The 55,841-nt window shown below is 61.2% G+C and carries 55 protein-coding genes (1 of these 55 cut by a window edge); 26 read left to right on the top strand and 29 right to left on the bottom strand.

Translation table 11 applies throughout. The features are described from left to right. Positions 1–180 precede the first annotated feature (180 nt). The 5 genes from C4J85_RS18675 to minC all read right to left on the bottom strand — a co-directional run bounded on the left by C4J85_RS18675 (position 181) and on the right by minC (position 4,394). Positions 181–1,470 carry a M18 family aminopeptidase gene (locus C4J85_RS18675; RefSeq protein ID WP_124367816.1) on the bottom strand — a complete coding sequence of 430 codons (1,290 nt, stop codon included), beginning with the start codon at positions 1,468–1,470 and terminating at the stop codon, positions 181–183. 184 nt (positions 1,471–1,654) lie between these two features. Next, positions 1,655–2,290 carry an RluA family pseudouridine synthase gene (locus C4J85_RS18670; RefSeq protein ID WP_124367815.1) on the bottom strand — a complete coding sequence of 212 codons (636 nt, stop codon included), beginning with the start codon at positions 2,288–2,290 and terminating at the stop codon, positions 1,655–1,657. A 96-nt stretch (positions 2,291–2,386) separates the two neighbouring features. Continuing rightward, on the bottom strand, positions 2,387–2,641 hold the full coding sequence (gene minE, locus C4J85_RS18665) for a cell division topological specificity factor MinE (RefSeq protein ID WP_003175252.1): 255 nt from the start codon (positions 2,639–2,641) through the stop codon (positions 2,387–2,389). A 3-nt stretch (positions 2,642–2,644) separates the two neighbouring features. Continuing rightward, a complete protein-coding gene (minD, locus tag C4J85_RS18660; RefSeq protein ID WP_124363734.1) occupies positions 2,645–3,457 on the bottom strand; it encodes a septum site-determining protein MinD in 813 nt (270 codons plus the stop codon). A 199-nt stretch (positions 3,458–3,656) separates the two neighbouring features. After that, the gene (gene minC / locus C4J85_RS18655; protein ID WP_124363733.1) at positions 3,657–4,394 is read right to left on the bottom strand and encodes a septum site-determining protein MinC; all 738 of its coding nucleotides are present in this window, start codon (positions 4,392–4,394) and stop codon (positions 3,657–3,659) included. 118 nt (positions 4,395–4,512) lie between these two features. On the opposite strand from minC, the gene C4J85_RS18650 reads away from it, so the two are divergent. Together C4J85_RS18650 and C4J85_RS18645 are read left to right on the top strand one after the other, a co-directional pair. Continuing rightward, positions 4,513–5,448 carry a lipid A biosynthesis lauroyl acyltransferase gene (locus C4J85_RS18650; protein WP_124410450.1) on the top strand — a complete coding sequence of 312 codons (936 nt, stop codon included), beginning with the start codon at positions 4,513–4,515 and terminating at the stop codon, positions 5,446–5,448. Between the two features lie 29 nt (positions 5,449–5,477). Further along, on the top strand, positions 5,478–6,608 hold the full coding sequence (locus C4J85_RS18645; protein WP_124407798.1) for a patatin-like phospholipase family protein: 1,131 nt from the start codon (positions 5,478–5,480) through the stop codon (positions 6,606–6,608). Positions 6,609–6,717: 109 nt separating this feature from the next. On the opposite strand, the gene C4J85_RS18640 is transcribed toward C4J85_RS18645, so the two are convergent. From C4J85_RS18640 to puuE, 7 genes are all read right to left on the bottom strand, one after another. Continuing rightward, complete coding sequence (locus tag C4J85_RS18640) at positions 6,718–7,503, bottom strand: outer membrane protein OmpK (RefSeq protein ID WP_124363730.1); 786 nt, start codon at positions 7,501–7,503, stop codon at positions 6,718–6,720. Positions 7,504–7,731: 228 nt separating this feature from the next. Continuing rightward, complete coding sequence (locus tag C4J85_RS18635; RefSeq protein ID WP_124410449.1) at positions 7,732–9,078, bottom strand: nucleobase:cation symporter-2 family protein; 1,347 nt, start codon at positions 9,076–9,078, stop codon at positions 7,732–7,734. Between the two features lie 175 nt (positions 9,079–9,253). Then, positions 9,254–10,537: a urate hydroxylase PuuD gene (locus tag C4J85_RS18630; protein WP_124367809.1), complete on the bottom strand. Its 1,284-nt coding sequence runs from the start codon at positions 10,535–10,537 to the stop codon at positions 9,254–9,256. 51 nt (positions 10,538–10,588) lie between these two features. Further along, positions 10,589–11,092, bottom strand: coding sequence for an ureidoglycolate lyase (locus C4J85_RS18625; protein WP_124363727.1), 504 nt, complete (start codon positions 11,090–11,092; stop codon positions 10,589–10,591). Positions 11,093–11,175: 83 nt separating this feature from the next. After that, complete coding sequence (gene alc / locus C4J85_RS18620) at positions 11,176–12,171, bottom strand: allantoicase (RefSeq protein WP_124363726.1); 996 nt, start codon at positions 12,169–12,171, stop codon at positions 11,176–11,178. A gap of 41 nt (positions 12,172–12,212) precedes the next feature. Then, the gene (gene uraD, locus C4J85_RS18615) at positions 12,213–12,728 is read right to left on the bottom strand and encodes a 2-oxo-4-hydroxy-4-carboxy-5-ureidoimidazoline decarboxylase (RefSeq protein ID WP_124410448.1); all 516 of its coding nucleotides are present in this window, start codon (positions 12,726–12,728) and stop codon (positions 12,213–12,215) included. Next, entirely contained in the window at positions 12,725–13,651 is a 927-nt protein-coding gene (gene puuE, locus C4J85_RS18610) for an allantoinase PuuE (protein ID WP_124404827.1), read from the bottom strand. The genes uraD and puuE overlap by 4 nt, the downstream gene beginning before the upstream one ends. Positions 13,652–14,090: 439 nt before the next feature. Between puuE and uraH the strand changes: the two genes are divergently transcribed. Continuing rightward, positions 14,091–14,444: a hydroxyisourate hydrolase gene (gene uraH, locus C4J85_RS18600; protein WP_124410447.1), complete on the top strand. Its 354-nt coding sequence runs from the start codon at positions 14,091–14,093 to the stop codon at positions 14,442–14,444. Between the two features lie 80 nt (positions 14,445–14,524). Here uraH and C4J85_RS18595 read toward each other — a convergent pair whose 3' ends face one another. Together C4J85_RS18595 and C4J85_RS18590 are read right to left on the bottom strand one after the other, a co-directional pair. After that, the gene (locus tag C4J85_RS18595) at positions 14,525–15,166 is read right to left on the bottom strand and encodes a LysE family translocator (protein WP_124410446.1); all 642 of its coding nucleotides are present in this window, start codon (positions 15,164–15,166) and stop codon (positions 14,525–14,527) included. Positions 15,167–15,230: 64 nt separating this feature from the next. Continuing rightward, a complete protein-coding gene (locus C4J85_RS18590) occupies positions 15,231–16,550 on the bottom strand; it encodes an NCS2 family permease (RefSeq protein WP_256657926.1) in 1,320 nt (439 codons plus the stop codon). Between the two features lie 334 nt (positions 16,551–16,884). Between C4J85_RS18590 and C4J85_RS18585 the strand changes: the two genes are divergently transcribed. Further along, positions 16,885–17,487 carry a glutathione S-transferase family protein gene (locus C4J85_RS18585; protein WP_124410444.1) on the top strand — a complete coding sequence of 201 codons (603 nt, stop codon included), beginning with the start codon at positions 16,885–16,887 and terminating at the stop codon, positions 17,485–17,487. Positions 17,488–17,530: 43 nt separating this feature from the next. Here C4J85_RS18585 and C4J85_RS18580 read toward each other — a convergent pair whose 3' ends face one another. Then, on the bottom strand, positions 17,531–18,427 hold the full coding sequence (locus C4J85_RS18580) for a LysR family transcriptional regulator (RefSeq protein ID WP_124410443.1): 897 nt from the start codon (positions 18,425–18,427) through the stop codon (positions 17,531–17,533). Positions 18,428–18,553: 126 nt separating this feature from the next. Here C4J85_RS18580 and C4J85_RS18575 point away from each other — a divergent pair, with 126 nt between their 5' ends. Genes C4J85_RS18575 through C4J85_RS18565 form a run of 3 tightly spaced genes read left to right on the top strand, consistent with a single transcriptional unit; the run spans position 18,554 to position 21,490 of the window. After that, complete coding sequence (locus C4J85_RS18575; protein ID WP_124363718.1) at positions 18,554–19,846, top strand: CitMHS family transporter; 1,293 nt, start codon at positions 18,554–18,556, stop codon at positions 19,844–19,846. Position 19,847: 1 nt separating this feature from the next. Beyond that, entirely contained in the window at positions 19,848–21,173 is a 1,326-nt protein-coding gene (locus C4J85_RS18570) for an acyclic terpene utilization AtuA family protein (protein WP_124410442.1), read from the top strand. Further along, positions 21,170–21,490: a hypothetical protein gene (locus C4J85_RS18565; RefSeq protein ID WP_124363716.1), complete on the top strand. Its 321-nt coding sequence runs from the start codon at positions 21,170–21,172 to the stop codon at positions 21,488–21,490. The genes C4J85_RS18570 and C4J85_RS18565 overlap by 4 nt, the downstream gene beginning before the upstream one ends. 274 nt (positions 21,491–21,764) lie before the next feature. Here C4J85_RS18565 and C4J85_RS18560 read toward each other — a convergent pair whose 3' ends face one another. From C4J85_RS18560 to C4J85_RS18540, 5 genes are all read right to left on the bottom strand, one after another. Beyond that, positions 21,765–22,136, bottom strand: a complete 372-nt coding sequence (locus C4J85_RS18560) for a glutathione S-transferase N-terminal domain-containing protein (RefSeq protein ID WP_124363715.1) — start codon at positions 22,134–22,136, stop codon at positions 21,765–21,767. A gap of 101 nt (positions 22,137–22,237) precedes the next feature. Next, positions 22,238–22,783 carry a GTP cyclohydrolase I FolE gene (gene folE, locus C4J85_RS18555; protein WP_124363714.1) on the bottom strand — a complete coding sequence of 182 codons (546 nt, stop codon included), beginning with the start codon at positions 22,781–22,783 and terminating at the stop codon, positions 22,238–22,240. 78 nt (positions 22,784–22,861) lie between these two features. Then, entirely contained in the window at positions 22,862–23,419 is a 558-nt protein-coding gene (locus tag C4J85_RS18550) for a Smr/MutS family protein (protein WP_003175227.1), read from the bottom strand. A gap of 75 nt (positions 23,420–23,494) precedes the next feature. Beyond that, entirely contained in the window at positions 23,495–23,815 is a 321-nt protein-coding gene (locus tag C4J85_RS18545; protein ID WP_124363713.1) for a hypothetical protein, read from the bottom strand. Positions 23,816–23,956: 141 nt separating this feature from the next. Beyond that, the gene (locus C4J85_RS18540; protein WP_124363712.1) at positions 23,957–24,547 is read right to left on the bottom strand and encodes a cysteine hydrolase family protein; all 591 of its coding nucleotides are present in this window, start codon (positions 24,545–24,547) and stop codon (positions 23,957–23,959) included. A 239-nt stretch (positions 24,548–24,786) separates the two neighbouring features. Here C4J85_RS18540 and prmB point away from each other — a divergent pair, with 239 nt between their 5' ends. After that, positions 24,787–25,695: a 50S ribosomal protein L3 N(5)-glutamine methyltransferase gene (gene prmB, locus C4J85_RS18535; protein WP_124410441.1), complete on the top strand. Its 909-nt coding sequence runs from the start codon at positions 24,787–24,789 to the stop codon at positions 25,693–25,695. A gap of 126 nt (positions 25,696–25,821) precedes the next feature. Here the strand turns inward: prmB and C4J85_RS18530 are convergent, their stop codons facing one another. Beyond that, a complete protein-coding gene (locus tag C4J85_RS18530; RefSeq protein ID WP_124367797.1) occupies positions 25,822–26,625 on the bottom strand; it encodes a hypothetical protein in 804 nt (267 codons plus the stop codon). A gap of 99 nt (positions 26,626–26,724) precedes the next feature. Continuing rightward, positions 26,725–27,687: an alpha/beta hydrolase gene (locus tag C4J85_RS18525; RefSeq protein WP_124363709.1), complete on the bottom strand. Its 963-nt coding sequence runs from the start codon at positions 27,685–27,687 to the stop codon at positions 26,725–26,727. A gap of 143 nt (positions 27,688–27,830) precedes the next feature. On the opposite strand from C4J85_RS18525, the gene aroC reads away from it, so the two are divergent. From aroC to C4J85_RS18505, 4 genes are all read left to right on the top strand, one after another. Further along, positions 27,831–28,922 (top strand): chorismate synthase, encoded by a 1,092-nt coding sequence (aroC, locus tag C4J85_RS18520; RefSeq protein WP_124367795.1) that lies wholly within the window; start codon positions 27,831–27,833, stop codon positions 28,920–28,922. A gap of 10 nt (positions 28,923–28,932) precedes the next feature. Then, a complete protein-coding gene (locus C4J85_RS18515; RefSeq protein WP_124410440.1) occupies positions 28,933–30,093 on the top strand; it encodes an MFS transporter in 1,161 nt (386 codons plus the stop codon). Further along, positions 30,090–30,620: an acireductone dioxygenase gene (locus tag C4J85_RS18510; protein WP_124410439.1), complete on the top strand. Its 531-nt coding sequence runs from the start codon at positions 30,090–30,092 to the stop codon at positions 30,618–30,620. Before C4J85_RS18515 ends, C4J85_RS18510 begins: the two co-directional genes overlap by 4 nt. Before the next feature lie 208 nt (positions 30,621–30,828). Further along, the gene (locus C4J85_RS18505) at positions 30,829–31,098 is read left to right on the top strand and encodes a response regulator transcription factor (protein ID WP_124367793.1); all 270 of its coding nucleotides are present in this window, start codon (positions 30,829–30,831) and stop codon (positions 31,096–31,098) included. Between the two features lie 60 nt (positions 31,099–31,158). Here C4J85_RS18505 and C4J85_RS18500 read toward each other — a convergent pair whose 3' ends face one another. Continuing rightward, a complete protein-coding gene (locus C4J85_RS18500; RefSeq protein ID WP_003172952.1) occupies positions 31,159–31,437 on the bottom strand; it encodes a DUF3509 domain-containing protein in 279 nt (92 codons plus the stop codon). 430 nt (positions 31,438–31,867) lie between these two features. Here C4J85_RS18500 and C4J85_RS18495 point away from each other — a divergent pair, with 430 nt between their 5' ends. From C4J85_RS18495 to C4J85_RS18480, 4 genes are all read left to right on the top strand, one after another. Next, positions 31,868–32,383 carry an ankyrin repeat domain-containing protein gene (locus C4J85_RS18495; protein ID WP_124404811.1) on the top strand — a complete coding sequence of 172 codons (516 nt, stop codon included), beginning with the start codon at positions 31,868–31,870 and terminating at the stop codon, positions 32,381–32,383. A 41-nt stretch (positions 32,384–32,424) separates the two neighbouring features. Further along, a complete protein-coding gene (locus C4J85_RS18490) occupies positions 32,425–32,955 on the top strand; it encodes a hypothetical protein (RefSeq protein ID WP_124410438.1) in 531 nt (176 codons plus the stop codon). A 67-nt stretch (positions 32,956–33,022) separates the two neighbouring features. Further along, a complete protein-coding gene (locus C4J85_RS18485; RefSeq protein WP_003172956.1) occupies positions 33,023–33,214 on the top strand; it encodes a PLDc N-terminal domain-containing protein in 192 nt (63 codons plus the stop codon). Positions 33,215–33,680: 466 nt separating this feature from the next. Next, positions 33,681–35,768: an LTA synthase family protein gene (locus tag C4J85_RS18480; RefSeq protein ID WP_124367790.1), complete on the top strand. Its 2,088-nt coding sequence runs from the start codon at positions 33,681–33,683 to the stop codon at positions 35,766–35,768. 61 nt (positions 35,769–35,829) lie between these two features. On the opposite strand, the gene C4J85_RS18475 is transcribed toward C4J85_RS18480, so the two are convergent. Then, complete coding sequence (locus C4J85_RS18475; protein WP_003192767.1) at positions 35,830–35,982, bottom strand: DUF3309 family protein; 153 nt, start codon at positions 35,980–35,982, stop codon at positions 35,830–35,832. A 329-nt stretch (positions 35,983–36,311) separates the two neighbouring features. Here C4J85_RS18475 and C4J85_RS18470 point away from each other — a divergent pair, with 329 nt between their 5' ends. Together C4J85_RS18470 and csrA are read left to right on the top strand one after the other, a co-directional pair. Further along, positions 36,312–37,127 (top strand): SDR family oxidoreductase, encoded by an 816-nt coding sequence (locus C4J85_RS18470; RefSeq protein WP_124410437.1) that lies wholly within the window; start codon positions 36,312–36,314, stop codon positions 37,125–37,127. Positions 37,128–37,254: 127 nt separating this feature from the next. Continuing rightward, on the top strand, positions 37,255–37,458 hold the full coding sequence (gene csrA, locus C4J85_RS18465) for a carbon storage regulator CsrA (RefSeq protein ID WP_124367788.1): 204 nt from the start codon (positions 37,255–37,257) through the stop codon (positions 37,456–37,458). Between the two features lie 8 nt (positions 37,459–37,466). On the opposite strand, the gene C4J85_RS18460 is transcribed toward csrA, so the two are convergent. From C4J85_RS18460 to mnmC, 5 genes are all read right to left on the bottom strand, one after another. Then, entirely contained in the window at positions 37,467–37,694 is a 228-nt protein-coding gene (locus C4J85_RS18460) for a YheU family protein (RefSeq protein ID WP_003236706.1), read from the bottom strand. A gap of 59 nt (positions 37,695–37,753) precedes the next feature. Next, positions 37,754–38,953, bottom strand: coding sequence for an osmoprotectant NAGGN system M42 family peptidase (locus tag C4J85_RS18455; RefSeq protein WP_124410436.1), 1,200 nt, complete (start codon positions 38,951–38,953; stop codon positions 37,754–37,756). Positions 38,954–39,089: 136 nt separating this feature from the next. Further along, complete coding sequence (gene ngg / locus C4J85_RS18450) at positions 39,090–40,835, bottom strand: N-acetylglutaminylglutamine synthetase (protein ID WP_124410435.1); 1,746 nt, start codon at positions 40,833–40,835, stop codon at positions 39,090–39,092. A gap of 3 nt (positions 40,836–40,838) precedes the next feature. Beyond that, positions 40,839–42,611, bottom strand: coding sequence for an N-acetylglutaminylglutamine amidotransferase (locus tag C4J85_RS18445; RefSeq protein ID WP_124410434.1), 1,773 nt, complete (start codon positions 42,609–42,611; stop codon positions 40,839–40,841). A gap of 125 nt (positions 42,612–42,736) precedes the next feature. Continuing rightward, positions 42,737–44,764, bottom strand: a complete 2,028-nt coding sequence (gene mnmC / locus C4J85_RS18440; protein ID WP_124410433.1) for a bifunctional tRNA (5-methylaminomethyl-2-thiouridine)(34)-methyltransferase MnmD/FAD-dependent 5-carboxymethylaminomethyl-2-thiouridine(34) oxidoreductase MnmC — start codon at positions 44,762–44,764, stop codon at positions 42,737–42,739. Positions 44,765–44,918: 154 nt separating this feature from the next. On the opposite strand from mnmC, the gene pap reads away from it, so the two are divergent. The 8 genes from pap to C4J85_RS18395 form a co-directional block, all read left to right on the top strand. Further along, positions 44,919–46,433: a polyphosphate:AMP phosphotransferase gene (pap, locus tag C4J85_RS18435; protein ID WP_124407779.1), complete on the top strand. Its 1,515-nt coding sequence runs from the start codon at positions 44,919–44,921 to the stop codon at positions 46,431–46,433. A 600-nt stretch (positions 46,434–47,033) separates the two neighbouring features. Next, positions 47,034–48,218 (top strand): thiolase family protein, encoded by a 1,185-nt coding sequence (locus C4J85_RS18430; protein WP_124410432.1) that lies wholly within the window; start codon positions 47,034–47,036, stop codon positions 48,216–48,218. 452 nt (positions 48,219–48,670) lie between these two features. Then, complete coding sequence (locus C4J85_RS18425) at positions 48,671–49,804, top strand: IS4 family transposase (protein WP_124370322.1); 1,134 nt, start codon at positions 48,671–48,673, stop codon at positions 49,802–49,804. Between the two features lie 1,047 nt (positions 49,805–50,851). Next, entirely contained in the window at positions 50,852–51,373 is a 522-nt protein-coding gene (locus tag C4J85_RS18415; protein ID WP_124367778.1) for a fimbrial protein, read from the top strand. A gap of 51 nt (positions 51,374–51,424) precedes the next feature. After that, positions 51,425–51,985, top strand: a complete 561-nt coding sequence (locus C4J85_RS18410; protein WP_124410431.1) for a fimbrial protein — start codon at positions 51,425–51,427, stop codon at positions 51,983–51,985. A gap of 20 nt (positions 51,986–52,005) precedes the next feature. After that, positions 52,006–54,609: an outer membrane usher protein gene (locus C4J85_RS18405; protein WP_164487869.1), complete on the top strand. Its 2,604-nt coding sequence runs from the start codon at positions 52,006–52,008 to the stop codon at positions 54,607–54,609. Further along, on the top strand, positions 54,606–55,367 hold the full coding sequence (locus tag C4J85_RS18400) for a fimbria/pilus periplasmic chaperone (RefSeq protein ID WP_124371353.1): 762 nt from the start codon (positions 54,606–54,608) through the stop codon (positions 55,365–55,367). Before C4J85_RS18405 ends, C4J85_RS18400 begins: the two co-directional genes overlap by 4 nt. Positions 55,368–55,384: 17 nt before the next feature. Beyond that, positions 55,385–55,841, top strand: partial view of a fimbrial protein gene (locus C4J85_RS18395; protein WP_124410430.1) — the 5' portion only. The gene runs 125 nt beyond the window's last position; the window shows 457 of its 582 coding nt (coding positions 1–457); its start codon is at positions 55,385–55,387; the stop codon falls past the right edge of the window.

Here is a 55,841-nt window from a genome sequence, read left to right as displayed (position 1 = left end):
CGGATTATTAAAAGTGCCGGTGATGCAGATCAGGTGTACGCCAAACCTAATGTGGGAGGGGGCTTGCTCCCGATGGCAGAGTGTCAGTCAATGTATTTTTGACTGAAGCACCGCCATCGGGGGCAAGTCGAATCGTCGCACCGCCCCTCCCACATTTTTGAGCGCATTCAGCCTGGCAAATCAGGGCAGGTCGCGGCTGGCGTAGAAGGCGCCCAATACCTTCACCAGATGTGCCAGGTCATGGCTACCGCACAGTTCGCGGATGGAATGCATGGCAAACGTCGGCAGGCCGATGTCCACGGTGCGCACACCCAGGTGGCTGGCGGTGATCGGCCCGATCGTCGAACCGCAGCCCATATCGCTGCGCACCACAAAGCTCTGCACCGGCACTTCCTGGGCCATGCACAGGTGGCGGAAGAACCCGGCGGTTTCGCTGTTGGTCGCGTAGCGCTGGTTGCTGTTGACCTTGATCACCGGGCCGGCGTTGAGCTTGGGGCCGTGGTTGGCGTCGTGTTTTTCAGCGTAGTTCGGGTGCACGCCATGGGCGTTGTCCGCAGACACCAACAGGGATTTCTGAATGGTGCGTACGAATTCTTCACCTTCCGGCAGCAGGCGGCGCAGGGTCTGTTCGAGCATCGGGCCATCGGCGCCGCAGGCCGAGCAGGAGCCGACTTCTTCGTGGTCGTTGCACACCAGCACGCAGGTCTCCTCGGTGTCGCTGGTGAGCAGGGCTTGCAACCCGGCGTAGCACGACAGCAGGTTGTCCAGGCGCGCACCGGCAATGAAGTCGCCATTGAGGCCAATCACCGCAGCGCCTTGGGTGTCGTAGAAGCTCAGCTCATAGTCGAGTACCACATCGGCGTTCAGCCCATGCTCGCGAGCCAATTGTTCGGTGAGCACGGCGCGAAAGTCCACGCGCTCGTCACCGGCAAACTGCGCGAGGATCGGTGGCAGTTCGGTCTGGGCATTGATCGCCCAGCCCTGGTTGGCTTCACGGTTCAGGTGAATGGCCAGGTTGGGAATGATGGCGATCGGCAGCTTGAAGTCGATCAGCTGGCTTTCGACCTTGCCGTCGCGGCGGAACGTGACGCGGCCGGCCAGGGACAGGTCGCGGTCGAACCACGGGGCCAGCAAGGCGCCGCCGTAGACTTCCACGCCCAACTGCCAGAAACCCTGGCGTTGCAGCTCGGGCTGCGGCTTGACTCGCAGACACGGGCTGTCGGTGTGGGCGCCGACCATACGGATGCCGTCTTGCAGCGGCGAATGGCGGCCCAGTTTGAACGCGATGATCGAGGAATCGTTACGGGTCACGTAATAGCGACCGTTGGCTTCGGTGGCCCAGGTGTCACGCTCGTCGAGACGCTGGTAACCGGCCGCTTCCAGGCGCTGGGCGAGGGCGGCAGTGGCATGAAAAGGAGTAGGGGAGGCCTTGAGGAAGTCGATCAGGCCTTGATTCAACGCATCGCGCATAAATAGCTCCAGACAGCAATGCGCGGAGTTTACCGTATTGGTTTGACTCGGTGGCGAGAACTGATGCAGAACTAATGTGGGAGGGGGCTTGCTCCCGTGGTGGCAGTGGGTCAGTCATAGATTCAGTGACTGACACTCCGCCATCGGGAGCAAGCCCCCTCCCACATTGACTGTATTTGCAGCTTTAGAACGGCGCCGGGCACTCGAAGCGCAAGCGCTCGTGGCTTTGCGGGTGAGTGAAGCTCAGCATGCTCGCGTGCAGGCACAGGCGCGGCCAGGCGGCGAGGGCCTGTTCGTGGGCATACAGGCCATCGCCGAGCAGCGGGTGGCCGATGGACAACATGTGCACGCGCAACTGGTGCGAGCGCCCGGTGATCGGCGTCAGTTCGACGCGGCACCAGTCGCCGCAACGTTCCAGCACCTTCCAGAAAGTCAGCGCGTGCTTGCCGAACTCATGGTCGACCACATGGCGCGGCTTGGTCGGCGGGTCATAGCGCAAGGGCAGGTCGATGCTGCCGCTGTCCAGTTCCGGCTGGCCCCAAGCCAAGGCGGTGTAGGCCTTTTCTGTTTCGCGGTCGTGAAACTGGCGGGACAGTTCGCGGTGGGTATCAGCGTCCCGCGCCAGCAGGATGATGCCCGAGGTTTCCCAGTCCAGGCGATGGACGATGCGGGCTTCGGGGTAGCCGTTTTCCTGCAGGCGGGTGATCAGGCAGTCCTTGTTGTCGTCGGCGCGGCCGGGCACCGAGAGCAGCAGGGTCGGCTTGTTCACCACCAGGACAGCGTCGTCCTGATGCAGGATATGGATGTTGGACAGCGGCATTAAACAGCCTCGTAACAAACGCCAACGGCGGCTCGCCCACCCGGTTCCCGAAAAGGGATCAAGGTGATCGAGCCGCCGTGGCGGCCGCCTGTTCGATCAACGATCAGGCAGGGTGATATTGAGTTCCAGAATCGAGCAGCTGCCGTCATTTTCCAGGGCGACATGCACGTCATCGTTGCCGATATTGACGTACTTGCGGATCACCTCGACCAGTTCCTTCTGCAAGGCTGGCAGGTAATCCGGGGTGCTGCGTTGGCCGCGTTCGTGCGCCACGATGATCTGTAGACGCTCTTTCGCGACCGACGCGGTACTTGGCTTTTTGTTGGCGCGAAAGAAGTCGAGAAATTTCATTGTTCAATTGCCTCCAAAGATACGCTCGAAGAATCCCTTCTTCTTGACATCGAGGAAGCGGTGTTCCACGGTCTTGCCCAGCAGGCGGTCCACAGCATCGCTGTACGCCTGGCCGGCGTCGCTCTGGTCGTCGAGAATCACCGGCACGCCCTGGTTGGACGCTTTCAGCACGGCCTGGGATTCCGGGATCACACCGAGCAGGGTCACCGCGAGGATGTCCTTGACGTCTTCAACGCCGAGCATTTCGCCGTTGCTGACGCGCTCAGGGTTGTAGCGGGTCAGCAGCAGGTGTTCCTTGATCGGCTCTTCGCCTTTTTCGGCGCGCTGGGACTTGCTGGCCAGCAGGCCGAGCATACGGTCCGAGTCACGCACCGAGGACACTTCCGGATTGGTCACCACGATGGCTTCATCGGCGAAATACATCGCCAGGTGAGCACCGGTTTCGATACCGGCCGGGGAATCGCATACCACGTATTCGAAGGTTTCTTTCAGTTCGGCGAGGACTTTGCCTACGCCTTCTTTGGTCAGCGCGTCTTTGTCACGGGTCTGGCTGGCGGCCAGCACATACAGGTTCTCAAGGCGCTTGTCCTTGATCAGGGCCTGTTGCAGGTTGGCTTCGCCGTTCACCACGTTGACGAAGTCGTATACCACGCGGCGTTCGCAGCCCATGATCAGGTCGAGGTTACGCAAACCCACGTCGAAGTCGACGATGACTGTCTTGTGGCCGCGCAGAGCGAGGCCGGTACCGATAGCGGCGCTGGTGGTGGTCTTACCCACACCACCCTTGCCGGATGTAACCACGAGAATCTTGGCCAAGGTGTTTCACCCCTAAGGAAAAAGGACTTTTGGTCCCTGAAAAACATCTCTTGAAACTCGCTGCAGGCGGACAGCCTTTGTAGGAAGAAGCCAGGGTTTTTCCGGGGAAAACGCCAACTTCAACTAGTCCTACGCAAGTATTGCCGGTTTCGCTTTGCTATCAGAGCCTAGAGATGCTTGGAAAATGCGGCAGTATCCGTTAAAGACGGATGATGTTCAACACATCGCCCGACAGGTTGACCTGTACCGAAGCCCCCCACAGCGGATCACGGCGCAAGTCTTCGGACACCTTGTACTGACCCGCGATGGAAACCAGCTCAGCGGTCAACTGCTGGCAGAAAATACGCGCCTTGGTATCACCCTTGATGCCGGCCAGGGCACGTCCGCGCATCGGGCCGTATACATGGATATTGCCATCGGCAAGAAGTTCCGCGCCGGGGCTGACCGAGGACACCACCACAAGGTCGCCGCCCTGGGCGTAAATCTGCTGCCCGCCGCGCACGGGCGAGGTGATGATCTTGGTCGGCCGGATCGTGGGTTCCGGTGGTTTTTCCGGTTTTTTCTTCTGTTCACCGACCAATGGTTCGAGCGGACGCTCGCGCGCGCCGGACGGCGGCAGTACTGGCAGTTCAATGGCGATGGCCGCGGCAATGTCTTCGATACGGCTGGCGCGAATCGCCAGGGTACGCAGGCCATGGGAGCGGCACACGCGCATCAGCCCGGGCAGGTCGATGACGCCCTGGCCGGCCGGCAGCTTGTCCAGGGCCAGCACCAGCGGGGCATTGTTGAAGAAATTCGGCGCCAGGGCGACCTTGGCGGCCAGTTGGCGGTCCAGGGCGTCGAGGTCATTGCGGGCCAGTTCCAGCACGGTAATGGCGAGCATGCTGCCTTTCAGCTGGAACACGGGATCTTGGTCTAGCGGTTCGGTTTGGCTCATGGTCGGCAAAGCGGCTTGTCACGAAAAGTGTCGAGACTTATAACGAGAACACTCACCCGCCGCAAGCCGAGTCGAACCGTTGTAGAATGCGCGGCCCTTGTCTTTACCGGAATCTGTAATGGATCGCCCGCGTTTTCGAGCTGTATTTCTTCACCCGCGTTTTTGGCCATTATGGCTGGGGCTGGGCCTGCTGTGGCTGGTCACCCAACTGCCGTACCGCGTGCTGCAGACCATTGGTCGCCTGCTGGGCGCGGGCATGTACCACGTGGCCGGTGAGCGCCGCCGCATCGCCGCGCGCAACCTGGAGTTGTGCTTCCCGGAAAAATCCGCCAAGGAGCGCAAACGCCTGCTCAAGGAAAATTTCGCCTCCACCGGTATCGCCTTCTTCGAGATGGCCATGAGTTGGTGGTGGCCCAAACCGCGCCTGGCGCGCCTGGCCCATGTGCAAGGGTTGGAGCATCTCAAGCAGGCGCAATTGGACGGCAAGGGCGTGATCCTGATGGCCTTGCATTTCACCACCCTGGAAATCGGCGCTGCCCTGCTCGGGCAAAAGCACACCATCGATGGCATGTACCGCGAGCACGGCAACCCGCTGTTCGACTTTATCCAGCGTCGTGGCCGGGAGCGCCACAACCTCGATTCCCTGGCGGTGGAGCGCGACGACGTACGCGGCATGCTCAAGCTGCTGCGCGCCGGCCGGGCGATCTGGTACGCGCCGGACCAGGACTACGGCGCCAAGCAGAGTATCTTCGTGCCGCTGTTCGGCATCCAGGCCGCCACTGTCACGGCCACCAGCAAGTTCGCGCGCCTGGGCAAAGCCCTGGTGGTGCCGTTCACCCAGGAACGCCTGGCCGATGGCAGCGGCTACCGACTGGTGATTCATGCACCCTTGACGGATTTCCCCGGCGAGACTGACGAAATCGACTGCCTGCGCATCAACCAGTGGGTCGAAGCCTCGGTGCGCGACTGCCCCGAGCAATACCTGTGGACCCACCGCCGCTTCAAGAGCCGGCCACCGGGTGAACCCAAGCTGTACGAAAAACGCCGTCGGTAAGACTTACCTTTCCCATATGGAGTGACGCAATGCGCCCAGCTGAACCGGTCACAGGCTTGATTCTTTCCGGCGGCGGGGCGCGAGCGGCGTATCAGGTTGGAGTGTTGGCGGCGATCGCCGAATTGCTGCCGCCGGGGGCGCCGAATCCGTTTCCGGTGATCGTCGGCACGTCGGCCGGGGCGATCAATGCGGTCACCCTGGCCAGTGGCGCGACGGACTTCACCGCTGCTGTCCAGCGCCTCACCGCATTCTGGCAAGGCTTTCGCAGCCACCTGGTGCTGCGCAGCGACTGGCCGGGCGTGGTCCGCCAGGCCAGTCGCTTCCTGATTCATAGCCTGTTGGGCCTGGGCAGGCAGCTCCCGGTGGCGTTGCTCGACAGTTCACCGCTGCGCGATCTGCTGCAGGACAAGCTGCATCTGGCCGGCATTGACGACGCCATCCGGCACCGGCATCTGCACGCCGTGGCGGTCACCGCGTTCGGCTATGAATCCGGGCAGGCGGTGACCTTCTATCAAGGCGGCGGCACCATCGAACCCTGGCTGCGCCATCGGCGCATTGGTGTGCCGACGCCACTTACGGTGGAACACTTGCTGGCCAGTTCGGCGATTCCCTTGCTGTTTGCCCCGGTGAAGCTCGATCAGGAATACTTCGGTGACGGCGCCGTTCGCCAGTCGGCTCCGATCAGCCCGGCTCTGCACCTGGGCGCGAGTCGCGTGCTGGTGGTGGGCGTCAGCGGTAACCCGCGCGGCAATGAACCCTCGATGCAACGCACCTACACCGGCCAGGAACCGACGCTGGCGCAGATCGGCGGGCACATGCTCAACAGCACGTTCATTGACAGCCTGGAAAGCGATATCGAATTGCTGGAACGCTTGAATCAATTCAGCCATGTCTCGCCGGGGGTGGCGGCCGTGGAGGTGCTGGTGATTGCGCCCAGCCAGCCGATCGACGAAATCGCGGCCCGGCATCGGCAGGAATTACCGGCGGCATTGCGCTTGTTTTTGCGCGGGCCTGGGGCGACCAAGACCAGTGGGGCAGGGGTGTTGAGTTACTTGCTGTTCGAGGCGGGGTATTGCAGTGAGTTGATCGAGTTGGGCAGGAAAGATGCACTGGCAAAGCGCGAGGAATTGTCTCGATTCCTTGGCCTGACGCTGAACTGAATGTGGGAGGGGGCTTGCTCCCGATAGCGGTGGTTCAGTCACTGATAGGTTGACTGACACACTGCTATCGGGAGCAAGCCCCCTCCCACATTGGTTATGCGCCGTTCAATCAGAAGTGGTACTTGACCAGGAAGCTCGCCGTGTCCTGAGTCGTCTTGAAGGCGCCGCTGTCCTCGATCCCGTACTTGTTCTTCCAGTAGTCGTATTCAAACCCCACATACAACTGTTTGTCGCCCCAATGCAGCGCCTTGCCCAGGTCGTATTTGACCTGCGGGTTGAAGTGCAGGTTGGCGTGATAGGTGCCACGGGCGTTTTTGTCGTTATCCACCACCCAGTCCATGAAACCGTCGATCAACACATCGGAGTTGCCCACGGGAAGGGTGTACGACCACACCGGCGTGATTTGCCACACGCCGTCGCCGGGGCGATTGCCTTCGGTCTGGCGCTGGTAGAAGTTCAACTGGAAATAGTCGAAACCCGGAATATTAAAGTCAATCGCCGGGCCCAGCAGGTACGACTCGTTATCGCCTTCGCCGAACTCGTAAGTGAAGGCCAGCAATACATCTTTGATCGGGCCGAATGACAGGTCCTTATCCAGAATCTTGCCGAACGACAAACGTGGGCTGAACTCGCCGTAGTAAGTATTCGGACCGACGTTGCCGTCTTCCTTGCCGTTGTAAAAGATGCGGTCGAGGAAGAAGAAGTTGTCGCCGTACTTCCACGCGTCGGCATGTTCGAACGTGACGGTTTGCTGGATCTGCGGGTTGACGGTAAAGCTCTTGCCCCACAGATACGTCAGGCTGTTGTTCTGCCACTGCAGCAAATCACCGGCCACGGCTTGGCCACCGGCCAGCAGGGATCCCGCCAGCATCAGGCCTTTGAACATAGGTTTCATTCGGTGCTCCCGAGTTAAAGTTTTATGTTTTTCTAATCTGGCGCTCTGGTGTGGCGCCTTTGGATCTGCTGAAGAACTCGTCTGATTGGTCAACTTTATGGCTGTAGCAAAAGCCGCGCCAAGGCGGTAAAAAAACCGTCGGTTCAAGCGGGCGCGGAGAATACTGGCTCCAACGTCCGGGCTCAAGTGCGCCGTTACAGCGCGCACAGGGCGACGATGGGGCGTGCGTCAGGGGTGGGCGTGCTCGACGGCGGGGCGTCCGGCACCGCCGAGAATGTTGAACAGTATGTTCAACGACAACGCGCTCAGGGTGGCCATGGCGATGCCACTGTGGGTTATCGGGCTCATCCACATTGGCAATTGCGCGAAGAACTCCGGACGCACTACCGGGATCAAGCCCATGCCGATGCTCACCGCCACCAGCAACTGGTTGCGCCGGTCGGCGATGTCGGCTTCCTGCAGGATCTTGATGCCGGTCGCCGCGACCATGCCGAACATGGCGATCGCCGCGCCGCCCAGCACCGCCGGTGGAATCGACGCCACCAGGTAGGCGGCCTTGGGCAGCAGGCTCAGCACAATCAGAAACGCCCCGGCCATGATCGTGACCGAGCGGCAACGCACGCCGGTCATCTGCACCAGGCCGATATTCTGCGCGAACGAGGAGTGGGTGAAGGTGTTGAAGAACCCGGCAAAGAATGACGCGCCGGCATCACACAGCAAACCGCGACGCAGCATCTTCGGCGTGACGTCCTGGCCGGTGATCTTGCCCAGGGCGAGGAACATGCCGGTGGATTCGACAAAGATGATCACCACCACCAGGCACATCGACAGGATCGGCGCCAACTCGAACCTGGGCATGCCGAAGTGCAGCGGCGTCACCACTTGCACCCAAGGCGCCTGGGCCAGGCCGCTGAGGTCGACCATGCCGAGCGTGCCGCACAAGGCGTAGCCCAGCGCCATGCCGATCAGTACCGAGATGTTCACCCAGAAACCGCGCATGAAACGGTTGATCAACAGGATGGTCGCCAGCACCAGCGCAGCGACCGCCAGGTACACCGGCGAGCCGAATGTCGCGGCGGCGCTGCCGCCACCGGCCCAGTTCACGGCCACGGGAAACAGCGAAAGGCCGATGGCGGTAATCACGGTACCGGTCACCAGCGGCGGGAAAAAACGTACGACCTTGGACATGAACGGCGCGATGAGCATGCCGAAGAACCCGGCGGCGATGGTCGCACCGAAGATCCCCTGCAAGCCGATACCGGGCATGCCGGCCATGGCGACCATGCTGCCGACGGCAGCGAAACTGGCGCCCATCGTCACCGGCATGCGAATACCCACCGGGCCGATGCCGAACGACTGCACCATCGTGGCGATACCGGCGACCAACAGGTCGGCGTTGATCAGGAAGGCGATTTCTTCACGGCTCAAGCCTGCGGCCTGGCCAATGATCAGGGGCACGGCGACAGCACCGCCGTACATCAGCAAGACGTGTTGCAGGCCTACCAGAATCAGTTGCAAGAGGGGCAGCCGCACCATGGCGGGTGCGGCAGGGTTCTGCGTTTCTAACTGGGACATGCAACACCTCGGATCTTTTTATTTTTGTGTTGTGTGGAACGCGATCTTCAAAACACGGCAGTCCACCTGTGGGAGGGGGCTTGCTCCCGATAGCGGTGTGTCATTCAAAGTATCTGTGACTGAGCCACCGCCATCGGGAGCAAGCCCCCTCCCACATTGGATCTCTGTGAATCAATCAGTTGGTACGCGCCCCCTGGTTGATCCAGGTGCCAATCAAATCCCGCTCCTGCTGGGTCATCTGGGTGATGTTGCCCAGCGGCATGATCTGGCTGGCCACGGCCTGCGCCTGAATGCGCGCCGCCTGTTGCTGGATCTGCGCCGGCGTGTCGAACATCACCCCGGCCGGTGCGGTGCTGAACAGCGGGCTGGTGGGCTTGGCCGAATGGCAGACGGTGCAACGCTGCTCGATCACATGGTGCACCTGGCCAAAGTCGGTGCTGGCTTGGGCAGGTGCCGGTTCAGCTGCCGGGGCTGCAGGCGCAGCCGGTTTCACGCCGCCGCCCAGGGCAGTTTCCGGCAACGGCTGGTACTCGATCGCCGTCGGTGCCTTGGCCACTTCCGGCGCCGGCGTGGGCCCGGTCACGTAGGCCAGGCTGATCATCGCCAGCGCACCCACCGGCAAGGTCCACGCATACTTCTGGCTGTTATGCCGGGTGTTGAAGTAGTGGCGCACCAACACTGCCGCCACGGCGATCCCGGCCAGGATCAGCCAGTTGTAGTGGCTGCCATAGGTGCTCGGGAAGTGGTTGCTGATCATGATGAACAGCACCGGCAAGGTGAAGTAGTTGTTGTGCCGTGAGCGCAGCAAACCCTTGGCCGGCAGCGCCGGGTCGGGTGTGCGGTTCTCGGCGATGGCCGCCACCAGCGCGCGCTGGGCGGGCATGATGATGCGGAACACGTTGCCGACCATGATCGTGCCGATCACCGCACCCACATGCAGGTAGGCGCCACGGCCGCTGAACACCTTGCTGAAGCCGTAGGCCGCTGCAATCAACAGCACGAACAGGATCAAGCCGAGCAGGGCAGGGCGTTTGCCCAGGGCCGAGTCGCAAAGAAACGAGTAGACGAACCAGCCGACGAACAGTGAGCCGATGCCCAGCAAGACGCCTTCGGTGCCGCTCAGGCTGCTGCCGGGGGCGAGCAGGTACAAGGTCGGATTCCAGTAGAACACCACGCACAGCAGCGCAATGCCCGACATCCAGGTGAAATAGGCTTCCCATTTGAACCAGTGCAGGTTGTCCGGCATGGTCGGCGGGGCCAGTTTGTATTTTTCCAGGTGGTAGATGCCGCCACCGTGGATCGCCCACAAGTCACCGGCCAGGCCGCTCTTGGGGTTGACGCGATTGAGGTTGTTTTCCAGCCAGACGAAGTAGAAAGAAGCGCCGATCCAGGCGACGCCGGTGATCATGTGAACCCAGCGCACGCTCAGGTTCAGCCATTCCATCAAATGTGCTTCCACAGTCTTTACCTCTCGCCTGTCGCCCTTGTTGTCGGGTGATCAGACCTTCTCTTATTGGTGGGGGGCGAGGATCAACCGCTCATCCTCTTTGAAAAAATGCTCATCGCAGTTATTGCCTGTGCCACTGCGATCAACCACCAGGAAGTCATCCCGCTTTTCGATCGTCAGCACCGGGTGGTGCCAGACGCCGCGATGGTAATTGATGCCCTGCCTGCCGTTGGTGACGAAGGCGCGGACCAAGCCTGATACAGGTGCATCGCCAAGTGGCGCGACCACGATCAGAAAGGGGTTGCCGAGCAGCGGAATGAAGGCCTGGCTGCCCAACGGGTGTCGCTCCAGCATGCACACGGTCAGCGGCATGTCCTGCGCGTCGGCGCGGAAGATGCTGATGATGGCGTGGTCTTCAGGCTGTGCTGTTTCGACCGTCGCCAGTTTGTGAAAGCGCATGGTCGACCCGTTGTTGATCATGAAGTGATCGCTGCCATCGGTTTCGATAACGTCTCCGAAGGGGGCGAAGGCTTCTTTGGTCAGGGGTTCGATCGTCAGTGTGCGCATGGCTGTCTTCTTTTCAGTTGGATCGTTCCCACGCTCTGCGTGGGAACGCTGCCCTGGACGCTCTGCGTCCGCTCTTGGTTCGCTTATTTGGCTACCTTGCCCAACACCCGCAGGCGACTCACGCCCCCATCCGGGAACACGTTCAAGCGGATGTGGGTAATCGGCCCCAGCGCCTTGATCTGCTCGGCGAAGGTGTGTTCGGCGTGCATTTCCAGTTTCTGTGCCGGCAGCAGTTCACGCCAGAACAGCGATTGGGTCTCGATCTGGCTGTCGGTGCCGCCCTTGACGAACGCGCCCTGGATCGAGCAGGTGTCCGGGTAGTTGCCCTTGAAGTGCAGGGTGTCGACGATGATTTTCTCGATTTCGCCAGGGTGGCCCAGCGCGACGATCACCCAGTCATTGCCCGGCGTACGGCGACGTGCGGTTTCCCAACCATCGCCCATGTTGATGCCACGGCCGGGGTTGAGGATGTTGCTCATGCGCCCGAAGTGTTCATCGGAGCAGGCCAGCGCACGCCCCCCGTTCAAGGCCGCTGCCAGGTCGACCTGTTCGTTGTCGCCCACCGCAGACCAGTCGCGGAATGGCACACCGTACACACGCAGACGGGCCACGCCGCCATCCGGGTAGATGTTGAACCGCAGATGGCTGAACGCCTGCGCGTTGTGGATTTCGTGGTAATGGTGGCTGTTGCCTTGCAGCTCGACGGCCGACAGCACTTCCACCCACTGGGTGTTGGCATCCGGCTCGCCCGAGGCGAGGAAGCAGGCTTCCAGGGAGGCCGACGGCGGGTAGTTGCCGGTGAAGAATGAGGTATCGATGTCCACGCCCTTGATCGAGCCCGGCACGCCCAGGCGGATCACCGCGCTGTCGTAGCCTTCGAAGCGCTTGCGGCGTGACTCCCAGCCGTCCATCCACTTGCCGTTGTCATCGAAAACGCCCTCCTTCCACACGGCCGGGGTCGGCTGGAACAGGCGGTTGGCGTCGGCGAACCAGTCATCGGTGACTTCGATGATCTTGGTGCCCAGGCGGGCGTCGGCGAGGTTGACGAACTTCTCGAAAGGTACGGGTTGCGCTTTCATTCTTCTTGTCTGCCTTGGATAGAGTGGCTGGGGATGGTCATTCAGAGGGTCAGTAATCGGAACAACGCGATCTTGTTGATCTCGGCCAGCGCGCAGTTGAACTCGGCTTCAACCGAGTTGTGAATGCGCGTTTCGAACGCGGCCAGGATCTGGTGCCGGTTGCTGCCTTTTACCGCCATGATGAAGGGAAACTTGAACTTGGCCTTGTAGGCCTCGTTCAGCTCGGTGAAGCGCGAGAACTCTTCGGCCGTGCATTGGTGTATACCGGCGCCAGCCTGTTCTCCAGTGCTGGCGGCGGTAAGCTGGCCCTGGACGGCGGCTTTGCCGGCCAGGTCCGGGTGAGCGTTGATCAGTGCCAACTGGCTGGCATGATCGGCGCTCAACAGGATATCGCTCATGCGCTGGTGCAGGGTTTCGATCTGGTCGATCGACGCATCCTGGCCCAGGTCGAAGGCCTTTTCGGCCACCCATGGCGAATGTTCGTAGATATCGGCGAAGGCGGCGACAAATTCATCGCGGCTCAGGCTCGACGGTTCAAGGGTTTGGAACGCAGTCATTTCGCCGCTCCCGTGCAGGGGTGGGTGTGCTGCCAGTGCCGGGCGATGTCGACGCGGCGGGTGAACCACACCTGTTCGTGGCTTTTGGCGTACTCGATAAAGCGCTTCAACGAAGCCAGGCGCGCCGGGCGCCCGATCAGGCGGCAGTGCAGACCGATGGACAGCATCTTCGGCGCCTCGGCCCCTTCGGCATAGAGCACGTCGAAGGCGTCCTTGAGGTACTCGAAAAAGTCGTCGCCCTTGTTGAAACCCTGCACCTGGGTGAAGCGCATGTCATTGGTGTCCAGGGTATAAGGGATCACCAGATGCGGCTTGCCGGTGGGCGTGTTGGGTTCCCAGTAGGGCAGGTCGTCGTCGTAGGTGTCGCAGTCATACAGGAAGCCGCCTTCCTCCATCACCAGGCGCCGCGTGTTGGGGCCGGTGCGGCCGGTGTACCAGCCCAGCGGGCGTTCACCGGTCAGCTCGGTGAGGATGCGGATCGCTTCGAGCATATGCTCGCGTTCCTGGGCCTCGTCCATGTACTGGTAGTCGATCCAGCGGTAACCGTGGCTGCAGATCTCGTGGCCGGCGGCAACCATGGCGCGGATCACGTCCGGATGGCGCTGGGCGGCCATGGCCACGGCGAAGATGGTCAGCGGGATGTCGAATTCCTTGAACAGCTTGAGGATGCGCCACACCCCGGCACGGCTACCGTATTCGTACAGCGACTCCATGCTCATGTTGCGCGCGCCCTGCAGCGGTTGCGCCGAGACCATTTCCGAGAGGAAGGCTTCGGACTCTTTATCGCCATGCAGGATATTGCGCTCGCCGCCTTCTTCGTAATTGAGTACGAACGACAGCGCGATGCGTGCATTGCCCGGCCAGTGGGGGTGAGGAGGGTTACTGCCGTAACCGATCAGGTCGCGTGGGTAGTCAGCGCTCACTGCAGTCTTCCTTCTTGTTCGTGGTAGCAAGTGTGTGTGGCGGCCGGGCAGCGGAAAGACTGGGTGGCGTCACAGCGATGAGTGATTGTATACAACTTATTGCTCACTTTGTAAGCCTGCATTTCTGCATTTTTTCTGCAGGTATCTTTGCAGGGCCGTTGCAAGAAACTTGCCTAACCGGTCAGCTAACCACAAAAAAATTCACTGTAGGAGCGAGCTTGCTCGCGAAAAGCCTGAGTGCGCCACTTTTCTACCTGGAACTTTGCGTTGGCGTTGAGCTTTTTCGCGAGCAAGCTCGCTCCTACAGAGGTTTAAAGTCTGTTGAATTTATTGTGTACAATTTTTTTGAAAAATGTCTTAATCAGCTCTCACCGGCTTTTTCGATGCCCTGAAAGAGTGCGGGTTCTTTATGACTGACTTCGGGAGGCGCATAAACGCCATGGGACGTTTGACCACACACGTTTTGGATGCCGCGCACGGCTGCCCCGGCAGCACAATCAAGGTTGAGCTATACCGCATCGACGGCGCGCAACTAACGCTGGTCGCCACCGCCGTGACCAACGACGACGGTCGCTGCGACGCACCGTTGCTGCAGGGCGACGACTACCGCAGCGGTGTCTATCAATTGCAGTTCAGCGCCGGCGACTATTACCGCGCCCGTGGCGTGCAGTTGCCGGAGCCGGCTTTCCTCGATGTGGTAGTGCTGCGGTTCGGCATCAGCGCCGAGCAGGATCACTACCATGTCCCGTTACTGATTTCGCCTTACAGCTATTCGACCTATCGCGGTAGCTGAGCGTCACCTCGCTTCATACCCCCAAGCTCTTCGTTGGTTTTTTGCCCGCCCACACTGCGGGCTTTTTTTCGGCCGTGCGTTCAACCCAGTGGCGCTCGAGCCTTGATCAGCGAGGCCACGCCGGCGCAGCCGAACAAGGCGGCGCTGATGCGGTTGAACCAGCTCTGGCCCGAGCCGCTACGCAAATACCGCGCGGCGCTCTGCGCACCCAGGCCGTAACCAAGCTTGCACAGCAGGTCGAGCACGGTCCAGGTGGCGATCATGGTCAACAGTTGCGGCAGGAATGCCTGATCCGCGCTGAGAAATTGCGGCAGGAAGGCGGCAAAGAACAGAATGTCCTTGGGGTTGCTGGCCCCCAGCACAAAGGCGCGACCGAACAGCACGCGAAAATGTGGGGTCGACGCCACTTGTGGCACATCAGCACCCTCGGCCGGCCGACGTGATTGCTGCCAGCTCTGCCAAGCCAGGTAAAACAAGTACATCGCGCCGACGATTTTCAGCGCGCTGAACACTTGCTCGGACGCCAGCAACAACGCGCCAAGGCCCAAGGCCGAGGCGCTCAGCAGGCAGATCGAAGCAAATACCCCGCCCAGGAACGCCGGGTACGAACGGCGCAGGCCGTAGTTCAAGCTGTTGCTGATCATCAGCAGCGAAAGAGGGCCAGGGATCAGGATCACCACCAGCGCCGCGCCGCTGAACAGCAGCCAGGTTTCCAGGTTCATTGCAGTCCTCCAATCGTACAAAAGCCCCACCCGACGGGGTGAGGCGCGGTGCAGCCGTGGGGCCTTACAGGAAGGCGAACTTGGCGATAAAAATCACGCACAGCACCCACAGGCTGACGGAAATTTCCTTGTGCTTACCGGTGCCGGCCTTCAGCGCGACATAGGTGATAAAGCCCAGCGCGATGCCGTCGGCCACCGAGAAGGTCAGCGGCATCATGATCGCCGTGACGATGGCCGGAATGCTGTCGGTGGCCTCGTCCCAATTGATATGCGCCATGCTCGCCATCATCAGCATCGCCACGTAAATCAACGCGCCCGCCGTGGCATAGGCTGGAATCATGCCCGCCAGCGGCGCAAAAAACATCGCCGCCACGAACAAAATACCCACCGTCACCGCCGTCAGCCCGGTGCGCCCGCCGGCAGCCACCCCGGCGGCGCTTTCCACGTAGCTGGTCACGGGCGGCACGCCGACCATGGCCCCGAACACGCTGGAGGCGCTGTCGGCTTTCAACGCACGGGACAGGTTATCGATCTTGCCGTCGGCATTGACCAGCCCGGCCCGTTGCGCAACGCCCATCAGTGTACCGGCAGTGTCGAACATGTGTACAAAAAGAAAGGCAAATACCACGCTGATCATGCTGACATTGAACACACCCTTGACGTCCATGGCCATCCAGGTCGGCGCAAGGCTGGGCGGGGTGGAGAGAATGCCGTTGTAGTGCACCAGGCCCAGGCCCCAGCCGGCCAGGGTCACGGCGATAATGCTGATGAGGATCGCGCCGAACACGCGGTGGTAGCTGAGGATCGCAATCAGCAGGAAGCACACCGCTGCCAGCAGGGGCGAGGGCTCGTGCAGCGAACCGAGCTTGATCAGCGTGGCGGGGCTGTCGACGATAATGCCGGCGGTCTTCAGGCCGATCACCCCGAGAAACAAGCCGACACCCGCGCCCATGGCGTGGCGCAGGCTCACCGGAATGCTGTTGAGCAGCCATTCGCGCACGCGGGACAAGGTGAGGCCCATGAACAGCACGCCCGAGATAAACACCGCACCCAGCGCAGTTTCCCAGTGGTAGCCCATGGTGCCGACCACGGTGTAGGTGAAAAACGCGTTCAAGCCCATGCCCGGCGCCAGGCCCACCGGCCAGTTGGCGTACAGGCCCATCAACAGGCAACCCAGCGCGGCAGCGATGCAGGTGGCGACGAAGGCCGCGCCGTGATCGATGCCAGCGTCGGCCATAATGTTGGGGTTGACGAAGATGATGTAGGCCATGGTGATGAACGTCGTGAGGCCGGCGATCAGCTCGGTCTTCACTGTGGTGCCATGCAAACGCAGTTTGAACAGGCGTTCCAGCCAGCCGCCTTGGGGCGCGGCTAGATCCAACATAGGGGCTTCGGTTTTGCGGCTATCCACAGCGAGTACTCCTCAATCGTTTTATTGTTATTTCCAGCGCCGGTCACATGAGTGGGCAACAGCGCTTTGAGGTACTGGCGGGTTTTGTTGACCATTAGGTCAGGAACTCGCACGAAGCGAATTATGCTTTTGTATACAAATAAAGCAAATAATGTTTTCGATTATCTTGACGGAAAGGGATGAAAGGCTGCTTCCAGCGCGTGCGCCAGATTTATTCTGCCCCACGCCTTGAAACAATCCCTCGATACCCGCACTTTGATGGCTCAAGCGTTCGCTCAGAGCGCGCGAAGCGGCATAAGGGGAGCCCATGTACAAGGTTTATGGCGATTACAGATCGGGCAATTGCTACAAGGTCAAATTGATGCTCAGCCTGTTGGGCATCCCGTACCAATGGATCGATATCGATATTCTCAAGGGTGACACCCAAACCCCTGAATTTCTTGCCAAGAACCCCAACGGCAAGATCCCGGTGCTGGAACTGGAAGACGGTACCTGCCTGTGGGAGTCCAACGCGATCCTCAACTTCCTCGCCGATGGCAGCGAGTTTTTACCCAGTGAGCCGCGCTTGCGCACCCAGGTGTTGCAGTGGCAGTTCTTCGAGCAATACAGCCACGAGCCGTATATTGCGGTGGCGCGGTTCATTCAGTTTTACCTGAACATGCCGCAGGATCGCCTTGAAGAATACAAGACCACCCACAAGGGCGGTTACAAGGCACTGAAGGTCATGGAACGTCAACTGCAAGCCACGCCGTATCTGGTGGGCGAGCAGTATTCGATTGCCGATATCGCGTTGTATGCCTACACCCATGTGGCCCATGAAGGGGGTTTTGACCTGGCGCCTTATCCGGCGGTGCAGGCATGGTTGCAGCGCGTGGCCAGTCATCCAAACCATGTGGCGATGCTGGGCTGAGCCACCATTCGAATGTGGGAGGGGGGCAAGCTCCCTCCCACATTTAGCCCGATGGTGTGTCAGATAATTCTTCAGTGAGCAGTTCAAAGCAGCGCTGCGCCGCCGGGCTCAATGCCATCCCGCTACGACTGATCAAGCCGATCTCCCTGTTCACCCCGGGATGGTCGATGTGGATCCGCTTCAACCCCTCCAGGCTGTCCGCCGCCGACTCCGGCAGCACGCTGATCCCCAATCCCTGGCGCACCAGAGCCAGCACCGTGGACATATAGTTAGCCTCCATGCCCGCATTCAGCGTCAGCCGCGTTTCATCGAACAACGCATCCACCTGTTCGCGCACGCTGCTGTCGCGGCCGGTGAGGATGATCGGCTGGTCCGCCAGTTGTTCCAGGGTCAGCTGCCGGTGGTGGGCGAGGGCGTGACCCAGCGGCACGAACGCGCAGAGCCGGTCATTGAGGACCGGCACGAAGTCCAGGCCGTGGCTCAGGCGCGCGCGCACGCCGATACCGAAGTCCACCTCGCCGGAACGCACCTGGGCCTGGATGCGGTGGGCCACCAGGTCATGCAGGCGCACTTCGATCCCGGCGAAGCGTTCGCGAAACAGGCGCAACACCGGCGGCAGGCTGCCGGCGCACACCGAGGGCAGGGCGGCGATCGTAACGACGCCGCGGCGCAGGGCCGCGAGATCGCGCGAGCCGGTGACGATGTTGTCCAGGTCCAGCAGCAGTTTTTCCATGGGGCCACGCGCGTCGTGGCCGGCGGCGGTGATAGCCACATGGCGCGGGCTGCGGTCGAGCAGGGCGACGCCCAGCCACTCTTCCAGTTGTTGCACCTGCACGGTCAGCGCCGAGGGGGACAGGTTCAGCTCGCTGGCGGCCTTGGTAAAGCTGCCCGTGCGAGCAACGGCGAGGAACGCCTGAATGTGTTGGATGCTGTTTTTCATACGGGCGGCTTCATTTTGTTTTTTCGAACACCGGTGCCTGAATATTCCAATTTACAAAGCCTAACCTGATTCCAATACTCCAGGGAAAACAATAACCGGCCCATCAAGGCCGCTCTGGAGTAACCCATGCTCGCTACCCTGGGTGTCATTACCATTCTGTGTCTGCTTGCTGCCGTCATGAGCAAGCGCCTCTCGCCGCTGGTGGCGCTGATCGCCCTGCCGATCATCGCCGCGTTGCTCGGTGGCTTCGGTCTGCAAACCAGCGCCTTCATCATCACCGGCATCAAGAACGTCGCCCCCGTGGTGGGCATGTTTGTGTTCGCCATTCTGTTTTTCGGGATCATGACCGATGCCGGCATGCTCGACCCGATCATCGAGCGGATTCTGCGCACGGTAGGGACGCGTCCTACGCGAATTGTCGTCGGTACTGCGACCCTGGCGCTGCTGGTGCACCTGGACGGGTCCGGCGCGGTGACCTTCCTGGTGACGGTGCCGGCGATGCTGCCGCTGTATACGCGGCTGGGCATCGACAAACGCATTCTGGCGTGTGTCTGTGCCATGGCGGCCGGGGTCAATTTCCTGCCGTGGACCGGCCCGGTGCTGCGCTCGTCGGCCGCCCTGCATGTGCCGGTGGCGGACCTGTTCCAACCGTTGATTCCAGTGCAGATCGTCGGGCTGATCTTTGTGTTCGCCTGCGCCTGGTGGCTGGGCCACCGTGAAGAAAAACGCCTGGGCCTGGGGGCCGGCTCCAGCGTGGACGCGGTGCCGCAACGGGTGCTCAGTGACGCCGATATCCAGCTGCGTCGGCCACGGTTGTTCTGGGTCAACCTGATCCTCACTGTGCTGGTGATGGTGGTGATGATCGCCGGCTGGGTCGACCCGGTGGTGATGTTCATGCTCGGCACCGTGGTGGCGCTGTGTATCAACTACCCCAACGTCGACGCCCAGCGCGCCCGTATCGACGCCCATGCGAAAACCGCCCTGACCATGGCCAGCATCCTGCTTGCCGCCGGCGTGTTCACCGGCATCATGCAAGGCACCGGCATGCTCAAGGCGATTGCCGAAGTGGCGGTGGCGCAGATTCCTGCGGGTCATGGCAAGTTGATCCCTGCGGTGGTGGGCTTCATTTCCATGCCGTTGAGCATGCTGTTCGACCCCGATTCCTACTATTTCGGCGTGATGCCGGTGATTGCCGAAGTTGGCAAGGCGCTGGGTGTCGACCCGCTGCAAGTGGCCCAGGCCTCGTTACTGGGCGTGCACACCACGGGCTTTCCGGTCAGCCCGTTGACCCCCGCGACTTTCTTGTTGGTGGGCCTGTGCAAGATCGAGCTGGCCGATCACCAGCGCTTCACCATTCCTTTTCTGTTCGCCGCGTCGGTGTTGATGACCCTGACCGCGCTGCTCCTGGGAGTTATCTGAGATGAAAACCTTGCGCATCGGTGCCGGTGCCGGCTACTCCGGTGACCGTATCGAACCCGCCGTGGAACTGGCCGAACAGGGCGACCTGGATTATCTGGTGTTCGAATGCCTGGCCGAACGCACCATCGCCCTGGCCCAACAGGCGCGCATCAGCGATCCGGCAGGCGGCTATGACCCTTTGTTGAGTGAGCGCATGCGCCGGGTGCTGCCCTTTGTCGGGTTGCATGAGGGCCGCCGTCGTTTGCGCGTGATCACTAATATGGGCGCGGCCAACCCGGTGTCGGCCGCCGTCGAAGTGCGGCGCATCGCCCGTGAACTGGGGGCGAACCTCAAGGTGGTGGCCGTGGTGGGCGATGACGTGCTGGCGGCGTTGCAGCCCGAGCAGTTGCTGGACAACGGCCAGACCCTGGGCGCACTGGGTGAACGGCTGATTTCGGCGAATGCCTACCTGGGCGTGGACGGCATTATTGAAGCCCTGCGCGCCGACGCCGATGTGGTGATTACCGGGCGTGTGGCCGACCCGTCATTGTTTCTCGCGCCGCAGATGTTCGAATTCGGCTGGGCCGCCGACGATTGGCAGCGCCTGGGCAAGGGCACCCTGGTCGGGCACTTGCTCGAATGTGCCGGGCAGGTCAGCGGCGGTTATTTTGCGGACCCAGGCCTCAAGGATGTGGATGACTTGGCGCGCCTGGGCTTTCCGTTGGCCGAGATCGCCGCCGACGGCACTGCCTTGATCACCAAGGTCGCGGGCTCTGGAGGGCAGGTCAACCGCGCCACCTGCAGCGAACAACTGATCTACGAAGTGCACGACCCGCAAGCGTATTTGACCCCGGACGTCACGGCCGATTTTTCACAGGTGGGGTTTGTCGAGGAGGGCGTTGATCGGGTGCGTGCCCACGGCGCCAAAGGGCGGGCGCGGCCCGAACAGCTGAAAGTCAGCGTCGGTTATCTTGACGGTTGGATCGGTGAGGGGCAGATGTCCTACGGCGGCCCGGGCGCTGTCGCACGCGCGCAACTGGCGCGCGAGGTGGTGCTCAAGCGTCTGGAACTGACCGGTGTGAAGATGCAGGAAGTGCGCGCCGAGTTGATCGGCATAGATGCCTTGCATGGCCCGCGCAGCAATGCCGAGCCTTGGGAAGTGCGCCTGCGGGTCGCCGCCCGGTGTGAAGAACGCAGCGACGCCGTGCGCATCGGTAATGAAGTGGAAACCCTCTACACCAACGGCCCCGCTGGCGGCGGCGGGGCGAGCAAGAGCGTGCGCCAGGTGGTGGCGGTGGCGTCGTTGCTGCTGCCTCGTGACAGGGTCAAACCGAGGATAGAAGCATGAAGTTGCATTCACTGGCCCACTCCCGCACCGGGGATAAGGGCGATACGTCGAACATCTCGATCATTGCTTATCGCGCCGAGGATTACCCGTTGCTGTGTGAACAGCTGACCGCCGAGCGCGTCGCCGCGTTTTTCGCAGACCTGCTGGAGCCTGGCGCTGCGCCGGTGCAACGTTACGCATTGCCCAACGTACAGGCGCTGAACTTCGTGCTGCCGGGCATTTTGCGCGGCGGCGTCACGCGTTCGCTGGCGCTGGATGCCCACGGCAAGTGCCTGGGCTCGGCGCTGCTGGACCTGGATATGTCAGCACCAAACTAAATGTGGGAGGGGGCTTGCCCCCGATAGCGGTCGGTCAGTTGAAACATTGCTGACTGGCACACCGCTATCGGGAGCAAGCCCCCTCCCACAGGTTGAGCCGGTTTCTTCAGGAAATGCCGGAAAACAGGCCTTTCTGGTCCTGGGTGCCGGATGATCCAGCCCAAGCGCCGCAGGTCCAATGTGGGAGGGGGCTTGCTCCCGATAGCGGTCTGTCAGTCAAAAAATTGCTGACTATTACACCGCTATCGAGAGCAAGCCCCCTCCCACATGACATTCAGATCGCGGCGAAGCGTTTGTCCAGGTAGTCGATGATGACCTTGGAGTCATACATCCAGGTGGTCTGGCCGTTTTCCTCGATGCGCAGGCACGGCACTTTGATCTTGCCGCCTTGCTCCAGCAGGGTCTGGCGGTCGTGCTCGTTGTTCTTGGCGTCCTTGAGTGCGACCGGCACATTCAGGCGATGCAGGGTGCGGCGGGTTTTCACGCAGAAAGGGCAGGCGTGGAACTGATACAGGGTCAGGTCCTTGGCGGCTGCGTTGACCTTGGCCTGTTGTTCGGCCGGGCGCTGCTTTTTGCGCGGACGGGTCAGGAAGTCGCCGGCGATGATGATCTGGCCGAGGCCCACTCGAAGTGCTTTGACGAACATGGCTGAAAGCCTCTTGCCCATGAAGAAGGGGTCGCAGCTTACCTGAATTCTGCAGGCGAAAAAAAACCGGCGATGAACGCCGGCTTTTCCTACACAACCACTTACTTGATCAGGCTGAGAAATTCGCTGCGGGTGGCCGCGTTTTCGCGGAACTCACCGAGCATCACCGACGTGATCATCGACGAGTTCTGTTTTTCCACACCGCGCATCATCATGCACATGTGCTTGGCTTCAATCACCACCGCCACGCCCAGGGCGCCGGTCACTTGCAGCACCGCGTCAGCGATCTGGCGGCTGAGGTTTTCCTGGATCTGCAGGCGACGCGCATACATGTCGACGATCCGCGCGACCTTCGACAGCCCCAGCACTTTGCCGCTCGGGATGTAGGCAACGTGAGCCTTGCCGATAAACGGCAGCAGGTGGTGTTCGCACAGCGAGTACAACTCGATGTCCTTGACCAGCACCATTTCGCTGTTGTCGGAGCTGAACAAGGCACCGTTGGTGACTTCTTCCAACGTTTGTTCGTAACCGCGGCAGAGGTACTGCATCGCCTTGGCGGCACGCTTTGGCGTGTCGAGCAGGCCCTCACGGGAGATGTCCTCGCCGAGTTGGCCGAGAATCTCTGTGTAATTCTGTTCCAGGGACATGAAACTACCTGTGGGATTTTCGCAAAGCGCAAGGTTACGGGGGCGGACACATCGCTGCAAGCCTGACGATGGCACTTGTTACTCGTCGCGGCCTTCCATCATGGTGCGCTTGAGCATTACATACACCGCGCCGGCGCCACCGTGGCGGGCCTGGCACGAGGTAAAGCCAAGGACCTGGGCGTGCTGGCGCAGCCAGGTGTTGACGTGGCTCTTGATCATCGGCCGCTTGCCGTCCAGTCGCACGGCCTTGCCATGGGTGACGCGCACGCAGCGGATTTCGAACTTGGTGGCTTCGGCAAGGAAGGCCCACAGTGTTTCGCGGGCTTTTTCCACGGTCATGCCATGCAGGTCGAGGCTGCCTTCGAACGGGATCTGGCCGGCCTTGAGCTTGCGCATCTGGCTTTCCTGTACCCCATCACGCGCCCACATCAGCTCGTCTTCGGGGCCTACGTCGATCACGAACTGGTCCGACAAGCCATCCACGGTGGTGGCATCGGTGCGCACGGTCGCGGCCTGGCGCAGCTTGGCGATCTGCGCCCGATCAGCCTTGGGTTTGCCGGTGTCGGCGCGGTCGTGCTTGATCGGCTTGACGCCGCGCAGCTCGTTCTTGAACAGGGAAAAATCGTCGTCTTGCATGTCAGCCTCCGCGAAGGGCGGGCAGTTTACCTAAATCGCGGCGGACAGGGCGCAGCAAATGCTATCCAAGCGCCATCAGTCGTGTTTTTTCATCAGGTGCGAAGCGATGTTCAACGACAGCGGCTGGCGCATTCTGCGCCGGCTGCGGCGCCACAACCACACGCCCAGCCACACCACCAGCAGGCCGATGCCCAGCAGGATCGCCGAGCCGCCAGGGCTGGCATTCAGCTCGCCCAGTGCTGGCGAATGCCCAAACAGGCCGGCGCCACCCGCGCCCGCCAGCGCCACACCTACAATCGCCAGCAGCGCGGCAATGCCCGCCACCAGGCGCAGACGCCAGTTGCTCGGGCCCTTGGGGCGCAAGCGACGAGCATCAAAACCATCGGATATCTTCATTCCGACCTTTCCTCCAGGGTATCGGCCCTTCGACCGGAAGATACACAGGTTGTTCCTGTGCCCGGGGTAAATGCGCGAAATGAACACGTTTTGCGGATGAGCGGGGCAGTCAACAGGGCGCACCGCTCATCCCAGAGACGATCAGATCAGATCTTTGGTCAACGCGAGGGTGGCGAAGTTGTCAGCCATGATGGCCATTTCGGTTTGCTGCACATGCTCGGCACTGAGCACGCCGCCTTTGTAGGGCAAATCGCGGGTGGCGCAGGCATCTTCCACCAGGGTGCAGCGAAAGCCGAGGTTCTTGGCGGCGCGCACCGTGGTGCTGACGCTGGAGTGGCTCATGAAACCGCAGACGATCAGGTCCAGCGAACCCAGGTCCTGCAGGTGTTTTTCCAGGCCGGTGCCGTGGAAGGCGCTGGGTAGCAGCTTGCCGATGATGGTTTCGTCGCCTTCAGGTTCCAGGCCGGGGATGAATTCGCCGCGCTCGCCTTGGGGATCGAACAGGCCGCCCACGGTACCCAGGTGACGCACATGCACGATCGGCCGCCCGGCGTTGCGCGCAGCGGCCACCAGTTGCTTGATGTTGCCGACCGCCGCGTCCATGCCCGAGAGGGCGAGTGGGCCGCTGAGGTACTCCTTCTGGGCGTCGATGATCACGAGCGTCGCATGGGCAAGGTTGGCAGCTGCGTAACCACGACCGCTGAGTTGAAACATCGTCTTTGGAACGGACATTCTGGGGCTCCTGTCAGGGGGGCTTTTGTGACATTGTCCACTGGCTGAGCGGTTCTGTGAATCGCTACCATCGTAAGGTACGCCGTTGTTGACGTGCAGCCCTGTCAAGTGGGTGAGTTGTTTAACCCAATGGTGGCAATTTGGATGAAATCCGACGTATGGCAAAGGCGTTTCGTACATCGTCGGTACAGGTGAACGCTGTTAGAATCGCCAGTCGTTTTTTCCAGGAGTCTGCCCCCGTGATCACTTCCCGCCTGCGCACCTTGCGCGACCATATCCGTTGGGCTGTCAGCCGTTTCCATGGGGAAGACCTGTTTTTTGGCCATGGCACCGACAATGCCTGGGACGAAGCCCGGCAACTGGTGCTCGGCGCCCTGCATCTGCCGTGGGAAATTGCCGACAGCTACTTGGACTGCAATCTGGAAGAAGAGGAGATCTCCCATGTGCAGCGTTTACTGCATCGTCGCATCCATGAGCGTATTCCCACCGCCTACTTGCTGAAAGAAGCCTGGTTCTGCGGCATGTCGTTCATTGTCGATGAACGCGTGCTGATTCCGCGTTCGCCGATTGGCGAGCTGATCGAAAACCGCTTTGAACCCTGGCTGGCCCAGCCGCCGGCGCGCATTCTGGACCTGTGCACCGGCTCCGGTTGCATCGGCATCGCCTGTGCCTACGAGTTCCCGGACGCCGAGGTGGTGCTGGGCGACTTGTCCTTCGAAGCCCTGGAAGTGGCCAACCAGAACATCGAGCGGCATGGCGTCGATGAGCGCGTGTATACGGTGCAGGGCGACGGCTTTGAAGGCCTGCCGGGGCAACGCTTCGATTTGATCGTGTCGAACCCGCCTTACGTGGATGCCGAAGATTTCGCCGACATGCCGGATGAATACCAGCACGAACCCGAGCTGGGCCTGGCCTGCGGCGATGATGGCTTGAACCTGGTACGGCGGATGCTGGCCGAAGCAGCGGACCACCTGACCGAGAAGGGGTTGCTGATTGTCGAAGTGGGCAACAGCCAGGTACACGTCGAGGCGCTGTACCCGGAAGTGGACTTTGCCTGGCTGGACTTCCAGCGCGGTGGGCATGGGGTGTTCATGCTCACGGCTGAGCAGTGCAGGGAACATCAGGCGGTGTTTGCCGCCAGGGTATAACGGGAGCCATGTGGTCAATGTGGGAGGGGGCTTGCTCCCGATAGCGGTGTGTCAGCTACAGATGCAGTACTGACACACCCTTATCGGGAGCAAGCCCCCTCCCACAGGTTGATCGCATTTCACCTGCTAGCGGTGCGTGGCGATCCAGATCAACAGTCCCGCCTGAAACACGGTAAACGCCACCAGGCAGGTGATGGTGAAGCGCAACCCGCTGTCCTCGCGCTTGAACTTGGTGACCTTTTCCTCTTCCTTGCGCAGTCTCACTTCGTGCTCGGCCAGGTTGTGCTCGGCCTGTTGCAGCATCTGCGCGGCTTCGAGGATTTCGACGAATTGCACCTTCTCGGTGTTCCAACTGTCCAGCACCTCGCTGACCTTGCCCGGCTGCACGTTACCCTTGAGGTGTTGTACGTCGGCGTAGGCCACGTCAAAACCCTGGATGCGCAGGAAGTGATCGCGGCGCAGGCGCGTGGCTTCGTTGAGCGCGTCCTTGTTGGCCAGGTCCACGCCGTCGACGCGGTAGTGTGACCATTTTTTCTTGGCCCAGGCAGCGGCCTGGGCGACCAGGAAACGGCCGAGACCGCGGTTGACCGGTTCGATTTCCAGGCTGTTACCCGGGCCGAAGTGCACGCGATGTTTATCGTGATCCACCCAGATATCCAGCTGGTTCTGCTCGCGGCGTACGCGCTGGCCGGGCAATTGGATGACCATGCGCAACAGGCTGTGATGCGAGTCATGGCGCTCGGCATAACCGAATTGCACAAAGCGCAATGGCCGCGCGCCGGTCGCACGGTCGGTGGCCAACGGAGCGAGGCGCAGCATCTTGAAATGTTCGGCGTGCACGTCCGCCCAGGGCAGCGCCGCTGCTGCGGCGGCCTCGGTTTCTGCCGGGGTATCGGCGGTGGTTTCTGGGGTTGCTTCAGTGGTTGTCATGCGGCGCGATCCTGTCCAAGCCCTGCGAGCCGACCGTCTTTTTACGGTCGACTCTGGGCTTATCGGCCGCTTTCTTCAGGACTGGAGGCCAATTGCCGCTTAACGGGGAGCAAGTCCGTCGATGAAGCGCACTATCCGCTCGCCCAGTTCGGCGGCGAGGGGCAATTTCGGGTCGTTGTAGGACGCCAATTGCTGCTTGACGTTGTTGGGCACGATGCGCATGACATGGTTCATGCCTTCGATCACCGTCAACTGCGCATCCGGCTTGGCCTTTTTCAGCTGCTGGGCATCGCCGACGCCGACCTGGATGTCGTTGGTGCCCTGAATGATCAGGGCAGGCATGGTCAGCCGTGCAAAGGCCGCCGACGGATCGGCGCGGAACAGGCTGATCAGATAAGGCTGCACGCTGGGCCGGAAAATACCTTCCAGCGGGCGCGGCACATCGGCGTCCACCTGGCCGGCCTTGAGGTGGTCGAGAATTTCGTTACTGCGCAGCAGCAGGGCCGGGGGCAGGTGATCGGCCAGTTGCTGGCGAATGACTTGATCGACCGGGCGGGCGCTGCCGGACAGGGAAATCACCCCGGCCGGACTCAATTGCGGCGCGGCGAGGGCTGCGACCAACGCGCCCTCACTGTGGCCCAGCACGATCAGCGGGCCCATGCGCTTGTCGGCCTTGAGCAACTTGCCCCAGGCCACGGCGTCGGACACGTAGGCGTCGAGGGTCAGGTTGCGCTCGTCAGGGGTCGCGGCAAGGCTGGCGGCCACGCCGCGTTTGTCATAGCGCACGCTGGCGATATTGTGCCGGGCCAGTACCCAGGCCAGGCGCTTGAGGCTGTCGTTGCGCGCGCCGTCGGCGCTGTTGCCGTTGCGGTCGGTGGGGCCTGAGCCGGCGATGATCAGCACCACCGGCACGGGTTGCTCGGACTGCGGCAGTAGCAGCGAGCCAAACAGCTCACCGCTGCCGGTGTCCAGGCTGATCGGCCGCTGGAGTACGACAGGGGAGGCGGCCTGGGCCGCGACGGTAAACAAGGTGAGGGTGAACAGCAAAACTCGCAGCATCATCGCGCCATCATTGGAGAGGTGCCGGTTGGACCAACGTCTACCGGTAAGGTTTCGAGGATGAACTAGTGGGTTAGCCTGCGTATACTGGCCGCCTTAAGTTATTACGGTTGACTTGTTTCAACTGACTTCACGGAGCGCCCTGCATGTCCGGCAATACCTTCGGCAAGCTGTTCACTGTCACCACCGCGGGCGAAAGCCATGGCCCGGCGTTGGTCGCCATTGTCGACGGCTGCCCGCCCGGCCTCGAGCTGTCTCTGCAAGACCTGCAGCGTGACCTGGACCGTCGCAAGCCCGGCACCAGCCGTCACACTACCCAGCGCCAGGAACCCGATGAAGTCGAGATCCTCTCCGGTGTGTTCGAAGGCCGCACCACCGGCTGCGCCATCGGCCTGCTGATCCGCAATACCGACCAGAAGTCAAAGGACTACTCGGCGATCAAGGACCTGTTCCGCCCGGCCCACGCCGACTACACCTACCATCACAAATACGGCGAACGCGACTACCGTGGCGGCGGCCGCAGCTCGGCGCGCGAAACCGCGATGCGCGTGGCGGCCGGTGCCATCGCCAAGAAATACCTGGCGACCCAGGGCATCGTCATCCGTGGCTATATGAGCCAGCTCGGCCCGATTGAAATCCCGTTCAAGACCTGGGACAGCGTCGAAGACAACGCCTTCTTCTGCCCCGACCCGGACAAGGTGGCGGAACTGGAAGCCTACATGGACCAATTGCGCCGCGATCAGGATTCGGTCGGTGCCAAGATCACCGTGGTAGCCGAGGGCGTGAAGCCGGGCCTGGGCGAGCCGATCTTCGACCGTCTCGACGCCGAACTCGCCCACGCGCTGATGAGCATCAATGCGGTCAAGGGCGTGGAAATCGGCGCCGGTTTCGCCTGTGTGGCCCAACGCGGCACCGAGCATCGCGATGAGATGACCCCGCAGGGTTTCCTCAGCAACAACGCCGGCGGCATCCTCGGCGGTATCTCCTCGGGCCAGCCGATCGTGGCGCACCTGGCGCTCAAGGCCACGTCGAGCATCACCACGCCGGGCCGCTCGATCGATGTGCATGGCAACCCGGTGGACGTGATCACCAAAGGCCGCCACGACCCATGCGTCGGCATCCGCGCCACGCCGATTGCCGAAGCCATGATGGCCATCGTGTTGATGGACCACCTGCTGCGCAACCGCGGGCAAAACGCTGATGTGCAGGTGAGTACGCCGGTCCTGGGCCAGCTGTGAAGGGCTGAAGGTGACAGCCCTCCCTTATTGGCGCCTCTCCAGCTTTTACCTGTTCTACTTCGCCCTGCTCGGGGCGACGGCGCCATTCCTGGCGTTGTACTTCGATCACCTGGGCTTTTCCAGCGCGCGTATCGGCGAGCTGGTGGCCATCCCCATGCTGATGCGCTGCGTGGCGCCCAATCTCTGGGGCTGGCTGGGCGATTACACTGGGCGACGCCTGGCCATCGTGCGCTTTGGCGCGGTGTGCACGCTGTTGAGTTTTTCGCTGATTTTCGTCAGCAAGAGCTACGCCTGGCTGGCCCTGGTCATGGCCTTGCACGCGTTCTTCTGGCACGCGGTACTGCCGCAGTTCGAAGTGATCACCCTCGCTCACCTGCAACAGCAAACCTCGCGCTATAGCCAGATACGCTTGTGGGGCTCCATCGGCTTTATCCTCACCGTCGTGATCATGGGCCGCCTGTTCGACTGGCTGAGCGTGGATATCTACCCGGTGGTGGTCGTGGTGATCATGGCCGGTATCATCGGCGCCAGCCTGTGGGTGCCGAACGCGCAGCCCGCCAGCCACGGCAAGCGCCTGGCCGGTGACGGGTTTATCCGCCAATTGCGCAGTCCCGGCGTGCTGGCCTTCTATGCCTGTGTGGCGTTGATGCAGCTGAGTCACGGCCCGTATTACACCTTCCTCACGCTGCACCTGGAACACCTGGGCTACAGCCGTGGCGTGATCGGCCTGCTGTGGGCGCTCGGGGTGGTGGCGGAGGTGTTGATGTTCCTGGGCATGAGTCGCATCCTGACGCGCTTTTCCGTGCGCCGGGTGCTGCTGGCCAGTTTCCTGCTGGCAGCACTGCGCTGGTTGCTGCTCGGTGCGTTTGCCGAATTTTTCTGGGTGCTGCTGTTGGCGCAAGTGCTGCATGCCGCCACGTTCGGCAGTTTCCATGCGGCGGCCATCGCCTTCGTGCAGCGCAGTTTCGGCGATCGTCAGCAAGGCCAGGGCCAGGCGCTTTACGCCGCGCTGGCCGGCACCGGTGGTGCGCTGGGTGCGCTGTATGCCGGTTATAGCTGGAATCTGCTGGGGCCGTCCCTCACCTTCAATATCGCCAGCATCGCGGCCCTGGCTGCCGCCGTTATCATTGGCCTTCGATTGCAAGAGCCGAACCAAGGAGCCGTGCAATGAGCTACGTCGCTGTCTACCCCCTCACTACACCCGACACCCCGAACAAAGTGCTGACCCACTTCGACGACATTCAGTCGACCCTGGCCGAAAAAGGCGTGCGCTTTGCGCGCTGGCAGCCCGGCGCGCTGGAAAAGGGCGCCAGCGAGGCGCAGATGATTGCGGCGTATCAGTCGCAGATCGAGGCGCTTGGCTACGCCCACGTCAAGGTGATCAGCATGACCGGTGCTCATCCGCAGAACGACGCGTTGCCGGCCGAACGCCTGAGCGAGCACACCTGCCGTGAAGATCAAGCGCACGGCTTTATCGCTGGTCAGGGATTGTTCTCGTTGCGCATTGGCGATTATGTCTACAGCGTGCTGTGTGAGAAGAACGACCTGCTGATCGTGCCCGCCGGCATGCCCCATTGGTTCGACATGGGCGAGAACCCGCACTTTGTCGCGCTGCATATGTTCAACACCGCAGAGGGTTCGGTGCCGACCTTGACCGGTAATGACATCGCCCGTGACTTTGCCAAGCTGGACGACTAATACAAGACTTTTAAATGTTCAACCCCGGCACGTTGGAATGTGCTGTGGGAAGAAGCCTAAATACATGTAGGGCTTGGCTGTTTATCCTCGGCCTTGCTCTCTCATTTCGCCAGTTATGTAACTCTCTCCTCGCTCAATGTTTATGTCGCTGTCTATAGGAAGAATCCGAAGGGTGACAGCGCATCAGCATATAAAAAAGGAGAAAGTAATGAATCGCCCCGAGGAGTTATCTCAGCCGTTGGACGTTTTGCCGACGGTTATCAGAAGACGCTTGAGTTTGCTCGGCAAGCCCCTGACCAAGACGGAGCTGCAGATCCTGCGGTGGGCCTCCGAAGGTAAGACCATATGGGAGATGAGCAGGATTCGCTGCACCTCGGAGGCCACGGTCAAATTCCATCTGCGCAATATCTACGGCAAGCTCGATGTGAATAACCGCGTGCAGGCGATGAATGAGGCGGCGCGCCAGGGCCTGTGCTGACGGCATAAAAAAGGGCCGCGACGCTCAACGGCGTCGCAGCCCTCTGTAGCTGGGTGAAGCTTATGCCGAGTGGTAGGTCGGCAAGGCAAAGCGGTTCTGGCTTTGCAGCATCGAAATTTGCGGCAGTTCACTGGCTTGTTCGGCCAGGTCGCGACGGATCGCGCTGATCACCCAAGTGAGTTGGTCGGCGGTGTGCAACTGCTGATACGAGATCGAGCGTTTCACCTGCTTGCCTTCGCTGTTGCGCAGGGTCAACAGGATGCCGCCGTCCGGACGTGGCTGGGTGGTGACGTCGTAGTTGGAAAATACCGAAGCGAATTTATCTTGGATCAGGCTCATGTCTATCAGCTCCATTGGCTCAAGTGGGCAAGCATGGAGTGATAGGTGCAGTGATTGTGCCAGTATTGGGTCTCTTAAAAAATCCTTGTAAATCAATAACTTATAATTTTTCAGGATTTTCGTTTTCGTGCAATTTGCATGAAGGGCTATCGTGCATCCTGCATTTTGCGTTATCCAACCGGTTACTTTTCACGCGCAATGCATTTTCCCTACAGATTATGACCGTGGGTTTCGCGGATAAATTCCATTCAGGCCGCAGGCGCTAATCGGGAGACGACTCAGTTTAAATCCCGCGTGTACAGCTAAAGAAGGGCTGGCACCACGTTCGCTATTGATTGTGCCTATCGGCATTTTTAACAAAAAAGCCATGACAGCAGGGAACTCCATCGCGACACTGGGCGCCATATACAGCATCACACAGGAGCCCTACATGTCGACTCAGCCCAAACAGATGACCGAAGACGAAGCCGCCGAATTCGCCGAGCAAGTCTTCGACGTCGCCCGCAAAGGCGACGCCGCCATGCTCGCAGCGCTCTTGACCAAAGGCTTGCCGGCCAACTTTCGGAATCACAACGGTGACACGCTGCTGATGCTTGCGGCCTACCACGGCCATGCCGAGGCGGTAAAAGTGTTGCTGGAGTTCAAGGCCGATCCCCTGATTGCCAACGATAAGAACCAACTGCCGATTGCCGGTGCGGCCTTCAAGGGCAACCTGCCCGTGGTCAAGGCGCTGATCGAGGGCGGAACCCCGGTTGAAGCGGCTTCTTCGGATGGGCGCACGGCATTGATGATGGCGGCCATGTTCAACCGCGTCGAAATGCTCGAATACCTGCTCGGCCAAGGGGCCAATCCCAAGGCTACCGACGCCCAGGGCGCGACGGCGCTGGCCGCGGCGCAGACCATGGGGGCCGTGGATACGGCGGCGTTGTTGCAAAAACTGGTGTAGGCTACGCGCCCTCGAAAACCCGCCCGTCACAGGACCATCCCATGAAAACCGCTCTCGTCGAACTCATCAGCAAAATCAGCGCCGGCGTCATGGCCGAGGACGAGGTGGCGCGTATTGCCGACGAAGCGGCTCAGGCCTACGCGGACCCTGCGGCTTTTCTGGCGGCCAATCCGGATATCAACTACGACGATACCTTCCCGATTCCGCTGGGGGAGTGGGTGGTAATCGGCAGCCTGCCGGACACTGTGTTGTTCCAGGCTGACAGCTACGCCGACCTGTTTGCCCAGATCGTCGCCTCGTTTGGTCCGGGCGTGGCGTTCAACCTCAAGCCCAAGCAACTGGCGAAGACCGAAGACCTGACGGCCCTCAACCGCATCCAGATCCAAATGAGCGCTCTGAGCCCGGAAGACGGCGGCTATGTGCTGCTCAACTTCAGCCAGTTGCTCGATGACGAAATCCAGGCCGTGCTGGTGTTCGGCAATGACCTGCCGCGCGTGCTGGAGCTGTGCGCCGAGGTCGGCATCCAGGCCGAACCGTCGCTGGAAGCCCTGAAGATTGCCGTACACGTCTGAAATAAAACGGAACCCCGGCCAGGGCTGACTATCCTACAAGGGCATGCCCTCACTTAGGAGCGACACCATGGGTTCCACTTTCAACGGCCTGATTGGCCTGATCATCCTCGCGCTGGATATATGGGCGATCATCAACGTGTTCAAAAGCGGCGCGAGCACGGGCGCCAAGGTGCTGTGGATTTTGCTGATCCTGCTGCTACCGGTACTGGGCCTGATCATCTGGGCGATCGCCGGGCCGCGCGGTAACGTGCGCATCTGATCGCTCGCTCACTTCAAATCCAGAGTGAGCACAATAATGTGGGAGGGGGTTTGCTCCATGTAGGAGCGAGCTTGCTCGCGAAGCACTCAGGGCCCCCGCGTTTATTCAGAATGAACGCGTTGCCTGGACGTTTTTCGCGAGCAAGCTCGCTCCTACAAGGAGCAAGCCCCCTCCCACAGTTGTTTTCGGTATGCCTGGGAGATTTGTGTGTCGAAATATTCGCTGCACGAAATTTTCACATCCCATCCAAGACAATTCGCCCGCTTTATTCCGCTGCCACGGCTCTATCCCCTAGTTCCTATAAAGGCAGGCCGACGGCGCTCGTTAAGTAATTTATAGCGTTGATGCCGTTGATCGGGCACCATTTGCCCCACCGCGTTAACCGCCCACCCCGGCCAGCCTGGGCGAGGGACGGACGCCACTGCATTATTTCGCAACTTCAACTTCCAATGGGTCCTAAAACGACATGGCAAACCCGGACGCCCTGAATCAGCCGCGCGCTTCAAATCGCCTGCTGCAACCGACCGTCAAATCCCATCTGGCGTACACGCTGCTTTGCGCACTGGTCATGATGGTGATGTTCTCCCTGCTGCGCCTGGCGTTGCTGGTCTACAACCGCGAGATGATCCTCGACACACCGGCCTCGACCTTCCTGGAAGCGTTCGCCAATGGCCTGCGCCTGGATATCCGCCTGGTGATGTACCTGCTGATCCCGCTGCTGCTGGCGTTGTTTAGCGTACGGGCGATGGCGGCGCGTGGGTTCTTCCGCTTGTGGTTGACCGTCGCGTCCAGCATTGCGCTGTTCCTGGGCCTGATGGAGATGGACTTCTACCGTGAGTTCCACCAGCGCCTCAACGGCCTGGTCTTCCAGTATGTGAAGGAAGACCCGAAAACCGTGATGAGCATGCTCTGGTACGGGTTCCCGGTGGTGCGTTACCTGTTGGCCTGGGCCGTGGGCACGCTGATCCTGAGCATGGCCTTCAAGGGCGCCGACCGCGCAACGCGCCCGCGTGGCCCGTTCAGTGGCGGCAGCATCGGCACGCGCCCGGTGGCGCCGTGGTACAGCCGCATCGCGGTGTTCGTGGTGTGCCTGCTGGTCGCGGTGGTTGCCATCCGCGGCACCCTGCGCCAGGGTCCGCCGCTGCGTTGGGGGGATGTCTACACCACTGATTCGAACTTCGCCAACCAGCTTGGCCTCAATGGCACGCTGTCGCTGATCGCCGCCGCCAAGTCGCGCTTCTCCGAAGAGCGTTCCAACATCTGGAAGGCCACCCTGGAGCAACCGCTGGCCACCCAGACCGTGCGGGACATGCTGGTGCTGCCGAGCGAAAAACTGGTGGATACCGACACCGCTGCCGTGCGCCGTGATTTCACGCCACCGGCCGAGAAGACCCTGCCGATCAAGAACGTGGTAGTGATCCTGATGGAAAGCTTCGCCGGTCACTCGGTGGGCGCCCTGGGCCGTCCAGGCAACATCACGCCGTACTTCGACAAGTTGTCCAAGGAAGGCCTGCTGTTCGATCGCTTCTTCTCCAACGGTACCCACACCCACCAGGGTATGTTCGCCACCATGGCCTGCTTCCCGAACCTGCCGGGCTTCGAATACCTGATGCAGACCCCCGAAGGCAGCCACAAGCTGTCGGGCCTGCCGCAGTTGCTCAGCGCGCGGGATTTCGACGATGTGTATGTCTACAACGGCGACTTCGCCTGGGACAACCAGTCGGGCTTTTTCAGCAACCAGGGCATGACCAACTTCATTGGCCGCAATGACTTCGTCAACCCGGTGTTTTCCGACCCGACCTGGGGCGTTTCCGACCAGGACATGTTCAACCGTGGCCTGGAAGAACTGAAAGCCCGCGAAGGCGGCAAGCCGTTCTACGCGCTGCTGCAAACCCTGTCCAACCACACCCCGTACGCGTTGCCGACGCCATTGCCGGTCGAGAAAGTCACTGACCGTGGCAGCCTCAACGAGCATTTGACCGCCATGCGTTACTCCGATTGGGCGTTGGGCCAGTTCTTCGAGAAGGCCCGCAAGGAGCCGTACTTCAAGGAAACCCTGTTCGTGGTGGTGGGTGACCACGGCTTCGGTAACGAGCAGCAGATCACCGAGATGGACCTGGGCCGTTTCAATGTACCGATGCTGATGATCGCGCCGGGCATGCAGGAAAAGTTCGGCGAGCGTGACCACACCGTGGGCACACAGATCGATATTGTCCCGACCATCATGGGCCGCCTGGGCGGTGACACCCTGCACCAGTGCTGGGGCCGCGACCTGCTCAACCTGCCGGAAGGCGACAAAGGCTTCGGCGTGATCAAACCGTCGGGCAGCGACCAGACCGTCGCCCTGCTCACGGCTGACCGCGTGCTGGTCTTGCCCAAGGAAATGCCACCCAAACTGTGGCAATACGAACTGGGCGCCAACCCGACCGGCAAAGTAATCGCCGAATCGCCCGACGAAGCGGCGCTGAAGCAGAAACTCGAGTCGTTCCTGCAAACCGCCACCAAGAGCCTGCTGGATAACACCGCAGGCGTGGTAGACGGTAAGCCGGATTAACGGATCGGCAATAAAAAAGAGGCCTCATTGAGGCCTCTTTTTTTGTGCGTTGAAACGGTGTTTATATTTTGCCGAGTAACAACAGCACCAGCAGAACGACCAGCACTACGCCCAGGATACCCGACGGGCCATAACCCCAGTTACGCGAGTGCGGGAACACTGGCAGGCCGCCGACCAACAGTAGAATCAGGATAATGATCAGGATCAGGCTCATGGTTTTATTCCTTATAGGCCTTGCGTAAAGACCGGTTATTCAGCGGGAGTCTCGTCCACTTGATTATGGACGGCTTAACAACTCCGACTCTGTCACTTCACAGAAAATTCCGTATTTTTTTAAAGCAATTTGGTTGCTCGCTTATTTCTTTTAACACCTGCGCAAATACATCAACTTAGTTGAAAAATATTGAACTTAGGCTATGCGCGCGCATCCGACCGAGCCCGCGGTTTGCCTGGGGCATTCATCACTCTGATGGTGCGTGGGCGCGGCAAAAACCTTCGCTACACTGCCGGTCACTCCTCTGGTGAACCACAAGGCTACTTCCTATGCAAAACCGCATGATGATCACTGGCGCCGGGTCCGGCCTGGGTCGTGAAATCGCTCTGCGCTGGGCCCGCGAGGGTTGGCAGCTGGCCTTGTCGGATGTCAGCGAGCCCGGCCTGCAGGAAACCCTCAGGCTGGTGCGCGAAGCCGGTGGCGATGGTTTCACCCAGCGCTGCGATGTGCGTGACTACAGCCAGCTCACCGCGTTCGCCCAGGCCTGCGAGGTAAAGCTCGGCGGCATCGATGTGATCGTCAATAACGCCGGTGTGGCGTCCGGTGGGTTTTTTGCCGAGTTGTCTCTTGAAGACTGGGACTGGCAGATCGCAATCAACCTGATGGGCGTGGTCAAGGGCTGCAAGGCGTTCCTGCCGCTGCTGGAAAAGAGCAAGGGGCGCATCATCAACATCGCCTCGATGGCCGCGCTGATGCAGGGGCCGGCCATGAGCAACTACAACGTGGCCAAGGCCGGTGTAGTGGCGCTGTCGGAAAGTCTGCTGGTGGAACTCAAGCAGCAGGAAATCGGCGTGCATGTGGTATGCCCGTCGTTTTTCCAGACCAATCTGCTCGATTCATTCCGTGGGCCGACCCCGGCGATGAAGGCGCAGGTGGGCAAGTTGCTCGAGAGCTCACCGATCTCGGCGACGCAGATCGCCGACTACATTTATCAGCGCGTGGCTGCCGGTGAGTTCATGATTCTGCCCCACGAGCAGGGGCGGATGGCGTGGACGCTCAAGCAGAAAAACCCGCAGTTGCTGTATGACGAGATGACGTTGATGGCCGATAAAATGCGCGCCAAGGCGCAGGCTACCAAAGCCTGATCTGGATGCGGTCTGTCAGGTAAATTACCTCTCCATGTAGGTGACGCCTGATTTGGCCGCGTGCCATTGCTGGTTACGTTTCAAGCGAGCAAGGTCGGGGGCCAGACACTCGAAAAGGACACCCGCCATGCTGGTCTTAAGCCGTGTTGTAGGCGAAACCATCGCCATCGGCGATGACATCGTCTTGCACATTCTCGAAATCAACGGGCGCCAGGTGAAATTTGGCATCGAAGCGCCCGTAGGGATCAGCGTGCATCGCGCTGAGGTCTACCGCAAAATCCTCGAACGCCAGGCCAGCGCCACTCATCCGGTGCCGGTACCTATCCCTTAGCCTCGCCGTCAGTCAAACAGGTGCTTGGGCACGTCGTGCTTGAGCATCAACTGGCATTGTTCGCTGTCCGGATCGAACACGATCAACGCCTGGCCCTTGGTCAGTGCCTGGCGTACGCGCAATACGCGGGTTTCCAGCGGTGTGTCGTCGCCATTGTCGGTGCCATCGCGGGTAACGAAATCCTCGATGAGGCGGGTCAGGGTATCGACTTCAAGCGCGTCGTAGGGAATCAGCATACAAGCCTCAGGTGTCAGGTCCCGGCGATGCTACTGCGCCGGGACTTTTGTTGCCAGTATCAGCTGTTGTCGGCGTCGGACTTCTGGCCGACCAGGCTGTCCACCGACGGCACGCGGGTATCGCTCTCCATGTGCGTCTCATGCTCGATCTGATGGCTGAAGCGGTCCAGGGAGCCTTGGGCCGGTTGCGCATCGCTGGCAAAGACCGGTGGGCTGAGGATGTAGGCGCCGAGCAGCCGACTGAGGGCCGCCAGGCTGTCGATATGGGTGCGCTCGTAACCGTGGGTGGCATCGCAACCGAATGCCAGCAGCGCGGTGCGGATGTCATGCCCGGCGGTCACTGCCGAATGCGCATCGCTGAAGTAATAGCGGAACAGGTCACGGCGCACCGGCAGATCGTAATCCGCCGCCAGGCGCAGCAAGTGCCGTGACAGGTGATAGTCATACGGCCCACCGGAATCCTGCATCGCCACGCTCACCGCGTGTTCGCTGGAGTGCTGGCCGGGGGCGACCGGGGCGATATCGATACCGACGAACTCACTGACATCCCAGGGCAGGGCGGCGGCCGCGCCGCTGCCGGTTTCCTCGGTGATGGTGAACAGCGGGTGGCAATCGATGAGCAAGGGTTCGCCGCTGTCGATGATTGCCTTGAGCGCGGCGAGCAGGGCTGCGACGCCGGCTTTGTCGTCCAGGTGACGCGCGCTGATGTGACCGCTTTCGGTGAACTCCGGCAGTGGGTCGAACGCCACGTAGTCACCGATGCCGATCCCCAGGGAATCGCAGTCGGCGCGGGTCGCGCAGTAGGCGTCCAGACGCAATTCGACGTGGTCCCAGCTCACCGGCATTTCATCCACGGCGGTGTTGAACGCATGCCCGGAGGCCATCAACGGCAACACGCTGCCGCGAATCACCCCGTTGTCGGTGAACAGGCTGACGCGGCTGCCTTCGGCAAAACGGCTCGACCAGCAGCCGACCGGCGCCAGCGTCAGGCGGCCGTTGTCCTTGATAGCCCGTACGGCGGCGCCGATGGTGTCCAGGTGCGCGGAGACTGCGCGGTCAGGGCTGTTCTTCTGGCCCTTGAGGGTGGCGCGAATCGTGCCGCGCCGGGTCATTTCAAACGGGATGCCGAGTTCTTCCAGACGCTCGGCGACGTAGCGCACGATGGTGTCGGTAAACCCGGTGGGGCTGGGAATGGCGAGCATTTCCAGCAGGACTTTCTGCAGGTAGGCGAGATCCGGTTCGGGAATGGTTCGGGTCATGGAAACTCCTGATGGGTTGAGGGCGATCGTTCCCACGCTCTGCGTGGGAATGCAGCCCGTGACGCTGCGTGTCACAACAACGGACGCGGAGCGTCCCTTGAGGCATTCCCACGCGGAGCGTGGGAACGATCAGAGGTCAGGTGGCCGGCTGACTATGTGGAAACAACAAATCCACAAACTTCTCAGCGGTAGGTTGCGGTTCATGATTGGCCAATCCGGCCCGTTCATTGGCTTCAATGAACACGTACTCGGGTTGGTCGGCGGCGGGCACCAGCAGGTCCAGGCCGACCATGGGGATATCCAGCGCACGGGCGGCGCGCACGGCAGCGTCCACCAGGGTCGGGTGCAGGATCGCCGTGACATCTTCCAGGCAGCCGCCGGTGTGCAGGTTGGCGGTGCGGCGCACGGCCAATTGCACGCCGCGTGGCAGGATGCTCTGGTAGTCATAACCGGCGGCTTTCAGGGTGCGCTCGGTTTCCGCGTCCAGCGGGATCTTGCTTTCGCCGTCGGTAGCGGCCTGGCGCCGCCGGCTCTGGGCTTCGATCAAGGCGCGGATCGAATGCTGACCATCGCCTATCACTTCGGCCGGGCGGCGGATCGCAGCGGCGACGACTTCAAAACCGATCACCAGAATGCGCAGGTCCAGGCCTTCATGGAAGCTTTCGAGCAGCACCCGGCTGTCGAACTGGCGCGCCGCGTCAATCGCCGCTTGTACTTCCTCGATAGTCCGCAGATCCACCGCCACGCCCTGGCCCTGCTCGCCATCCAGTGGCTTGACCACGATGCGTTGGTGCTCGTCGAGAAATTCCAGGTTGTCATCGGCGCTGCCGGCCAGCTGTTGCGAAGGCAGCTGCAAACCGGCGGCCTTGAGCACCTTGTGGGTCAGGCTCTTGTCCTGGCACAGGGTCATGCTGATGGCGCTGGTCAGGTCGCTCAACGACTCTCGGCAACGCACGCGGCGCCCGCCGTGGCTGAGGGTGAATAGGCCAGCATCGGCATCGTCCACGTGCACATCGATACCGCGTCGATGGGCTTCTTCGACGATGATGCGCGCATAAGGATTGAACCCCGCCTGTGGCCCAGGGCCGAGAAACAGCGGCTGGTTGATGCCGTTCTTGTGCTTGATCGCAAAGGTGGTCAGCGCGCGGAAACCGAGCTTGGCGTAGAGGCTCTTGGCCTGGCGGTTATCGTGCAGCACCGACAGGTCCAGGTAGCTCAAGCCACGGCTCATAAAGTGTTCCACCAGGTGGCGCACCAGCACTTCGCCCACACCGGGGCGCGTGCATTGCGGGTCTACCGCCAGGCACCACAGGCTGCAACCGTTTTCCGGGTCGTGAAAGGCCTTCTGGTGGTTCAGGCCCATCACGCTGCCGATGATCGCGCCGCTGTCTTCGTCTTCTGCCAGCCAGTACACCGGGCCACCTTGATGGCGCGGGGTCAGACGTTCAGGGTCGATGGGCAACATGCCGCGTCCCTGGTACAGCAGGTTCACCGCCTGCCAATCCGCTTCGCTCTGCACCCGACGGATACGAAAGCCGCGAAACACCCGCGTGGCCGGGCGGTAATCGCTGAACCACAGGCGCAGGGTGTCGGAAGGGTCGAGGAACAACTGCTGTGGATCGATCCCCAGGATTTGCTGGGGTGCGGCCACATACAGCGCAATGTCACGCTCGCCGGGCTGCTCGTTGAGCAACTCCTGGGCAAGGCTGGCGGGGTCGGGAAAGGTATGCCCAATCAACAAGCGGCCCCAGCCGCAGTGCACGGCAATCGGTTCGGGGCCTTGGGCGCTGCCGTCTTCGGCAAGCCGGGCCTGCAGGCGCTCGTAGGTCGGCGCCTGGCCCTTGAGCAAGCGTTGGCTATATGCCGCAGCGTTAGGTTTCATCAATCAGATTCCTTGTTCGCTGAGCCACAGGTTCAACGCCGCCAGTTGCCACAGCTTGGAGCCACGCAACGGGGTCAATTGGCCCTGTGGGTCCGTCAGCAAGCGGTCGAGCATGGCGGGGTTGAACAGGCCACGGTCCTGGCTGGGGTCCAGCAGCAGTTCGCGCACCCAGTTGAGGGTGTCGCCCTGTAAATGCTTGAGGCCTGGCACCGGGAAGTAGCCTTTCTTGCGGTCGATGACTTCGCTGGGGATCACGCGGCGCGCGGCCTCCTTGAGCACCTGCTTGCCGCCGTCGGGCAACTTGAACTTGCCCGGCACGCGAGCCGAGAGTTCCACCAGGCGGTAGTCGAGAAACGGCGTGCGCGCCTCCAGGCCCCAGGCCATGGTCATGTTGTCGACGCGTTTGACCGGGTCGTCCACCAGCATCACCGTGCTGTCCAGGCGCAGGGCCTTGTCCACCGCAGCGTCCGCGCCCGGCATCGCGAAGTGTTCGCGCACGAAGTCCCCGGCGGCATCGTTGGCGGTCAGCCATTTCGGCGCGACGGTGGCGGCATAGTCGTCGTAGCTGCGGTCGAAAAATGCCGCGCGGTACGCCACATACGGGTCGCTGGCGCCGTCCACCTGCGGGTACCAGTGGTAACCGGCGAACAGTTCGTCGGCGCCCTGGCCGCTCTGCACAACCTTGCAATGCTTGGCCACTTCCCGCGACAGCAGGTAGAAGGCGATGCAGTCATGGCTGACCATCGGCTCGCTCATGGCGCGGAAGGCCGCTGGCAACTGCTCGATAATCTCGCTTTCGGCGATGCGCAGTTGGTGGTGGCGGGTGCCGTAGTGCTTGGCGATCAAATCCGAATACTGGAACTCGTCGCCGCGCTCGCCGCCGGCGTCTTCAAAACCGATGGAGAAGGTCGACAAGTCTTCGACGCCCACTTCGCGCAGCAGGCCGACCAGCATGCTCGAGTCGACGCCGCCGGAGAGCAGCACGCCGACGTCAACCGCCGCGCGTTGACGGATGGCCACGGCTTCGCGGGTGCTGTCGAGCACGCGGTCGGTCCAGTCTTCCAGGCTCAGGTTTTTTTCGTCATCACGGGGACCATAGGGCAGGGTCCACCAGGTTTTCTGCTCGGTCTTGCCGTTCGCCTCGATGCGCATCCAGGTCGCTGGCGGCAGCTTTTCAATGCCCGCCAGCAGCGTGCGCGGCGCGGGTACCACGGCGTGAAAATTGAGGTAATGGTTGAGCGCGACCGGATCGAGAATCGGGTTAATATCGCCGCCCTTGAGCAACGCCGGCAATGCCGAGGCAAAGCGCAGGCGCTGGCCGGTGCGCGACAGGTACAGGGGCTTTACGCCGAGGCGGTCGCGGGCGATGAACAGCCGCTGGGCATCGCGCTCCCAGATGGCAAAGGCAAACATGCCATTGAGTTTGGGCAACAGCGCTTCGCCCCAGGCGTGATAGCCCTTGAGCAGCACTTCGGTGTCGCCGCCGGAGTAGAAGGCATAGCCCAAGGCTTCCAGCTCTTGGCGCAGTTCCGGGAAGTTGTAAATCGCGCCATTGAACGCCAGGGACAGGCCCAGTTGGGCGTCGACCATCGGTTGGGCGGAGCCGTCCGACAGGTCCATGATTTTCAGGCGGCGATGGCCTAGGGCAATCGGCCCTTGGGCATGGAAACCCCAGGCGTCGGGGCCACGAGGGGCGAGGTGATGCGTGATGCGTTCCACGGCTGCCAGGTCGGCAGGTTGATGATCAAAGCGTAACTCGCCAGCTAATCCACACATAAGTTCCTTACCGGTTTTTCCGTTGGGGAGGGGTCAATACTCAATACGCACCAAAAGGGCGCTTACCCAGAAACTGACCCCAGGCACAACCCGGGAGTTTTAGAACGATAAGTTATAAGTGGACTTTAGCTAATGGCGCCGTCGCTTTCGCCGGTTCGCGCTCCGGGCGCTGGTCGCGCTTTGCCGCGAATCAATTCGCGCAGGGCAAACCGATTGGGATGACAGGCCTGGGCAACGCTGACGGGCAACGGCAGCGGTTCGTTATCCAGCCACGCCGCCAGCAGTTGCGCCGATAAAGGCGCGGTGATCAGGCCGCGAGAACCATGGCCGCTGTTGATGTACACACCGTCCAGCCACGGGCACGGCGTATCGGGTACCTGGCGGGCGTCCTTGGCCAATACGCCATACGCCTCGGCAAACGCGCTTGCATCGGCCAGCGGGCCGACAATGGGTAGATAGTCGGGGCTGGTGCAGCGGAAGGCCGCTCGGCCTTCCAGGGTTTCAAGCGGCTGAGTGTCGGCGTGCAAGGCGTGCAGCAGGGCCGGAGAAATTTCCCGCAGCAGCGTCAGGTTATCGGCGTGTTCGGCGAGGGTCGGCGTGAGGTCCTCGCTCTTGAAATCGAAACTGGCGCCCAGGGTGTGTTCGCCCAAACGTGCCGGCGCAACATAACCTTGCCCGCAGACCACCGTGCTCAACGCTCGGCTTTCGACGGTTTGCGCAAGGCTCGTGATTTGCCCGCGAATCCGCTTGAGCGGCAGCGCGGCGCTGAAGGGAAAGCGCTTGATCTCGGCGGCGCCGGCAAGCACCACCACGGGCGCGCTGGCGACTAGGGTGTCACCGTTGCGGGCCTGCCATTGGCCGTCGACGCGCTGCAAGGTGAGCGCCTCCTGATGCAAGCGCACCTCCACGCCGGGATGCCGGGCCTGCCACGCGCACAGGGCGGGCGGATTGACCCAGCCGCCTTCGGGGAAAAACAGCCCGCCCATCTCCAGCGGTATACCCGCATGGGCTTGGGCCTGGGCCGCATCCACGGGGTGCAGCAGGTCCGGCGCGAAGGCCTCGGCCAGTTGAGCCTGGCGTTCGGCTTCCTTGGGATTGAACGCCAGTTGCAATACACCGCAGGCGTCCCAGTCCACGCCGCGCTGCAAATGCTCCAGCAGCCGACGGGTGTAGCCGAAGCCGCTGACAATCAACTGTGACAGCGCCGTGCCATGGGCCGACAGTTTCAGGTACAGCACGCCCTGCGGATTGCCCGAGGCTTCCTGGGCCAGGGCCGCGTGACGCTCCAGCAGGCACACCTGCCAGCCGCGCGCGGCCAGACTGGCTGCGGTGCAGCAACCGGCCAGCCCACCGCCGATCACCAGGGCCCGGCGTTCGCCCGGCTCCGGCGCCGGCCGGGCGAACCACGGCGCGCTGGTGACGGGACGCGGTGTGTGCTCGGGCCAACCGAGAAACTCCCCGCGCAAAATCTCCCACTTATGGCCAATGCCCGGCGTGCGTTTCATCTTGAACCCGGCGGCGTTGATCAGCCGCCGTACCCAACCGGTGCTGGTGAAGGTGCTGATGGTCGAGCCCGGTGCTGCCAGGCGCGCCAGTTCGGCGAACAGCTCGGCGGTCCACATGTCTGGGTTTTTCGCCGGGGCGAAGCCGTCGAGAAACCAGGCATCGACCTGTGCATCCAGTTGCGGCAATTGCTCCAGGGCATCGCCGATCAACAGCGTCAGGGTCACGCGGCCGTGGTCCAGCACCAACTGCTGGAAGCCTGGATGAATGGCGATGTACTGCGCCAGTAATTGCTCGGCATAAGGTGCCAGCTCCGGCCACAGGCCCAGGGCGCGTTGCAGGTCGGCATGGCTCAGCGGGTATTTCTCCACGCTGACAAAATGCAGGCGGGCCCCGGCTACCGCGTGTTGGGCGAACAGCTGCCAGGCGCACAAAAAATTCAAGCCCGTGCCGAAGCCGGTCTCGCCGATGACCAGCCGCCCGCCCGCCGGCAAGGCGGCGAAGCGCTCCTGCAAACGGTTCTGTTCCAGGAACACATACCGGGTTTCTTCAAGGCCCGACTGGGTGGAGAAGTACACGTCGTCGAACATCCGCGAATGCGGGCGGCCGTGGTCGTCCCAGTCGAGCTGGGCGTGGGCGATGGGGGTCATGGGCGGCTCATAAATAGACAGCGGGCAAACACAGGCGGCCATTCTAGCCGATCGACACGCCATGAATTGAGCCATGGCAAGCCTCGGTGGAATTTCCTGCCGCGTGTCGCTGCCCAATCCGCTAATCTTGAGCCATCTTGAAACGGAGCTGCCCATGTTCGAATCCGCCGAAATCGGTCACGCCATCGACAAAGACACCTTTGAGGCCGCAGTGCCGGCCCTGCGCGAAGCCCTGTTGGAAGTGCAGTACGAGCTGCAACAGCAGAAGCGCTTCCCGGTGATCATCCTGATCAACGGTATCGAGGGCGCGGGCAAGGGCGAGACGGTCAAGTTGCTCAACGAGTGGATGGACCCGCGCCTGATCGAAGTGCGCACCTTCGACCAGCAGACCGACGAGGAACTGGCGCGCCCACCGGCCTGGCGCTACTGGCGGCAATTGCCGGCCAAGGGGCGCATGGGGATTTTCTTCGGCAACTGGTACAGCCAGATGCTGCAAAGCCGCGTTCACGACCAGATCAAGGACGCCCGTCTCGACCAGGCCATCGCCGGGGCCGAGCGCCTGGAGAAGATGCTCTGCGATGAAGGTGCGCTGATCTTCAAGTTCTGGTTCCACCTGTCCAAGAAACAGATGAAGGCGCGGCTCAAGGCGCTGGCCGATGACCCGCTGCACAGTTGGCGCATCAGCCCGCTGGACTGGCAGCAGTCCGAGACCTACGACAAATTCGTGCATTTTGGCGAACGCGTGCTGCGCCGTACCAGCCGCGACTACGCGCCGTGGCATGTGATCGAAGGGGTCGACCCCAATTACCGTGGGCTCACCGTGGGCAAGATTCTGCTCGAGGGCCTGCAAAATGCCTTGAAACTGCCCAAGGGCAAGGCCAGCGGCATGAACCCGGCGCCGTTGATCGCGTCGGTGGACCAGAAAAGCCTGCTCGACAGCCTCGACCTGAGCCTGCGCCTGGACAAGGACGATTACGAAGAACAGCTGATTACCGAACAGGCACGCTTCTCCGGCCTGATGCGCGACAAACGCATGCGCAAGCACGCGCTGGTGAGTGTGTTCGAGGGCAATGATGCGGCCGGCAAGGGTGGGGCAATCCGCCGCGTGGCCGCCGCGCTGGACCCGCGCCAGTACCACATCGTGCCGATTGCCGCGCCCAGCGAAGACGAGCGCGCCCAGCCCTACCTGTGGCGGTTCTGGCAGAAGATCCCGGCGCGGGGCATGTTCACCGTGTTCGACCGCTCCTGGTATGGGCGGGTGCTGGTGGAACGCATCGAAGGCTTCTGCACCCCGACCGATTGGATGCGCGCCTATGGCGAGATCAATGATTTCGAAGAGCAGTTGCGCAATGCCGGTGTGATCGTGGTCAAGTTCTGGCTGGCCATCGACAAGGACACCCAGCTGGAGCGTTTCCAGGCCCGCGAAGAGATTCCCTTCAAGCGCTTCAAGATCACCGAAGACGACTGGCGCAACCGTGACAAGTGGGACGACTACCGCGCGGCGGTGGGCGACATGGTCGACCGCACCAGCACTGAAATCGCACCCTGGACCCTAGTGGAAGCCAACGACAAACGCTGGGCGCGGATCAAGGTGCTGCGCACCCTCAACCGCGCGCTGGAAGACGCGTTTGCCAAGAGCGACAAGCACGACAAGAAGAAAAAGAAATAGCGGGCTGCCTAGCTCGATAATGTGGGAGGGGGCTTGCTCCCGATAGCGGTGGGTCAGCTTCGAATGTGCTGACTGACCCACCGCCATCGGGAGCAAGCCCCCTCCCACAGTTTGACCTCATTCACTCAAGCCAGTGGCCGCACTTTGGCAACCCGCAGCTGGCATTGCCTGGCGCGTGATCCCTGACAACGCAAATCAAATGTGGGAGGGGGCTTGCCCCCGATGGCGGTGGGCCAGCTTCGAAATTTGCTGACTGATACACCGCTATCGGGGGCAAGCCCCCTCCCACAGTTTGACCTCATTCACTCAAGCCAGTGGCTGCACTTCGGCAACCCGCAGCTGGCATTGCCTGGCGCGTGATCCCTGACAACGCAAATCAAATGTGGGAGGGGGCTTGCTCCCGATAGCGGTGGGTCAGCTGCGAATTTACTGACTGACCCACCGCCATCGGGAGCAAGCCCCCTCCCACATTTGATTTCCACACATCAGGTAGACCGCATCCCGGCCTCATGCTTTTGCATCCATGCAGTGAATGATCATCGCGCCTGCCCAGGGCCCGGCTCTATCCTCGATCCACAACCACAAGATCGAGGTAGCTCCATGCGTGAAGTAGTGATCGTCGACAGCGTGCGAACCGGCCTGGCCAAGTCTTTTCGCGGCAAGTTCAACCAGACTCGCCCTGATGACATGGCGGCCCATTGCGTCAACGCGCTGTTGAGCCGCAATGGCATCGACCCGGCGACGGTGGAGGACTGCATCGTCGGCGCCGGTTCCAACGAAGGCGCCCAGGGCTACAACATCGGGCGTAACGTGGCGGTGCTGTCCCACCTGGGCACCGGCACGGCGGGCATGACGCTCAACCGTTTCTGTTCCTCGGGCTTGCAGGCGATTGCGATCGCGGCCAACCAGATTGCCTCGGGTTGCAGCGACATCATCGTCGCCGGCGGCGTCGAATCCATCAGCCTGACCATGAAGAGCGTCAACATCGACCACCTGATCAACCCGCTGCTCAAAGAGCAGGTGCCCGGTATTTACTTGCCCATGGGCCAAACCGCCGAAATCGTCGCGCGGCGCTACCAGGTCAGCCGCGAGGACCAGGACCTGTACGCCCTGCAAAGCCAGCAGCGCACGGCACAGGCCCAGGCTGATGGCCTGTTCGGCGATGAAATCGTGCCGATGGCGGTCAAGTACAGCGTCGAAGACAAGCACACCGGCCAGGTGCAGGTACTCGAGGGCGTGGTCGACCGCGACGACTGCAATCGCCCCGACACCACACTGGCCAGCCTCAGTGGCCTGAAGCCGGTGTTTGCCGAAGACGGTTCGGTGACGGCGGGTAACTCGTCGCAGCTGTCCGACGGCGCCTCGATGACCCTGGTGATGAGCCTGGAAAAAGCCCTGGCGCTGGGGCTCAAGCCCAAGGCGTTCTTTCGCGGGTTTACCGTGGCTGGTTGCGAACCGGACGAAATGGGCATCGGCCCGGTGTTCTCGGTGCCTAAACTGCTCAAGGCCAAGGGCTTGCAGGTGGCGGATATCGACCTGTGGGAACTCAATGAAGCGTTTGCCTCACAGTGCCTGTACGCCCGTAATCGCCTGGAAATCGACAATGCCCGCTACAACGTCAACGGCGGCTCCATCGCCATCGGCCATCCATTCGGCATGACCGGCTCGCGGCAAGTGGGGCACCTGGTGCGGGAGCTGCAACGGCGTGATTTGCGCTATGGCATCGTCACCATGTGCGTGGGCGGCGGGATGGGGGCAACCGGGTTGTTTGAAGCCGTGCGCTAGTGCGCGGCCACTGAGGGCAGGAGTCTGACGGCTCGGCAGCCGACGACTGCCTGAACTGATGCCCCGCGATCCAAATGTGGGAGGGGGCTTGCCCTAATGCCAGTTAGTTAAGCGTACACCGCCGTCTGTAGGAGCGAGCTTGCTCGCGAAAAACGTCAACGATAACGCGTGCTTTCTGAATGAACGCGGTGCCTGTGAGTTTTTCGCGAGCAAGGGCTAGCCGCCCGCCTCGTTCCTACAAAAAGCCTTAACTGACTGGCATTAGGGCTTGCCCCCGATGGTCATAGGTATCTACACAACTTTGGCACGGCCCTGAACCTGTGATCGCTCGGGAGCCGAAGCCTCTCTAACTGATGCCCCGCGACCTAAATGTGGGAGGGGGCTTGCCCCCATATGCGCTAACCAAACCCCAAAAGATATAATCAAGTCTGACTCTTTAGGATGCGAGAGCAGTGACAATAGACCCAACACAAAAACTGAATGAAGACTGGCCCAAGCTCCTGGCACTACTACCGCCTGGATGGGAAGCCAAGGCAAAAGAGCTGGGGGCCCTGAAGTTCGGTCGCCGATTCAGCGGGCCAGAGAGTCTATTGCGCACGTTATTGATGTACATGAGCGCCGATTGCTCGATGGTCGAAACGGTAGAGCGAGCGCGTACAGGGAAATTGCTGGAGTTATCAGACGTGGGCCTTCTCAAGAGGGTCAACAAATCGGGGGCCTGGCTAGGTTGGATCACAGAGCAGTTGATCCAACAATCGCCGGTCGCGGCCATGCAATGCCCGGCGCTGCTGGGGAGACGAATACTGGCTGCTGATGGCAGTGTCGTAATGGAGCCTGGCGCGGTCACCTCAACATGGCGGCTGCATTACACGATGGATATCAGCACGTTGCGTTGCTGTGAAGTGCAAGTGACACCGTCCAAAACAGGCGAATCGTTGACTCGGTTTTCGGTGCAGCAGGGCGATGTTTTCATCGCGGATCGAGGGTTTGCCAACCGGCGTGGAGTCAATCATGTACTCAATGCAGGCGGTGACATCCTGGTACGAATGAACCTGAGCAGCCTGCCGCTTAGCGATGAGCAAGGGTCGCCTTTTGAGCAACTGGCGCGACTACGGACCTTGCAGCCAGGGCAAACGGGCGAGTGGGCAGCTGTGATGAAAGGTTCAAAGGGGGATATTGCAGTACGTGTGTGCGCCTATCGAAAAACCGACGAGCAGCGATCGCAAAGCGAGTGCAAGCTCAAGAGAGTCGGGCAAAAAAAGCAGAAGCAATTGAAACCTGAAACGATGGAAGCGGCCGGTTACGTGGTGCTGGTAACAACCTTGGACTGCCTGGATACGCAGGAGGTTTTGGCTCTCTATCGGCACCGTTGGCAGGTGGAGTTGGCGTTCAAGCGGATGAAGTCATTGCTGGGGTTATCCCACCTCAGAAAGAAAAATCCGGAAGGCGCAAAAGCATGGTTGCAAGGGAAATTATTAGTGGCTTGCCTGATTGAGCGGTTAATCGCAGCGGGCGAGCATTTTTCCCCTATCGAGGGAGACGAGACAGAAAAAGGAAGTGCCGCCACTCCGTTGTCACTGGCGTGAGATGGCCTTTATTTACTGGCTACTTTGCAGCGCGATCAATCCCCACTTGTCGTTGTTTACGTGTATCGAGAAGTGGGGAGATATCAGCCAGGCACTGCGTGAATCCCCACGAAAACGAGGACGCCAGCAGGACGAGTTGTGGGGAGGGAGGTTTGGTTAGCGCATATGGGGCTTGCCCCCGATGGCGGCCTGACAGCCGACCATGATGTTCGATCAGAATGGGCAAGCGTTGCACGCAAGCCATCCTGCATTGAAAAGATCAAAGTTTTTTAAACTGTTCCGTTAGCAAGACTGCGAACTTGTTTGTTGCAGGATGAAAACTTGGCGTTTTTATTCCAGACGAGTTTTTTATGGGCAGTAATTCACTGAATTCATATCCGCTAATTCCACCCATTTTCCGAAACTGCTCATACATGCTCTAGCCTATTACTCTTTGTATTCGTTAAGTGTTTTGGTTTTGATTTTCTAAACGCCTCCGCTTTTGCAAAGCTGGTTAACTTAGGGTTTTCCTGGCGCTGAGATATGGCAGCAGGTTTATCAGGGTGTTTTTTTGATTCTGCTGATATTTTTAATAGGAAGAATGGGGCTGGCGCTCGGTTCGTAGCCCGTTGCCATCACCTATCCGTTCGGACATACCCCTCGCTCCGCAGCTAAATTCTTTGGTTGCAAATCCCCAATAAAGTTTGTTGTTTGTTTAGTGTATGTAGCCCTATTCTTACGGCTATGTCCTGCTCTAAATTATTCTCATTAACTCGCGTGTAGTCCCATTCCTTCAGTCAATTTCAAAGTTTTGGCAAAATGCCATAATTTTCCTGCAAGCCTTGATATCAAAGGCTACATGGTTAAACGAAACAGCTGGCTTACTTCTTCAAGTGTGAAGCGGACACTTGCCCGGCGTTGAGTGTGGTCCTGAAATGCAATACAAAAAGTTGGAAAGCAGCTCAGGAATATCCCCCTCAATGCATGGGTGAAACCGCCTTTTTAACCAGCCCTGCGCCTAACGGTGACAGGGCTTCTTAATGACACTTGTTAAGTGGGAATCTGTAGATGAAAACCAAAATGAAAGCTGTGCTGTTGTCTGTCGGTCTGCTGGCGGGTTCGGTGTCTATGGCGCACGCGGCAGATGGAACGGTTACGTTTTTGGGGTCGGTCCATTCGGGCGCTTGCTCTATCAAGCCTGACTCCGTTGATCAAACTGTTCGCCTGGGGGCAATTGCCAAGCATCAGTTGCAATCGGGTGGCAAGTCGGAGGCCCGGCGCGTGCTGATCGAACTGGAAGGGTGCGACCTGACGGGCCTCACTGACAACACCGTCACCACCACCTTCACCGGTGCGCCATCCGGCGCTGTACCGGGCGCGATCGGTACGGTCGGCGGCGCGGGCGGCGTGGGCATCATGATGACCCACGGCGGCGCGCCGGTTGAGTTGGGCGTACCTACCGCCCCGCAAATCATCGCCGCTGGGGATAACACCCTGGAATTCGGTGCCTATGTACAAGGCGCCGCCACCGCCCCGATCGTGCCCGGCGACTTCAGCGCGGTCACCAATTTCACCTTGGCTTATCAGTAAGTTGTGCCCCCGCCACCCGGTGTGGCGGGGGAACGCTGACGGGAGATCCAGGTGAACACATTCCTACGTCTGGCTATCGCCTCTTCACTGACGACGTTCATCAGCCCTTGCGTGGTCGCCCACGCGTCTGCGCAAGGCGATGGGGTCGTGCAGCTGGGAGGGGAAGTGGTTGATTCCGCCTGCGGGCTGGAATTGGCCAGTATCGATCAAACCATCGAGATGCCGCCCGAACCGGTTGGCCGACTCCTGCGCAACACACGGGGCGAAGACCATCCCTTCCAGTTGCGTCTGGTCAATTGCTCGTTGACCCGCCCCGACCCGTTGCGCCCAGGTGAAACCCTGCCGGACTGGGAGCACATGCGCGTGACGTTCGATGGCCCCACCGACAGGGCAGGGCTTTCCTTCGCGGTCTTTGGCGAGTCGCAGGGGGTTGCCCTGCACATCGTGGACGCTGCCGGCGAGGAAAGCCTTCCGGGGCAACGCATGGCGCCGGTGCCGCTGGCGGAGGGCGACATGACACTCAACTACCGGTTTTTCCTGGTCGGCAACGGCTTGCCATTGGCAGTCGGGGCTCACAGTGCCGCAGTGCGGTTCAAGTTGGAATACTTTTGAACAGTGATGGACAGGCTTGCATGTTGAATACGTCGAAAATCAAAAATACGCTCCGTCCCGGACTGTTGGGCGGGCTGATGTCACTGGCGGGCACTGCAATGGGCGCTGGCGATATCGAGTTCAATACCGACGTTCTCGATCTGGGTGATCGCACTAATATCGACTTGTCTCGATTTGCGCGCAGCGGCTTCATTCTGCCAGGCACTTACACAATGGCTGTGCAACTGAACGCCCAGCCTATTCCTGAACAATCGGTGGCGTTCTATCCCCCCGATAACGACCCCAAGGGCAGCCAGGCCTGCTTGTCGCACAGTCTTGTCGAGCAACTGGGCCTGAAAGCCTCCGAAGCCGGCAAACTGACCTGGTGGAAAGACGGCGAGTGCCTGGATATCACCAGCTTGCCGGGCATGGAGGTGAGTGGCGATCTGGCCACCTCGACCCTGAGCATCAACCTGCCCCAGGCATACCTCGAGTACAACGCCCTCCATTGGGATCCGCCTTCCCGATGGGACGAGGGCGTGCCGGGGCTACTGGTGGACTACAGCCTGACGGCGCAGTCCAACTATCAGCGCAATGACGGCCACCGCAAAAACCTCAGCGGCAACGGCACGGTGGGTGCCAATGCCGGCGCCTGGCGCCTCAGGGCCGATTGGCAAGGGCGCGTGGAGAGCGGCCGGCAGGAAGCGGCGGGGCCGCAAAAGCTGGAGTGGAGCCGCTACTACGCGTATCGCGCCATTCCTGCGCTGCAGGCGCGCCTGGTGGTGGGTGAGAGCTACCTGTATTCGGACCTGTTCGACAGCTTCCGCTTCACCGGCGCTTCGCTCAACTCGGATCAGAGCCAGCTGCCCCCCAACTTGCGGGGTTACGCGCCGGAAGTGGTCGGGGTGGCCAAGACCAATGCAAAAGTCATCATCAGCCAGCAGGGGCGTGTGCTCTACGAGACGCTGGTCGCGGCCGGTCCTTTTCGCATTCAGGACCTCAATGATGCGGTGACCGGCAAGCTGGATGTGCGCGTGGAAGAACAGGACGGTTCGGTGCAGACCTTCCAGCTCAACACCGCCGGTGTGCCTTACCTGACGCGCCCGGGCCAGGTCCGTTACAAGCTGGCGAGCGGGCGACCGTCCAATCTGCAGAACGGCTCCGATGGCAACGTCTTCGGCACCGGAGAGTTTTCCTGGGGCGTGAGCAATGGCTGGTCGTTGTTCGGTGGGGGGATCACCGATAACAACTATCGGGCGTTATCCGTGGGCGCGGGCCGCGACTTGCTGGCGTTCGGCGCCGTCTCGCTGGATGTCACGCAGTCCCATGCCAGCGTGTGGAACGAGACGCTCTCGGGTAAATCCTACCGCCTTCAATATTCCAAGAATTTCGAACAGTACGACAGCCAGGTGACGTTCGCCGGCTACCGCTTTTCCGAGAAGAACTTCCTGAGCATGAGTGAATACCTGGATGCCCGGTATTACGGGCTGAACGGCGAACTCGGCGGGCGAGGGGATTATCGGGACGCCAATGAGGGGTGGAAGCCGATCGGCGGCAGCAAGGCGCTGTATACGGTGACGGTCAACAAGCAGTTTCGTGACCTGGGCGCCACCGTCTACGCCAGTTACAACAAGCAAACCTACTGGGACCGGCCGGACACGCAGCGCTGGAACCTGTCGCTGTCGCGCTACTTCAATGTGGGCACGGTCAAGAACATGAGCCTGTCCCTGAACATGTACCGCACCCAGGAATACAACTATCAGGATAACGGCATGGCGCTGACGGTCAGCCTGCCGTTGGGGCGTACCGGCACGCTCTCGCTGGACGCCAGCCGAGCCGCTGGCAACAACAATGTTGCCACGCGCTACAGCGACCGCCTCGATGAGCGCAACAGCTATCAGCTCAGCGCGAGCGACACCTCCGCCAGCGGTTACCTGAGCCATATGGGCGACCACGCCGACATCGATGTGAGCGCCGGCAGGCAGCAGGGCGGTTCCGGCAGCCTCAGTGTCTCTGCGCGCGGCGGGGCCACGGTCACGGCCTACGGTGCCGCGCTCCATCGCACCACCAGTACTGGCGGCACTCGCCTGATGGTCGACACCACCGGAGTGCCCGATGTGCCCGTACGTGGTTATGGCGCGCCGACGCGCAGCAATGCCTTCGGCAAGGCCGTGATCTCGGATATCAGCAGTTATCAGCGTACCGCCGCCAGTGTCGATCTGGAGCGCCTGCCGAGCAACGTCGAAGCCACTCAGTCGGTCACGCAACTGACGCTCACCGAAGGGGCGATCGGTTATCGCTCGCTGGACGTGATCGCCGGCGAAAAAGCCATGGCGGTGCTGCGCCTGGCGGATGGCAGTTCGCCGCCCTTCGGCGCGACGGTGAAGAACCTCAAGCAACAAGACACCGGCATTGTGAATGACGGCGGCCACGTCTACCTGAGCGGCATCCAGGCCGGCGAGCAGATGTCCGTCAGTTGGGGCGGCGACGAGCGCTGCCTGCTCACGCTGCCCGCCACCTTGCCCGCCGATGGTTTGACCGACGCCCTGCAATTGCGCTGCCAGGTGGTAGCCGCTGACCCAACCTTGCCCGAGCCCGACGGGCTGACCGGCAAGCCTACCGATACGGAGAACACAGCCTCATGAGACCGACCACACGTTCCACATTCCCGGCCTTTGCGCTGTTGGCCCTGGGCTTGAGCCAGAGCGCCAACGCGGCGGTGGGCCTGGACCGTACCCGAGTGATTTTCGACGGTGGCAAAGACGCCACCAGCGTGAACATCACCAACAACAACACCCAGCTGCCCTATCTGGCCCAGGGCTGGATCGAGGATGAAGCCGGTCAGAAAATCACCACGCCGTTGATCGTGCTGCCACCGGTGCAACGCTTGGAGCCGGGCAAACAGAGCCAGGTGAAAGTCCAGGCGTTGCCGGCGGCCAAGGCGCTGCCGCAGGACCGGGAGACGGTGTACTACTTCAACCTGCGGGAGATCCCGCCGCGCAGTGATAAGTCCAACACCCTGCAGATTGCCCTGCAAACCCGCATCAAGTTGTTCTATCGGCCGCAAGCCATTGCGCCGAGCCAGCAGGACCTGTCCAACCCCTGGCAGGAGAAGCTGACCCTGACCCGTGAAGGCGATCAATACCGGGTCAACAACCCGACGCCGTATTACGTGACCCTGGTGGATGCGCGCAGCAGCAAAGATGGCAAAACCGTGCCGGGCTTCACGCCGCTGATGGTGCCACCCAAGGGCGCCCTGACCCTGGGGGCCACGGCCAAGGCACTGGGGACAAGCCCATATCTGGCCTATGTAAACGATTACGGCGGGCGCCCGGTGCTGGCCTTCAGTTGCACGGGCGACACTTGCAAAGTGAACCCCCAGGCCGCGCCGGCGAACGAGTAATGCTGCTGGAGAACGTCATGAAGTCGCAAAAAGTGAAGGTCCTGGGCGGCCTGTTCTGGGTCATGGCGATGGGGGCACAGGCGGCGGATGAAGAGGATATCGAAGGCATGAGCGGCATGCTCAATGTGCTCGGCTCCATGCATGAGTCGCCTTGCAGCCTGGAAATGAGCTCCCTGCACCAGACCGTCGATCTGGACGCGGTGTCGACCAGCCAGTTGCAACGGCCCGGTGACCAGGCGACCCCCAAGGCCTTCCAGCTGCGGTTCACCGATTGTCTGCGCACCGCCGGCCGCATACGCAATGAGCGTACGGGGAACCTGACCTGGAGCGCCTACCAACCGGTGCTGTCGGTGCTGTTCGAGGCGCCGGCCGATGCCGACGATCCACGGCTGGTCAAAGTGCAGGGCGTCACCGGCATGGGCCTGCAGTTGACCGATGCCCTCGGCCGGGACGTGCAACTGGGCACACGCGGCC

It is taken from the genome of Pseudomonas sp. R4-34-07 (assembly GCF_003852375.1).
Taxonomy (GTDB): domain Bacteria; phylum Pseudomonadota; class Gammaproteobacteria; order Pseudomonadales; family Pseudomonadaceae; genus Aquipseudomonas.
The sequence above is the reverse complement of the archived record's forward strand: the minus strand, read 5'-3'. Positions and strand labels throughout refer to the sequence as shown.

What these genes read in the sequence shown, in the direction of transcription:
- C4J85_RS18675 (WP_124367816.1), bottom strand. Translation starts at nt 1,470, where the DNA reads ATGCGCGATGCGTTGAATCAAGGCCTGATCGACTTCCTCAAGGCCTCC.
- C4J85_RS18670 (WP_124367815.1), bottom strand. Translation starts at nt 2,290, where the DNA reads ATGCCGCTGTCCAACATCCATATCCTGCATCAGGACGACGCTGTCCTG.
- minE (WP_003175252.1), bottom strand. Translation starts at nt 2,641, where the DNA reads ATGAAATTTCTCGACTTCTTTCGCGCCAACAAAAAGCCAAGTACCGCG.
- minC (WP_124363733.1), bottom strand. Translation starts at nt 4,394, where the DNA reads ATGAGCCAAACCGAACCGCTAGACCAAGATCCCGTGTTCCAGCTGAAA.
- C4J85_RS18650 (WP_124410450.1), top strand. Translation starts at nt 4,513, where the DNA reads ATGGATCGCCCGCGTTTTCGAGCTGTATTTCTTCACCCGCGTTTTTGG.
- C4J85_RS18645 (WP_124407798.1), top strand. Translation starts at nt 5,478, where the DNA reads ATGCGCCCAGCTGAACCGGTCACAGGCTTGATTCTTTCCGGCGGCGGG.
- C4J85_RS18640 (WP_124363730.1), bottom strand. Translation starts at nt 7,503, where the DNA reads ATGAAACCTATGTTCAAAGGCCTGATGCTGGCGGGATCCCTGCTGGCC.
- C4J85_RS18635 (WP_124410449.1), bottom strand. Translation starts at nt 9,078, where the DNA reads ATGTCCCAGTTAGAAACGCAGAACCCTGCCGCACCCGCCATGGTGCGG.
- C4J85_RS18625 (WP_124363727.1), bottom strand. Translation starts at nt 11,092, where the DNA reads ATGCGCACACTGACGATCGAACCCCTGACCAAAGAAGCCTTCGCCCCC.
- alc (WP_124363726.1), bottom strand. Translation starts at nt 12,171, where the DNA reads ATGAAAGCGCAACCCGTACCTTTCGAGAAGTTCGTCAACCTCGCCGAC.
- uraD (WP_124410448.1), bottom strand. Translation starts at nt 12,728, where the DNA reads ATGACTGCGTTCCAAACCCTTGAACCGTCGAGCCTGAGCCGCGATGAA.
- uraH (WP_124410447.1), top strand. Translation starts at nt 14,091, where the DNA reads ATGGGACGTTTGACCACACACGTTTTGGATGCCGCGCACGGCTGCCCC.
- C4J85_RS18595 (WP_124410446.1), bottom strand. Translation starts at nt 15,166, where the DNA reads ATGAACCTGGAAACCTGGCTGCTGTTCAGCGGCGCGGCGCTGGTGGTG.
- C4J85_RS18590 (WP_256657926.1), bottom strand. Translation starts at nt 16,550, where the DNA reads ATGTTGGATCTAGCCGCGCCCCAAGGCGGCTGGCTGGAACGCCTGTTC.
- C4J85_RS18585 (WP_124410444.1), top strand. Translation starts at nt 16,885, where the DNA reads ATGTACAAGGTTTATGGCGATTACAGATCGGGCAATTGCTACAAGGTC.
- C4J85_RS18580 (WP_124410443.1), bottom strand. Translation starts at nt 18,427, where the DNA reads ATGAAAAACAGCATCCAACACATTCAGGCGTTCCTCGCCGTTGCTCGC.
- C4J85_RS18575 (WP_124363718.1), top strand. Translation starts at nt 18,554, where the DNA reads ATGCTCGCTACCCTGGGTGTCATTACCATTCTGTGTCTGCTTGCTGCC.
- C4J85_RS18570 (WP_124410442.1), top strand. Translation starts at nt 19,848, where the DNA reads ATGAAAACCTTGCGCATCGGTGCCGGTGCCGGCTACTCCGGTGACCGT.
- C4J85_RS18565 (WP_124363716.1), top strand. Translation starts at nt 21,170, where the DNA reads ATGAAGTTGCATTCACTGGCCCACTCCCGCACCGGGGATAAGGGCGAT.
- C4J85_RS18560 (WP_124363715.1), bottom strand. Translation starts at nt 22,136, where the DNA reads ATGTTCGTCAAAGCACTTCGAGTGGGCCTCGGCCAGATCATCATCGCC.
- folE (WP_124363714.1), bottom strand. Translation starts at nt 22,783, where the DNA reads ATGTCCCTGGAACAGAATTACACAGAGATTCTCGGCCAACTCGGCGAG.
- C4J85_RS18550 (WP_003175227.1), bottom strand. Translation starts at nt 23,419, where the DNA reads ATGCAAGACGACGATTTTTCCCTGTTCAAGAACGAGCTGCGCGGCGTC.
- C4J85_RS18545 (WP_124363713.1), bottom strand. Translation starts at nt 23,815, where the DNA reads ATGAAGATATCCGATGGTTTTGATGCTCGTCGCTTGCGCCCCAAGGGC.
- C4J85_RS18540 (WP_124363712.1), bottom strand. Translation starts at nt 24,547, where the DNA reads ATGTCCGTTCCAAAGACGATGTTTCAACTCAGCGGTCGTGGTTACGCA.
- C4J85_RS18530 (WP_124367797.1), bottom strand. Translation starts at nt 26,625, where the DNA reads ATGACAACCACTGAAGCAACCCCAGAAACCACCGCCGATACCCCGGCA.
- C4J85_RS18525 (WP_124363709.1), bottom strand. Translation starts at nt 27,687, where the DNA reads ATGATGCTGCGAGTTTTGCTGTTCACCCTCACCTTGTTTACCGTCGCG.
- aroC (WP_124367795.1), top strand. Translation starts at nt 27,831, where the DNA reads ATGTCCGGCAATACCTTCGGCAAGCTGTTCACTGTCACCACCGCGGGC.
- C4J85_RS18510 (WP_124410439.1), top strand. Translation starts at nt 30,090, where the DNA reads ATGAGCTACGTCGCTGTCTACCCCCTCACTACACCCGACACCCCGAAC.
- C4J85_RS18505 (WP_124367793.1), top strand. Translation starts at nt 30,829, where the DNA reads ATGAATCGCCCCGAGGAGTTATCTCAGCCGTTGGACGTTTTGCCGACG.
- C4J85_RS18500 (WP_003172952.1), bottom strand. Translation starts at nt 31,437, where the DNA reads ATGAGCCTGATCCAAGATAAATTCGCTTCGGTATTTTCCAACTACGAC.
- C4J85_RS18495 (WP_124404811.1), top strand. Translation starts at nt 31,868, where the DNA reads ATGTCGACTCAGCCCAAACAGATGACCGAAGACGAAGCCGCCGAATTC.
- C4J85_RS18490 (WP_124410438.1), top strand. Translation starts at nt 32,425, where the DNA reads ATGAAAACCGCTCTCGTCGAACTCATCAGCAAAATCAGCGCCGGCGTC.
- C4J85_RS18485 (WP_003172956.1), top strand. Translation starts at nt 33,023, where the DNA reads ATGGGTTCCACTTTCAACGGCCTGATTGGCCTGATCATCCTCGCGCTG.
- C4J85_RS18480 (WP_124367790.1), top strand. Translation starts at nt 33,681, where the DNA reads ATGGCAAACCCGGACGCCCTGAATCAGCCGCGCGCTTCAAATCGCCTG.
- C4J85_RS18475 (WP_003192767.1), bottom strand. Translation starts at nt 35,982, where the DNA reads ATGAGCCTGATCCTGATCATTATCCTGATTCTACTGTTGGTCGGCGGC.
- C4J85_RS18470 (WP_124410437.1), top strand. Translation starts at nt 36,312, where the DNA reads ATGCAAAACCGCATGATGATCACTGGCGCCGGGTCCGGCCTGGGTCGT.
- csrA (WP_124367788.1), top strand. Translation starts at nt 37,255, where the DNA reads ATGCTGGTCTTAAGCCGTGTTGTAGGCGAAACCATCGCCATCGGCGAT.
- C4J85_RS18460 (WP_003236706.1), bottom strand. Translation starts at nt 37,694, where the DNA reads ATGCTGATTCCCTACGACGCGCTTGAAGTCGATACCCTGACCCGCCTC.
- C4J85_RS18455 (WP_124410436.1), bottom strand. Translation starts at nt 38,953, where the DNA reads ATGACCCGAACCATTCCCGAACCGGATCTCGCCTACCTGCAGAAAGTC.
- ngg (WP_124410435.1), bottom strand. Translation starts at nt 40,835, where the DNA reads ATGAAACCTAACGCTGCGGCATATAGCCAACGCTTGCTCAAGGGCCAG.
- C4J85_RS18445 (WP_124410434.1), bottom strand. Translation starts at nt 42,611, where the DNA reads ATGTGTGGATTAGCTGGCGAGTTACGCTTTGATCATCAACCTGCCGAC.
- mnmC (WP_124410433.1), bottom strand. Translation starts at nt 44,764, where the DNA reads ATGACCCCCATCGCCCACGCCCAGCTCGACTGGGACGACCACGGCCGC.
- pap (WP_124407779.1), top strand. Translation starts at nt 44,919, where the DNA reads ATGTTCGAATCCGCCGAAATCGGTCACGCCATCGACAAAGACACCTTT.
- C4J85_RS18430 (WP_124410432.1), top strand. Translation starts at nt 47,034, where the DNA reads ATGCGTGAAGTAGTGATCGTCGACAGCGTGCGAACCGGCCTGGCCAAG.
- C4J85_RS18415 (WP_124367778.1), top strand. Translation starts at nt 50,852, where the DNA reads ATGAAAACCAAAATGAAAGCTGTGCTGTTGTCTGTCGGTCTGCTGGCG.
- C4J85_RS18405 (WP_164487869.1), top strand. Translation starts at nt 52,006, where the DNA reads ATGTTGAATACGTCGAAAATCAAAAATACGCTCCGTCCCGGACTGTTG.
- C4J85_RS18400 (WP_124371353.1), top strand. Translation starts at nt 54,606, where the DNA reads ATGAGACCGACCACACGTTCCACATTCCCGGCCTTTGCGCTGTTGGCC.